We start from the raw sequence: 57,671 nt of genomic DNA on the forward strand, positions 1-57,671 counted from the left end.
CGGCCCGAGGACCTCATCGACGTGGCGCGGCTGGTGACCGCGTACTACGCCCTGCACCCCGATCCGGCGGACCCGGCGCAGCGTGTCGCGTTCGGCACGTCGGGGCACCGCGGTTCCTCCCTCGCGACGGCCTTCAACGAGGACCACATCGCCGCCACGAGCCAGGCGATCTGCGAGTACCGGGCGCGTCAGGGCGTCGACGGGCCGCTGTTCCTGGGCGCGGACACCCATGCGCTGTCCGAGCCCGCGCGGGTGACCGCCGTCGAGGTCTTCGCGGCCAACGGCGTGACCGTCCTGGTCGACACGGCCGACGGCTACACGCCCACGCCGGCGGTGTCGCACGCCGTCCTCGCCCACAACCGCTCACGTCCCGCAGGGCGGGCGGACGGGGTGGTGGTCACGCCGTCGCACAATCCGCCGTCGGACGGCGGTTTCAAGTACAACCCGCCGAACGGCGGACCGGCCGGGTCGGAGGCGACCGGCTGGATCCAGGAACGGGCGAACGAGATCATCGGCGGCGGGCTGAAGGACGTACGGCGGATTCCGTACACGCGGGCCCTGGCCGCGGAGACGACGGGCCGGTACGACTTCCTCGGCTCGTACGTGCGGGACCTGCCCGCGGTACTCGACCTGGACGCGGTGCGCGCCGCGGGGGTGCGGATCGGGGCGGACCCGCTCGGCGGCGCCTCGGTGGCGTACTGGGGCCGTATCGCGGAGGAGCACCGGCTCGACCTGACGGTGGTGAACCCGCACACCGATCCCACGTGGCGGTTCATGACGCTCGACTGGGACGGCAGGATCCGGATGGACTGCTCGTCGCCGTACGCGATGGCCTCGCTGATCGAGACCCGGCACCGCTACGCCGTCGCCACCGGCAACGACGCGGACGCCGACCGGCACGGCATCGTCACGCCGGACGGCGGGCTGATGAACCCCAACCACTACTTGGCGGTCGCGATCGGCTATCTCTACCGCCACCGCGAGCGGTGGCCCGCCCGCGCTGCTGTCGGCAAGACGCTCGTGTCGTCCGGGATGATCGACCGGGTGGCCGCCGACCTCGGCCGCGAGCTGGTGGAAGTGCCCGTCGGCTTCAAGTGGTTCGTGGACGGGCTGGCGGACGGCACGCTCGGCTTCGGCGGCGAGGAGTCGGCCGGCGCCTCGTTCCTGCGCCGCGACGGATCGGTGTGGACCACCGACAAGGACGGCATCGTCATGGCCCTGCTCGCCTCCGAGATGCTGGCGGTGACGGGCCGGACGCCGAGCGAGCAGTACGCGGAGCTCACCGCCCGCTTCGGCGAGCCGGCATACGCCCGGGTCGACGCGCCGGCCACGCGGGAGGAGAAGGCGGTGCTGAGCCGTCTCTCCCCGGGCCAGGTGACCGCCGGCACCCTCGCCGGGGAGCCCGTCACCGGCGTGCTCACCGAGGCGCCGGGCAACGGGGCGGCGATCGGCGGCATCAAGGTCACCACGGCCAGTGCCTGGTTCGCGGCGCGCCCTTCCGGCACGGAGGACGTGTACAAGGTGTACGCGGAGTCCTTCCTCGGCCCCGACCACCTGGCCCGCGTCCAGGAGGAGGCCCGCGCGGTCGTCTCGGCGGCGCTGAGCGCCTGACCGAGCCGACCTGTTGTCCTGGACCGGCGGGGTGGGGGCCTCCCGTCGGCCGGGCCAGGCGGAACAGGTCCGCACGCGGGGGCCGTCGATAGGCCGATTGCACCAACACGCCACCGCCCGGCCCATGCTGTCGGTACCGCCTGTCACCTGGGCTTCCGCCCTTCTTCGGGAGACGGCAAGGGTGATGTGGGCGTGCCGCTGCCGGTGATCGTGCGCACAGTGTGTACGGGAGGCAGCCAACGACACCCCCTCGGGGAACGCTGCGGCCACGCCTTCCGCCTCCAGGGCTGCCTTCCGTTGAGGAGTGTCATGCGTGTTTCACGGAGATGTATCGGGCTGGCCGAAGCCGCTGTCGTCGGGGTACTGACGCTCTCGCCGACGGTGGCGTGGGCGAGCGGCGCTCCCTCGGCGGGAGCGGGGCCGTCGAATGTGCGGGTGAGCCCGGGGCAGGTGCATCAGGGCGCGACGCTGTCGGTCACCGCCTCGGGCTGTACCGGCGGCGGTACTGTCACCTCGGCCGTCTTTCCCACCGTCACGATGCCCCGGGGCACGACGACGACGGCCACCGCGCGGGTGGACAACACCGCGACCCCGGGCAGGGCCACCCTGACCGTGCACTGCGGCGGCCGCACCGCCAGCGCCACCTTCACCGTCCTCGCCGGCACGGCGGCGCAAGGCGGCCTCGGTGGCTCTTACACACCTGGCACCACTGAGGTCGCCGCGGGCGCCGCCCTGACAGGCATGGCCGCGGCCGCTGGAGCCGTCCTCCTGCGTCGCCGCAGTCACGGCCGGATCTGACCCGGGCAACGACCCCACCAGGACAGGTCCGACCGCTGCCAGACCCGCACAGCCGGCGTGCGTCCCGTTCGCGGCGGGGTGGGCGGCGGACTGTGTCACGGAGGTGAGCCGAGCACGGGGAAGACCGCACCGGCGTCCGCCGGTGCGGTCTTCGCGTGAGGTGCTGCCCGGTCAGACCTGGACGCCGGGCACGCCGTCCTCGACCACGACGCTCGCGCGCGTGCTGACCGGAGCTCCGGGCCTGGTGACGTACGGCAGGACACGGAAGTCGCTCGTCCAGCGCCGGCGGTCGACGCGGACGCGCACGTAACCGCGCTGGCCGTTGAAGAACTTCATGTGCGGGTTGGCGGCGAGGAACGTCTGGCCCTCGGCGGTCATGTCGGCGCCGTCGCCGCCGCTGGTGACGGATGTGCCGACGAACTCGGCTCCGACCGTGGCCGACTCCGGATCCGCGTAGTCCCGCTTGAGGTCCCAGGCGTAGTTCTGGTGCCGGTCGCCGGTGATGACGACGAGGTTGCGCACCCCGCGGGAGTCCGCCTCGGCGAGCAGCCGGTTGCGCTCGGCGGCGTAACCGTCCCAGGGGTCCATCCACACCTTGGTGCCGGGGCCCGGGTCGTGGTCGGTCTGGCCCATGGGGGCCTGGTTGCCGAGGACCTGCCAGCGGGCCGGGGAGCGGCTGAAACCCCTGAGGACCCAGTCGCGCTGCGGTGCGCCGAGCAGGGTCCGGTCGGGGGCGAACCGGTCGGTGCAGTCCGCCGAGATGCCGTCGCCGCACGGCTGGTCGTCGCGGTACTGCCGGGTGTCGAGCATGGTGAAGTCGGCGAGGCGCCCGTAGGAGAGCCTGCGGTACATCTGCACGTCCGGGCCCTCCGGGAGCTGGGGGCGGCGCAGCGGCGCGTGCTCGTACAGGGCCTGGAAGGCCGCGGCCCTGCGCAGCATGAAGGCCGCGGGGTCCTGGTCCTTCTCCGGGATGCCGTCGGCCCAGTTGTTCTCCACCTCGTGGTCGTCGAACGTCATGATCCACGGGAAGCGGGCGTGGGCCTGCTGGAGCGGGGCCTCGGACTTGTAGAGGCCGTACTGGAGCCGGTAGCGGGCGAGATCGACCGTCTCGGTGTGGAACTTCGGGTCGGTGGTGACGCCGCGCCTGTTCGTCTTGACGCCGTACTCGTAGAGGTAGTCGCCGAGGTGGACCACCAGGTCGAGGTCCTCCTCGGCCATGTGCTGGTAGGCGGTGAAGTACCCGTCCTGCCAGGCCTGGCAGGAGGCGAACGCGAACTTCAGGTCGGCAGGGTTCGCCCACGGCAGCGGGGTGGTCCGGGTGCGGCCGACCGGCGAGATCTCGGAGCCCGCGCGGAAGCGGTAGTAGTAGACCCGGTCGGGCCGAAGGCCCTCGATCTCGGGATGCACGGAGTGGGCGAGTTCGCGCGTGGCGACGACGCTGCCGCTGCGCACGACGCGGCGGAACCGCTCGTCCTCGGCGACCTCGTAGTGGACGCGGACGGGTGCGTCGGGCATGCCGCCCATGCCGTCCTGGGCGAACGGGTCGGGGGCCAGCCGGGTCCACAGCACGACGCCGTCGGACCGCGGGTCGCCGGAAGCGACGCCGAGTGTGAAGGGGTTGCCGGTCAGGGTGGGGGCCGCGAACGCGGCGCCGGAGCTCCACTCGCCGGTGCCCAGCATCAGCGCCGCGGCCCCTGCGCCGCCGAGGCCGAGCAACTTCCGCCGGGATAGGGGACGTACGCCCACGAGGTCCTCCTTGGCTGTTCGGTGTGAACCGCCAGAACCCTCGTGCGGGTTGATGTCCCACGGCCGCCCCTGATGTGACCGGTTCCCGAGAAGTATGTGAACACAGCAGCCAGTTGGCGCGGGCCGCGCGCTGTCTCCGTTTCGTTGCCCTGGTGTTCGCCCGTGCTCGGGCCGTCGTTCAGGCGGCCGCGGAGGGTGGACCGACAGGCAGCGCAGGGCGCGGCGAGCACGGGCGGAGCCCGTGTTCGCCGCAGCTTGCCGGGGTGGTCCACCGCTCATGCGGCCCGTCCGGTCCCGCCGAGCGACCTCCGCGCGGCGGCACAGCGGTCAAGGCGCGGCAGACGGGTAACGGGAAGCGGTCGTCAGGTGGCGTCTCATCAGCTTCCCAACGGATCAACCGGTGGTGCCGGTATTGATGGTTGGCACAGTCGACGGAGGTGCCGACGAGGTCGGGACGGGAGCCGGCGGGGTGGGTGCGTCGGGCGACGAAGGCAGGGCACCACCGGGGGCGGCGCCGCCCCCCTCGCCGCCCGGCGTACTCGTGCCCGGGGATGGCACCGGAGCGGACTGGTTGCCGGCGGGTCGCCCCGGTTCCAGAGTGCTGTCCGCCCTGCGTGGCGGCGATGTGCGTTCCGGTTGCCGTGCGTGGTGGCGAGGCACACCCGGTGCGGTGTCAGAATCCGAGCCCGGTGTGTCGGGCACCGCGACGGGGCCACCGGAATATACGCGCATCCAGGCCAGTACCAGGTTGAGATAGGACTCTGAGTGGTTGTACGCGAGCACGGCCCGCCGCAGCCCCTGAGGTGTGGCCACATCATCGCCGGCCGCGCACAGGTACCGGCCTGCGGCCAGCGAAGCATCGAAGACGTTGTTCGGATCGGCCCTGCTGTCGGCATTGCCGTCGGCGGCCCAGCTGCGCCAGGTGGACGGGATGAACTGCATGGATCCGACAGCGCGGTCCCAGACGGTGTCGTCGTCGTAGACCCCGTGATCCGTGTCGGAGATCGCCGCCACACCGGGACTGCCGTCCAACCGCGGTCCCAGAATCGGCGTCCGAGTGGTGCCCTGGGCGTCGACATCACCGCCCCGCGCATGCCCGGACTCCACCTTCCCGATCGCCGCCAGCAACGGCAGTTGCAGGTGGCAGCCCGGCTGCGATGCCCTGGTGTTGTCCACCGCCCGCTGGTAGGCCTGCAGCACCGTCGCCGGAATCCCCTGGACAACAGGCCGCGCCTGCTCCCGGCCTCCCCCGTTCCGCACGGCAGGGCTGTCGGTCGCACTCGGCAGATCCGACAGTGACGGGAAATCGGGATAAGCGGGATAGAGAGGGGTGCTTCCGCCGCCGGCACCCGGGTGAGTGACGACTCTCTCCTCAGCAGCGGCCGTAGCGACAGCTGCCGAGGAAGGTACGACATGCTGCACCACCAGTATCGTCGACAGCGCTCTGGCCAACTTCTTCCAACGCACCATGCGGACATGGCGCTCCGGCCGTGTCGCGTGGGGATCGGACAGCGACATCACCGGGCGTCCGAGGCGATCGTCATGACCGGATTGCGGCTTTCCGGGTTCCTGCATGGTCAACCTCACAATGTCTCAAGGCACTCGGTCGGCTACCGGCGCATCAGGCGGTCGCCCCTGCGGGGCAACCCTCTTTCCTTTGTTCGTTCTCATCACGAACCAGCGCCCGCGCCGTCGGCATGACCTGTTGTCAGCGGCGGGCGCGGCATGGTTGTTTGGTGCTTTCGCGAGGAGCAGGCTGGTGTGCAGGGTGAGGTGAGCAGGCCGCCGTCGGCCGCGACCAGCCCGATCTGCACGTGCGGGTCGGCGAGGCAGGTCGTCTCGTGGTGACCCGCGCCCCTTGCATGCGGGGCTTCCCTCTTGATGGTGTACCGGTTTCCGGTACACCTCCCGGGCCGACCCCGAGGCTGCTGTTCTCCGGCCCGGTCGAGCCGGCCGGGTCACCGCTCGCGCAGCGGCCGTAAGGCGGCTCGGCGTCGACGCGGCCGGGGAGAGCGGGCACCCTCTTCTTGCCGGGGCCACCCGGCGGCTCCGCCGCCGGGTGGCTTCATACCGGCTACTGATCAGTGGTCAGCGGCAGATCCGGTACCTCCGGTTCGGATGGCTGATCCGACGGAGCGGGCGCGTCCGGCTCCTGTCGCTCAGGTGGTCCGTCTGGGCTCGGGGACGGGCTCTCCTCCTTGCCTTGCCGTGGAGGCTGTCGTGGTGGTTCCTTGTCCCGCCGTGAGGGCTCGTCGCTGGGGCGCGGTTCCGGCGGCGCAGTGCGCGTCGGTTGCGTGGCCGGCAACGTCCCGACCGCCGCCGCCTCGCCCGCGTAGACGCGCATCCACGCGAGCACCAGGTCCAGGTACTGCTCGGAGTGGTTGTACGCGAGCACGGCTCGGCGCAGGCCGCCGTCCCGGCTCACGTCTCCTCCCGCGGCGCACAGGTAGTGGGCCGCCGCGAGCGTGGAATCGTCCACGTTGTGCGGGTCGGCGGTGCCGTCACCGTTGCCATCGGCTCCCCAACGGTGCCACGTCGAGGGAATGAACTGCATGGGACCGACTGCGTGGTCCCATGCGGTGTCATGGTCATGGACCCCGTTGTCCGTATCGCGGATCGCCGCCACACCGGGGCCGCCGTCCAACCGGGGGCCGAGGATGGGGGTGATGGTGCTGCCGTCCGCATTGACCCGGCCACCGCGGGCGTGACCCGATTCCACGCGGCCGATCGCCGCCAGCAGCGGCCATCCGAGCCCACAACCAGGTCGCCGCTCGTTCAGCACGGCCACCGCATTCCGGTAGGCGGCCAGCACTCGCGCGGGGATCGCGACGGCCTCTACCGGCCGCATCCGATCCGTACGATCACGCTCGTCGGCGTGCGTCGCCGACGGAGCCGGTGAGGGCTCCAGCAACAGGGCGCCCACCGGTGGCGGCTCGGGATACAGCGGTCTTCCGCCGTCTACCGCGCCCGCCATGACCTGGCTGGCTTCGGCCGGCTGGGCGACCTGGTACAGCGCCACACCGGTCGCCGCGGTGGTCGCGGCAACCGCCCCGGCCACCGCGGGGGTGACCTTGATCCGCAGCCACGGCCACTTGGTCAGAAGCACGTCAGCGTCTCTCCTCACGAGGCTCTCGTGTTGCGCAGTTGTGGCAGGGCCCGCCTCAACCCTGCCGGGCGGGTATCGCAACGCGCGGCGGCGCGCAGACCCGGCAGGGCGCGAGGTTGCGATCGATCGCCGCATCGATGCCGATCAGCTCGGACTCGTCCCGCGCCTCCGACAGCCGGCAATCGACACGGTGGTAGGACGCTGCACCGGCCACCACGAAGCCGCTGAAGCCGGGACCCTGCACGCCGGGACCGCCGAGCCCCTGTTTCTCCGCGGCGACGGCGAGACGGTCGATCGCCGCCTCCAAACGCACCCGGTCCACCCGGTGGTTCTGCACGATGAGCATCGCGGCGCCCACCACCACGACCGCCAGGCCGATGACGCCGCCGGAGATCAGGTAGGGGAACTGCGCCGGAAGTGAGTTGTAGCTCGCCGCGCCGTTCCAGCCGAGGGACATCAGGACGAAACCGATCAGGCACAGCAGCACACCGAGCTGCCCGCCCAGCCGACCGAAGTTGATCTGCATTATGTATGACTCCTATGCACCTGATCCGAGGTACGCCTCGCGCAGGTTGACGGTCCGCAACTCGTCTCCCACGCCGGTGTACACCAACGTTCCCTTTTCCATGATCAGCGCGCGGTCCGCGAACGGCAGCGCGCCGGCGTTCTGTTCCACCATCAGCACCGTGGTGCCGTCGGCCTTGATCCGCGAGGTGACCTCCCAAACGGTGCGCGCCACGGTGGGCGACAGGCCGAGCGAGGCTTCGTCGATCAGTAGCAGCTTGGGGCGGGACATCATCGCGCGCCCCACCGCCAGCATCTGCTGCTCGCCGCCGGACAGCGTGCCGGCGATCTGGTTCTCCCGCTCGGCCAGGCGCGGGAAGTAGTCCCGCACGAGGTCCATCTGCCGCTTGAGCGTCTTGGAGTCGCGGCGGCGGGACCACGCGCCGAGCTTGAGGTTCTGACTCACCGTCAGCCGCGGGAACAGCCGCCGGCCCTCCGGACTGAGCGAGATGCCGCCGGCCACCCGCTGTGACGGCGAGCCCTTGCGCAGCTCCTTGCCGTCGAAGGTGATGGAGCCGGACTGCGGCTGCAGCATCCCCGCGACTGTGGTGACCGTGGTGGTCTTGCCCGCGCCGTTCAGGCCGAGCAGCACGCAGCACTCGCCCTGCTCGACGTCGAAGCTGACGCCGTGCAGCACCGGGTACTGGTCGTAGCCGACCACGAGGTCGCGCACTTCGAGCAGCGCCATCAGACGTACTCCTCTCTCGCCCGCTCGGTGGCCGGCGCGTCGGCCGTGGTGACCGTGGATGCCTCGGGTTCCTCCGGGTCCTCGCCCAGGTAGGCGCGCACGACCTCGGGATGCCGCCGCACCTCGTCCGGTTTGCCTTCCGCCAGCACCTGGCCGAAGTTGAGGCAGTAGACGTAGTCGGACACCCTGGTGACGAGCGGCACATGGTGGTCGATCATCACGATCGTCACGCCGAACTCCTTGCGCAGTTCGAGCAGCGTGTCACCGAGCTGGTGGGCTTCCTCCGGTCCCATGCCCGAGCCCGGCTCGTCCAGAAGCAGCAGGTCGGGGTCGGTGGCCAGCACCGCGGCGATCTCCACCTTCTTGAGCACGCCGTAGGGCAGGTCGGCCACTCGGGCCTGCGCGACTCCCTCGAGGTTCATCAGCTCGAGGATCTGGTGTGCCCGGTCGGCGAGCCTGCGCTCCTCGGCGAAAGTGGCCGGTCCGCCGAGGATGCCGGCGAACGGGTCGTAGTCGGTCTCCAGGTGCTGGGCGGTCACCAGGTTCTCCAGCACGGTGGTGTTCTTCACCAGGCCGACGTTCTGGAACGTGCGGCCGATCCCGAGCTTGGTGCGCTCGTGCACCGGCTTGCCGGTGATGTTCGTTCCCCGGTAGCGGACGCCACCGCTGGTGGGGCTGTAGAACCCGGTGATGCAGTTGAACAGCGTCGTCTTGCCGGCCCCATTCGGGCCGATGATGCCGACGATCTCCCACTCACCAACCTTCAGGTCAATGTGCTGCAGCGCCTTCACGCCGCCGAAGTGGATACTGACGTTGTCGACCTCAAGCACGGACATCGGTTACCTCCACGTCCCGCACCTTCCCGGTGTGGATGTCGAACTTCCGGCCGAGCATCCATTCCTTGATCGGTGCGATCTGCTGCCCGAGACCGCCGGGGTGGGTGGTCAGCGTCAGGATCAGCAGGATGGGGCCGAGGACATGGGGCACGAAACTCAGCGGCAACCCGATGCCGTCCTCGATCAGCCAGTCCACGCCGACGGTGTCGAACAGCCAGGTCTTGAACAGCCAGCCGCCCTCCATGAGTGCGAAAAACACCGAGCCGATCACCACTCCCGCACGGTTGCGCAAGCCGCCCACGACGGTCATCAAGATGAACGACAGCGCCAGCTCGAAGCCGAAGTTCTGCGGGACGATCAGGTCCTTGCCGTGCGCGAACAGCGCTCCGGCCACGGCCGCGAACACTCCCGAGGTGACGAACGCGAGCAACGTGTAGGCCTTGACGTTGATCCCATAGGAGGACGCCACCCTCGGGTTCTCCCGCAGGGCCTGCAGTGCCCGTCCGCCCTTGGTTCTGGTCAGACGCCAATCCAGCCACAGCACCACGACCACGAACGCGAGGCACAGGTAGTAGTAGGCCATGGGGCTCTGGAACCCCATCGGCCGCGTGACCGCCTTGCCGGCATCACCGCCCGTGAAGCCGATGATCCCGAAGATGCTCTCCTCGGTGAACACGCCATAGGCGAAGGTGACCAGCGCGAAGTACAACCCGGTGAGCCGCAGCGAGATCGCACCGAGCACCGCTGCCTGCAAGCCACCCACGATCGCCGCGATCGGCACCGCGAACCAGAAGTCGATGCCCAGGTCGACCTCCATGTAGGCCGCCATGAACGCCCCGATTCCCACGAACGCCTGGTGGCCGAGCGAGATGGTGCCGGTGTATCCGATCAGGATGTTGAGCGAGAGCCCGATGATCACGAACACGGCAGCGGTGATCAGATGCCCGATGTCCTCGCCATGGAGGTCGAAGGGCGACAGGAAGTTGCCGGGAACCGCGAACACGAACCACGCCAGGGCCGCCCACGCCGAGCCGCGGGCGAACCACCCGGCGGTGGTCGGCCGGAACCGTGACTCGGGCTCCCCCACCACGCCGGGCAGAACGAGCGTGCTCTCGGCGGACGCCTCCTTGCCGGGCGATGCCTGTACCGCACTCATGCGCCGACCACCTTTCGCGCGAACAGGCCCTCCGGGCGGAGCAGCAGGACTACGAGCAGGAACACGAAAAGAATCGTCGCCTTCGGCCCGGGAAGGCCGGCCAGCGCGCTGAGCGCACCCAACTGCTCGACGAAGCCCACCAGCAGGCCGCCGGCCAGCGCCCCGGGCATGCTGCGCATCCCGGCGAGCACCGCGGCCATGAGGCCGGGCAGCAGCGCCGCACCGCCGCCGAAGGTGAGGAACGCCGCGGTGAAGGTGTCGTTGGGACCCGACAGGATCCCCGCCAGCCCACCGAGGGCCGCGGCGATTCCCCACGTCATCATCGACACGCGGCGCACGCTGATGCCCACCAGTTCGGCGGCGGTGGCCTCCTGCTGCGCGGCCTGGATCGCCAGCCCGGACGGCGACCGGAAGAACGCCGCCAGCGCCAGCGCCACCACGATCAGTACCAGCACCGTGATCACCTTCTGGTAGGTGATGGCGACTCCCAGAACCGTGGCGATCGAGCCCTCGACGATCGGCGGCATCTCCCGGATCGGCTGCTCGTTGGTGAGCCAGAACTGGATGCCGATCGCGGTCGTCGCGACACCGGCGGTACCTACCAGCAGCGTCACCTTCGAGCTGTGTCGCAACGGACGGATCACCACTCGCTCCGTCACCAGCCCCATGACGACGGCCACGGATATGCCGAACAGCAGGCCCAGCGCGTAGTTCCAGTGCCACATTTCCACGGCCACGAAGGCTGCGAACAAGCCGGTGGTGCCGAACTCCGTCTGCGCGAAGTTGAACACACCGGTCGCGCGGTACACCAGCACGATGCCCAGGGCTACCAACGCGTACACACTGCCCCGGAACAACCCGTTGGCCAGGGCGACGACCAGCTCCTGGCTCACGGCTTGTACCTCCCGGGCCGGGTCTTGTACTGCCGCGAACCGCAGTCGGCTTCCAGCAGGTACATCGCGCTGCCACCGAACCTCTTGTTCGGCGTGAACCTGACCGCCGGGAACACCCCGGAGTCGAAGGTCTTGCCGCTGTTGAGCGTCGCCATGAACGTGCGGTGGCTCAGGTTCTTGCCGGCCGCCTGGAGCATCTGACCGACCAGCTTCTCGAGGCCCCAGGCATTGATTGCGATATCGTCCGGATCAGCTCCGCCGTTCTTCGCCCTGTACGCTTTCCGGAATCCGGGGTCGATCGAGTCGATCTTGTCCAATTGCGGGTACGACGAGAAGAACCGGGCGCCGTCGATCTGCGGGCAGCCACCCGTGGCAACCACGTTGAGCCCGCTCGTGTTCCCGGGACCGTAGAATTTCACGCTGCACGTCAGCGCCTTGGACACATTCACCAGGCCGCCAGGGCTCGCGTTCCACACGACCGCCTTCGCACCGCTGTTGCAAATCTTCGCCGCAATCGACGTCGCTTCGGCCTGGATCTTCTTCGGAGCGCGGTCGTTCAGCACCAGTTTGGTTCCGAACGCCTGCTTCAGTGAATTGCCCTGTATCTTCGCGTAGTTGTCCAGATTATCGTTCTCCGCGACGATCAGCCCGACTTTCTGCCCGGAGAAGGCCGCCCTCATCTCACGTGTGATCACCGGCGCCTGCTGCTCATAGGTGAGATAGGCCGCGAAGTAGGTCCGCAGCGCGTTCAGCGATCCGAGACGCGGATTGGACTCATGCACACCTCCCGAGATGTAGGGCCACTGCCGGGAGTTCGCGTAGCGCGCGCAGGCGTCGATCTGGTCGGCACCGGCGGAACCGATGACCAGGAAGTACTTCTGTTCGATGAAGCTCTTGCACTTCGATACCGCAGTCGACGGGTCGAAGTTGTCGTTCTCGAGCTTGACCTGGAGCTTCCGCCCGTTGATCCCCCCCTTCTTGTTGATGTAGTCGGCGTACACGCCCACCGCGCGCTCGATCGAGTTCTGGGGGATCGCCGCCGCGCCCGTCACCGGTGCGTGCACGCCGATCTTGATCGGCTCGCCCGGCTTCAGCGATGTGGGATCGCCGATACCCGGCGGCACCGGCCCGCTGGTGCCGCCACCGCTGCCGACCCTGCCACCGGTACCGCCAGTGCCCGTCCCGGTCCCGTTCCCGGCCCCGGTGCCGGCGGCGTCTGTACCGGCGCCCGCACTCACATCCTGCGCGCCGGTGTCCAGGGCGCCTGGATCAACCGGCTGACCGTCCGTACCAACCCCTCCGAGCCCACCTGCAGCGGTGCCCTGTCCACTCGGTCCACCCGGCCCGGCGTAAAGCCCGCTCACGCCCGGCTTCTGCCCGCAGCCCGAGACCACCGCAAACGCCAGCGCCACCGCTGCGACACCGATCTGCCTCGACCGTCGCCGGATCACTTCGCCTCCTTGAAAAGCGTCTTGACCACCCGGAGTTGGTCGAGCGTGCGGCCCACACCATGGCGCGCACCGGACAGCACCGGCTCACCGTTCGGGCCGAGCGCGAACATCACCGCATAGGCGAGCCCGAGCCCGACCGGGATCAGGAAGAGAACTCCGCCGGGGATGTCCTCCAGCATTGAGCCCACATGCGTCACCGGGGTGGCCGCAGCCGGCAACTGCTGCCCGCTATTACGGGCCACGTCCCGGGCTTCCGTGGCGGCCGGCGCCGTGGCGTCATCCGGCATGGTTCCTGCATCCGCCGGCACTTCCCCGGAGACGTCCGTACCGGCACCTGTGTCGACCGCACCCGAATCACCCGTCGTCCCGCTGTCCGCCGGTATGTCAGCCGGCGGTTGGGGTGTCGCTCCCCCGGTCGCCACCAGCTTCATGCCGATGCCCTCGTCCGACGGCCCGTCCCAGGTCACCTGGAAACTCATCGGCGCCTCGACCTGCTCCACGAGGACGATCGAGGTGGGTAGCTGACTGTCCTGCGCCAGCCAGAGCCGCGCGATCGGCGTGAGGTCGAAGTGCCAGATCCCGTCCTTGCCGCGTTTGCCGGCAGCAGCGGCGCTTTCACAGTCGTAAGCCGGCCGCGACGACCACTTTCCACCCTCGGCCTTGGTCCAGAACGCATCCGTGACAGGGCACGCCACGACCTTGACGCCCTCGCCGTCGGAGTTCACGTTCGAGTCGGGGGCGGACGATTCCCTCAGCATCACATCGAACGAGGTCACATCCGCGCCAGGGCCGTACTCCAGGGCGAACTCGACGGCCGCGACCATCTCCTCCGCACCATTGACCGCCGCCACGGTCATCGCACCGGCAGGCACATTCGGCGGCGTCGGCTCAGGCCGAGCGACGAGGCCCGATTTATCGACCTCGTTCTCGTCGTTGCTCTTCCACCACCAACCCGCCTGATAAACTTTTCCTCCGATGGATGGGCCCGGCTCAACGGCGGGTGCCGCGCTGACCGGTGCGGCCGCACTCAGGATCACGGCGCACGACGCGGCGAACCCGGCGCCGAGACTGCTGGGAGTAGACATCTGTCTCCTTGGCTAGTCCAACTATCCTGTTGGACTGAATTACTTGGGGCCGGCAAGAGCCCGATTTCCCACGACTCGCGAGAGCACGCCGCGCCCGCGGGCATCGAGGAACACCGGGTCGCGGAGGCGACCCAGAAGTCTGGCCTCACTGACGACATCCAGCGCGCACCCGCATCGAGGTCGCACCGAGCCAGTCGGCGTGTTGCGGGCGACGTGCACCCGGAATTGACATACGCATCTGGTCGACACGGCCGTCGAGCATGAGTGGGCGCGCTGCGCACGGCGCCCACCATGGCGTCAGTTACACGCCTGCGACATCTTTTGCGCGCAGGGCGGCGGGTACGGGCAGTGGCCGTCGATCGTTCCGTGGTGGTAGAAGGCGTCGCCGCACTGCAGTGGCCAGCGGTGCCGGCGTCCACGGCGACGCGGGCGCGTCGGTACGACGGCGGCCAGTGGTTCGCCGGGTCGGGTGCCGAGGCGATCGCCGTACGGACCAGAGCCGACCGCTCGACGGCAGAGGTGAGGGCGGCGGCTGTGGCCACCATGCGTCGCCGTCTCCTTGCGTCGTCGGCCGCGGACGTGGTGGGGAGGGGGGTGAGCGGGTGCTACGGCAGGCGCCGTGTCCATGGGTGCACACTCCGGTGGGTGGGGGGAGGGCAGGGGGGATATGGGGGAGCCGGGGGGGCGGCATCGCGACTGCGGGGAACGTACTGACCGGACGGTATGTACGTCAACGGGTTGCGCAGCAGTTCTTTCGCGTATGCGGTACAGGTGGTTCCGGTCAGGACAGCACTGTGGGCCCGGCGTCATGGGACGCCGGGCCGGACCCGGAGACGACCGCAGGAGGGCACCGCAGGACATAGTCGGTTGCGCCCGCCCGGCGGACGAACTCCTCCTTCACCGGCGATCCGGGCGGCCTGCAGCGTGGCCGGCCCCACGCCGAACACCGCGAGGGACTCGGCTTCGCGGACGCGCGCGGAGTGCTGGACGGCACCGTCTGCGGTGAGCACCGCGCAGCCGAACAGCGCCGCGTCGGTGAACCTGGCCCCGGAGGCGCCGGCAGCACACAGGCCGGCTCTCGTGCTCCTGGGGGGATGTCTCCGATCGCGCTGTGGAGGCGCTGTTGTTGAACCAGTCGACCCACCGCGGTGCCGAGTTCGACGTCGCGAGGCCGTGCCAGGGCCTGCGGAGCTTGATCAGCTCTGCTTTGCAGAGGCCGATCTGGGACTCCAAGAGCGCGTTGTCCAAGGCGTCACCGACAGTGCCGATCGAGGCGTCGATGCCGGCCTCGAGGAGGTGTGCGGTGAATGCGAGACGTGTATTGACTCCCCGAGTCCGAATGATGAGCCAGCCCGGGGGCCCTCCCCACACCACCCCAACCGATGGGCCACACCATGAACGGCGTCCGTTGGGTTGTGATGCATCGTGATGCCCTGTATGGCAAAGGAGTTGGGCAGCGCCGGACACCGGACGGAGGGACCTCCGCCCGGTGCCTGCGCTGTGCCCTAGGCGCAGTGGAATTTGGCTGCGGCCCAGTCGCCGTGGTCCCCGGTCTTGGACCCGTTGGTGTCCGTGACCTTGAGCCGTACGTGCCGGGCGCCGGCGAGCGGCACGTCGACGGGCACTGTGGCCGACGCCCCGGTCACCTTCGGGGACGTCCACAGCACCTTGCCGTCCGCCTCGACGGAGAAGGCCACTTCGCCGTAGCCGTTGATCTCGTCGTCGATGCCGACGTCCGCCGTGAAGGCCGTGCACCGGCCTCCCGTGTAGACCTCGATGTCGGAGTCGGCGTGCACGCCGATGCCCTTCGCGTAGGTCCTGCTCGCCAGGGTCAGGGTGTTCCCGTCGGTCGCGCCGGACTCGCCGTTCGACCGGTCGCGCTCGGCGGGACCGTACCCGTTGACGGACCGCAGCCACACGAGGTCGCTCGCCCAGGCGTCCGCCGTGGGCGGCGGGGGCATCACGGCGGTGGCGAACCGTCCGGTGGACGTGCGGGACTCGCCGTCCGACCGGTACCGCACCAGCGCTTCGAGCGTCGCCTCACCGGCCTTGGCCCCCTGGGCGGGAGTGACGGTGACCTCCACCTTCTTCGTCGTGCCCGCGGGAATGCGGCCCACCGTGCCCGCGGGCGCGGCCTGCCAGCCCTCCGGCGTCCGCAGAGCGAGGTCCGCGTCCGTCACGTCCGCGGTGCCCGCGGTGATGTCGACGGCCACGGAAGTGGCGGTACCGGCTCCGAGTTCCTGCCCCGCGGGGGCGGAGACGGTCGCCGCCGCGGCCGGGTTCCTGCCGCCGACGGCGCTGGTGTCCTCCAGCGTCATCGTGAACGGCCGGTCGGTGGTCAGCGGACGGGTCTTGACCTTCACGACGCCGCCGCGGTCGTCCCGGTCGTACCACCAGCCCTCGGAAGCCGCCTCGAACGCGGCCTCGGAGCCGAGGCTCGGCAGCTTCCCCCGGAGCGTGACCGCGCTCGGGCGGGAGCCGGTGTGCACGGTGAACTCGTACGGCCGCTCGGTCTGCTTGCCGGTGAACTCGCCCCGGCTCGCGCCGATCCGCACGGTGACGTCTCCCGCGCCGCGGGCCGGCGCCTCGACGTCGGCGCGCTGCGTGGCGTACGCGCCCTCGCGGTGCTGCCGGGTGACGCCGTCGTCCTCGTACAGCGTGAAGGAGGAGCGGCCCTGCGGGTAGACGTCCCAGGCCAGCGAGGATCCGGCCGTGCGGTCCCGGTACGAGCGGATGCCGGGCCACATGGGCACGGCGGCGCCCGCCTTCACGAACAGCGGCAGGGTGTCCAGCGGGGCGCTGTAGTCGTCGACCGTCGCCGGGCCCCGGTAGGTGCGCCCGGTCCAGTAGTCGATCCAGGTGCCCTTCGGCAGGTAGATGCCGTCGCGCTCGGTGGCGTCCTTGTACACGGGGGCGACGAGGAAGTGCTCGCCCGAGAGGAACTCGTACTTCGCCGCGTCGGTCGCCGCCCTCGGGTCGTCCGGGTACTCCAGGACCAGCGGACGGACCATGCCCACCCCGGTCTTGGTCGCCTCGTGGGCGTAGGAGTACTGGTAGGGCAGCAGCGACTCCTTCAGCTTCAGGTAGTCGCGGTTGACGGAGGTGTACGGCTCGCCGTACCGGAACGGCTGCTTGTCGCTCGCGGCCCATCCGTCCATCGTCATCGTGGTGCCGAGGAACATCTTCCACTGGAGGTCGCGGGTGTACGTCTTGGCGCTGCCGCCGAAGATCCCGTCGACGTCCCCCGTGGTGTAGGCGAGGCCGGACATGGTGGCGCCCGCGTAGGTGGGGATCTGCCAGCGGATGTACTCCCAACTGCCGGACTGGTCGCCGGACCACTGCACCCCGCAGCGCTGCGCGCCCGACCAGCTCTCCGGCGCCCAGGTGAAGCCGCGGGCGTCGCTGTTGTCCTCGATGCCCTGGTACGCGTCCTTGCAGCCGTCGAGCGCGAACTTGTAGCCGCCGCCGACCCAGGCCACATCCAGCTTGGCGACCCGCTGCCCCGCCTTCACCTGGTCGGCGATCTTCTCGATGCCGTCCTCGGTCCACAGCCCGAGCTGCATGCCGCGGTCCTGGAGCCCCTTGGCCGTCTCGGCGAGGTTCTCGTAACCGCAGCCGTAGCCGTCGTTGACGAGCATCCAGCCGTTCGGCATGTCGTGCTCGAGGTACCCGTCGGCGACCTTCAGGGCGTCGAGCGTGTGCCGTTCGCCGCGGTTGGCGTTGTGCAGGTAGCAGTCCGCGTCGCCGATCTCCATACCGTAGACCGGCGGCAGGAACGGCTTGCCGGTGAGTTCGGTGTACTGGCCGATGACGTCCTTGGCGTCACCGGTGAAGTAGTAGGCGTCGAAGCGCTTCTCGCGGGCGGCGGCCGTCACCGGCTCGCCGAAGGTGTAGGTGTTGGGCGCGTACGTGTTGCGGAAGACGCCGTAGCCGCCCGAGGAGAGATAGAACGGGACGGAGTTGGGGTGTCCCCCGTCGTTCCAGTTGTAGTCGACGCTGACCTCCACCTTCTTGTCCCGGTGCGAGGTGTTGCCGCGGCCGTTCTGCATGCCGGCGCCGTAGAACTGCTCGTCGGCGCCGCGCGCGAGGCTCTGGGTGGTGCTGTCGGCGTTCCAGGTCAGTCCGGTGGTCTCGGACCAGACCCGGCTGCCGTCCGCGCGATGGAGGGCGAAGCGCAGCGGCGACTTGTAGGCGCGCAGCGTGATCCTCGGCGTGCTCAGCTCGTAGCGGTCGGGCCGCTCCTTCCAGTGCGTCGCGGGCGCCGGGCCCTGCGGCAGGACGATGTCGTCGCCCGTCGGATCGGTGAACCTGCCGTCCGGCGCGAGTTCGATGCGGAACGTCTCGTCGGAGACGAAGGTGACCCTCGCCGCGGCGCTTCCGGCGCCGATCCGGTAGACGGCTCCCGAGGCTTCGAAGTCCGTGATGTCGCCGACCGTCGTGCCGGGCGGTTCCGCGGGGGCGGCCGCCGCACCGCCCGGCCCCGCGAAGACCGAGAAAAGACCGAGCACAGCGACGACCGCTGCCACTCGTATGCGCGCTAGTGATTGCATGAGGCGTGTTTAGCGCAACTACGAGCACATGGCTAGAGTGCGGCCGCCGCGGCCCCGATCAGCCGGGCAGCTTCCATTGCTGCTCGGCTCCGGCGGTGCAGGCCCGGATCAGGAGCTTCGCGCCGTCGGCACTGCCGCCCTCGGCGTGCAGACACCGGCCCGACTTCACGTTCCGCAGCGTGCGGTCCGGGAGAGGGGTCCACGCCTGCGCCGGTGTGCCGTTGCACTGGTACAGCTGGACGACCGTGCCGTCCGCGACCGCGCCGCCCCGCACGTCCATGCACTTGCCGTACGCGCGCAGGGTGCCGTCGCCCGGCACTGTCCACGCCTGGGCGGGCGTGCCGTTGCACGGGTGCAGCTGGAGTGCCGTGCCGTCGGCGGAGCTGCCGCCGGTGACGTCGACGCACCGGCCGCCGGAGCCGGTCACCGGCCCCGTGGCCGCGGGCGCGGGCAGCGCGCCCTGGACCTCGGCCGCCTTGGCCACGGGATCTCCCGAGGGCTCCACCGGACAGCCTGGTGTTCGTGCAGTGGGGGCACAGGATCGGCACCGGGATCTTCATCAACGGCAGCCCTTACCGGGGCAGTTCGGCCGCCGCCGGTGAACTGGGCTTCATCGACCTCGTCCGGGACCCGGACGCTCCGGCCGGTCCGCGTCCGGCCGACGGCACGGGGCCGTGGTGGACCGTGTGGCGACGCGCTTCGCCAGGGGCCTGGCGGCCCTGCTGCTGGTGCTCGACCCCGGCCAAGTGGTGATCGGCGGAGCCGTGTCCCGCGCGGGCGAGGTCCTCCTCGAACCGGTCCGCAGGCAGTTGCGCCTCCACACCCTGGTGCCGGTGACCGTGCAGGCGTCGGTGCTCGGTGAGCAGGCGGTGGCGTACGGCGCGGTGCGCCACGCCCTCGATGCCGCACAGGAACGGATGACGGCCGGCTGACCGGCGCCGGCCGCCCGCAGGGCGGGCCTCCCGGTGCGCCGCGCGGTGTCAGACGGCGATGACCTTGACGCCCGCCTCGACCAGGCGCGCCGAGGTCTCCGCGGAGACGTTGGCGTCGGTCACGAGGACGTCGATGCGGTCGAGTCCGCAGATCCGGGCGAAGGCGCGCCTGCCCAGCTTGGACGAGTCGGTCACGACGATCACCCGGTGCGCCCGCTCGGCGAAGAGCCTGCTGACGCTGGCCTCGTCCTCGTGGTGCGCCATGATCCCCAGCTGCGGGTCCACGCCGTCGACACCGAGGACGACCGCGTCCAGCACGACCTCGTTGAGAACGCCCATGGTCAGCGGTCCGACGAGCTCGTACGTCTGCGGGCGGGCCACACCGCCGGTGGTCACGATCTTGATCTGGGGGCGTACCGCGAGCTCCCCCGCGATGTTGAGCGCGTTGGTCACCACGGTGAAGGCGGGCGAGGGCGCGCCGGTGGTCTCCCGCTGCCCGCCGCTCGCCCGCAGCGCGAGCGCCCGGGCGACCTCGGTCGTGGTCGTCCCGCCGTTGAGTCCCACCACCTCGCCGTCCCCGATGAGGTCGGCGGCCGCCGCGGCGATCCGCTGTTTCTCCGGAGCGTGCCGCGAGGACTTGTAGCGCAGCGGCAGTTCGTAGGAGACGCCGTGCGCGATCGCACCGCCGCGGGTGCGGACGAGCATCTGCTGCTCCGCCAGCTCGTCGAGGTCCCGGCGGATGGTCGCGCTGGAGACGTCCAGCGCGCTCGCGGCCTCCTCGACATCCAGGCGCCCCTCGGCGGCCAACAGCTCCAGCAGCGCGTTCCAGCGCTCGTGCTTGGACATCGTCGGACTCCTTGTCGCCTGTGCAGCCGCCCCTGAGCTGCCACTGATCGTACTGGGGATCGCCCACCGACCGGTGCTGGCCGGCGCCCGGCGGTCGACAACCCTCAAAGTTTTCGCTCACTACTGCTTGAAACTCACGAGAAATGAGCAACTATTGACAAGAGCGCCGCCAATGCGACAGCGTGCTGAGCGCAAGGGACCCCGTGCAGGGTCGAGAGTCTTGTGGCAAAGGCGGTCTTGGCAGTGAACAAGCGCATACTCGCTCTCTCCGCGGCCTGCGCGATCGGCGCGCTCACGCTCACGGCATGCGGAGGCGGCGGCGGTTCGGCCGACGGAGAGGTGACGCTGAAGCTCGTCGCAGCCGACTACGGGGACAAGGCGTCCAACAGCTCGACGGCGTACTGGGAGGACGTGGCCAAGAGGTTCACCGCCACCCACCCCGACATCAAGGTCGATGTCCGGGTCATCAACTGGAACGACATCGACGCCCACGTCAAAACCATGATCCAGAGCGGGAACGTCCCCGACGTCCTCCAGACCGGCGGCTATGCCGACAAGGTCGCCGACGACCTGCTCCACAAGGCGGACGAGGTCCTCTCCGAGAAGACCCGCGCCAACCTCATCGACAGCTTCGCCAAGGCGGGAGAGGTCGACGGGACGCAGTACGGCATCCCGTTCGTCTCCTCGGCCCGCGCCCTGTTCTACAACAAGGACGTCTTCGCGAAGGCGGGCATCACCGAGGCTCCCAGGACGTGGGACGAGGTGAAGGCCGCCGCCGAGAAGATCAAGGCCAAGGCTCCCGGCGTCACCCCGTACGCGCTGCCGCTCGGGCCCGAGGAGGCACAGGGCGAGTCGCTGATCTGGGAGCTGGGCAACGGCGGCGGCTACACCGACGCCGGCGGCACGTACACCCTGGACAGCAAGGCCAACGTCGAGGCGTTCTCCTGGCTGAAGTCCCATCTCGTCGAACCGGGCCTCACCTACGCCAACCCGGCGACCACGGACCGCAAGACCGCCTTCGCGGACTTCGCCGCAGGCAAGGCCGCCATGCTCAACGGCCACCCCTCGCTGATCCAGATGGCGAAGGAAGGCAAGGTCGACTACGGCGTCGCGCCGATCCCGGGCAAGTCGGGGGCGCTGAAGTCCACTCTGGGCGTCGCCGACTGGATGATGGCCTTCAAGGAAGGCGGCCACCAGGAAGAGATCAGGAAGTTCCTCGACTTCGCGTACTCCAAGGAGAACACGTTGAAGTTCGACGAGACCTACAACCTCATGCCGGTCACCGAGGACACCCTGAAGGAGATGACCGGCAACGGGAAGCACAAGGACCTGGAGCCGTTCTTCGAGCTGCTGCCGAACGCGGTGTTCTACCCGCTCGGCGACACCACCTGGGACATCGTCTCGGCCGAGATCAAGAAGAGCGGCGGCACCGCAGTGAGCGGCGATCCGGCGAAGGTCCTGGGCGAGCTGCAGAAGAAGGCCGAGGACGCGGTCGCCGACCAGTAGCCGACGGCCCGTCCCGCACCGACACGGAAGGCACCCTCGTGTCCACCACCTCCCCCACGACTCACCGCTCCGGCCGCTCCGGCCGGGGCGGCGGGCTCGCCCGCCTCGGGCCGCTGCCCTGGATCGGCCCCGCCGTCCTGCTCATCGTGCTCGTCGTGGTCTGGCCCGTCTACGAGATGGTCCGCACCTCGTTCCTCAAGATCAGCAGCAGCGGTTTCGTCCGCGGCTCGGCGGGATTCGACAAGTACCAGCAGCTGTTCGACGAGCCCGCGCTGCCCTCGGTCCTCCTCGCCACCGTCGTGTGGACCGTGGTCGTGGTGACCGCCACGATGGTGATCTCCCTGGCGCTCGCGCAGCTGTTCAACCAGAGGTTCCCGGGCCGGCGTGTGACCCGCTGGGCGCTCATCGCGCCCTGGGCCGCGTCGGTGGTGATGACCGCCATCGGCTTCAAGTGGATGCTGAACCAGACCGCCGGCGTCCTCAACACCCTGATGACGGACCTGCGTCTGATCGACGGCCCGAAGGACTGGCTCGGCACGCCGTCCACCGCCTGGCCGTGGATGATGTTCGTCGCGGTCTTCGTCTCCCTGCCGTTCACCACCTACACGCTGCTCGCCGGTCTGCAGACCGTGCCGGGCGAGGTGTACGAGGCGGCGAGGGTCGACGGCAGCGGTCCCTGGCAGACGTACTGGCGGATCACGCTGCCCCTGCTGCGGCCGGCCTTCCTGGTCGGCGTCGTCATCAACCTGATCAACGTCTTCAACTCGTTCCCGATCATCTGGAGCATGACGCACGGCGGCCCGGACAGCGACACGGCCACCACCACCGTCTTCATGTACCAGCTCAAGAACTCCGACATCGGCGAGTCCGCCGCCATGTCCGTCGTCAACTTCGCCCTGGTCGTGGTCATGGTCGCCGTCTTCCTCAAGGCCAGCCGGTGGAACCAGGAGGAGTCCTGATGGCCCAGCAGACGCTCTCCCCCGCTGGCACCCGCCCTCCTGCAGGGCCGCGCACGGACACCGTCCGGCCGGGCGGCAGCCTGCGGCCGCGCACGGTCGTCGCCGCCGCGGCCGCCTGGATGATCGCGGTGGTCTTCCTCCTGCCGTACGCGGAGATGGTGATCACCGCACTGCGGCCGGCCGGTGAACTGCGCGACGCGACCTACCTGCCCGGCGAGTTCGCCTGGTCGAACTTCGTCGGCGTGTGGCGCGACTCGAACCTGGGCGCCAACCTGCGGGTCACCCTCCTGGTGGCCGGCGGGTCCACGCTGCTCGTCCTGCTGGTCGCCCTCCCCGCCGCCTACTGCACGGCGCGCACGAAGTACCGGGGCCGCAAGCTGTTCCTGCTGCTCGTGCTGGTCACCCAGATGTTCCAACCGACGTCGCTCCTGGTGGGCCTCTACCGCGAGTTCTACCAGCTGGACATGCTCAACTCGGTGTGGACGCTGATCCTGTGCAACGCCGCGTTCAACCTGGCCTTCGCCATCTGGATCCTCACGGCGTACATCGGTTCCATCCCCCTCGCCCTGGAGGAGTCGGCGATGATCGACGGCCTCGGGCGCATGGGGGCACTCGTACGGGTCACCCTGCCGCTGGCACTGCCCGGGGTCGTCACCGCGATGATCTTCACGTTCATCGCCGCGTGGAACGAGTTCGTCATGGGCCTGACCCTGTCGACGATCCCCGAGAGCCAGCCGCTGACCGTCGGCATCAACAGCTTCATCGGCAATTACACCGTGCAGTGGAACTATCTCTTCGCCGGCTCGGTCATCGCCATCGTGCCCGTCGTCGTGCTGTTCGCTTTCATCGAGCGCAAGGTGGTGTCCGGTCTGACCGCCGGATCCGTCAAATAACGGGCCCGCGCCCCTCACTCGTCAACCGACCCTTCTGAGCAAGGAGTTCAGCCCATGACCGCCCCGGACGCCTCCCGCACCTCGGTCGAGATCGCCTCCCAACCGGACACCTGGAGGCGAGCGGCCGAGTCCGTCGGTTCGCTCGAAGGCGTCCTGCCGCGCCGCGGCGAGCGTGTCGCCGTCGTCGGCTGCGGCACCTCGTGGTTCATGGCCCTCGCCTACGCCCGGCTCCGCGAGGCGGGCGGCCACGGGGAGACCGACGCGTTCGCCGCCTCCGAGTTCCCCGTCGGCCGCGGCTACGACCGCGTCCTCGCCATCACCCGGTCCGGCACCACCACCGAGGTCCTCGGCCTGCTGGCCGAGGTGAAGGGCACCGTCGCGACCGCGGCCATCACCGCCGACCCCGCCACCCCCGTCATGGACGCCGCCGACGCCGTCGCCGTCCTCGACTACGCCGACGAGCAGTCGGTCGTCCAGACCCGCTTCGCCACCACCGCGCTCGCCCTGCTGCGCGCGCATCTTGAGGCCGAGGACGCGCTGCCCGCAGGGGTGCGTCCGCTGGCACGGGCCGCCGAGGACGCCGAGCGTGCCCTCGCCGAGCCGCTCAGCGCCCAGGTGCGCGCCGCCGAGCAGTTCACGTTCCTCGGCACGGGCTGGACCTACGGCCTCGCCCTGGAGGCGGGACTCAAGATGCGGGAGGCGGCGGGCGCGTGGAGCGAGTCGTACCCGGCCATGGAGTACCGGCACGGGCCGATCAGCATCACCGGACCCGGCCGCGTGGCGTGGCTCTTCGGTCCGACGCCTGCGGGACTGGCCGACGACGTCGCGCGGGTCGGCGGCACCTTCGTCGCCGGGTCGGGGGACGCGGCCGGTGAGCGCGACCCGCTGGCGGACCTGATCCGGGTGCAGCGGCTGGCCGTCCTGCTCGCCGAGGCGCGCGGGTACGACCCTGACCGTCCCCGCAACCTCACCCGGTCCGTGATCCTCGAGAACAGCCATGCCTGATCCGCACGGCACGCGTGACTGCGTCGTGGCGCTGGACGTCGGCGGCACCGGCATGAAAGGGGCGCTGCTCGACCGGGCGCTGACGCCCCTGGCCGTGCTGCGCAGGCCGACGCCCCGCCGGGACGGCCCCGGCGTGGTGGTGGCCGCGATCACCGGCGCACTGCGCGACCTCGCGGCCCAGGCCGCCGACCGGCACCTGACGGCCCGCCATGCGGGCACGGTGGTCCCCGGGACAGTCGACGAGGAAGCCGGACGGGCGGTGTACTCCGCCAACATCGGCTGGTCGGACCTGCCGCTCGCGGCACTGCTGCGGGACGCGTCGGACCTGCCCGTCACGCTCGGGCACGACGTGCGCGCGGGCGGGCTCGCCGAGTGCCGTACCGGTGCCGCGCGCGGTGCGCGGGACGCGCTCTTCGTGCCCGTCGGCACCGGCATCTCGGCGGCCGTCCTGTGCGAGGGCCGGGTGGTGCGCGGCCTCGGGTACGCCGGGGAGCTCGGCCACGCCGTGGTGGAGCCGGACGGCGATCCGTGCGCCTGCGGCGGCCGCGGCTGCCTGGAGACCGTGGCGTCCGCCGCGGCGATCGAGGCCGCGTACGCGGCGCGTTCCGGGCGCGCCGTCGACGGCGCCGCCGGGGTGGCTCGCCTGGTGGCGCGGGGCGATCCCGTGGCCGTGGCCGTGTGGGACCGCGCGGTCGACGCGCTGGCCGCGGCGCTGGCGACGTTCACGACGCTCCTGGCCCCCGGTCTGATCGTGGTCGGCGGCGGTCTCGCGCAAGCGGGCGGCCTTCTGCTCGATCCGCTGCGGGCGCACCTCGGCGAACGGCTCACCTTCCAGCGCCGGCCCGAGGTGGTCCGCGCCGAACTGGGTGACGAGGCAGGCTGCCTGGGCGCCGGGATCCTGGCCTGGCAGGCGGCGGGCGTCGAGCCGGCCTTTCGCGAGCCGGCCTTCCGCGAGCCCGTGACGGCGGGATCCGCGGCACCGTGATCCTCACCGTGACCCTGAACGCGGCGCTCGACGTCACCTACGAGGTCGACGCCCTGGTGCCGCGCGGCTCCCACCGTGTGCGCGCCTCCTACGAACGGGCCGGCGGCAAGGGCGTCAACGTCGCGCGCATCCTGTCGGCCCTGGGCACGCCGGCGACGGTGACCGGGCTCGCGGGCGGCCCGACGGGGCAGCTCATCCGGGACGAGCTGCGCGCGGCCGGACTGCGGGACGAGCTGGTGCCCATGGCGGGCGACTCGCGCCGCACGGTCACCGTCGTCTCCCGCGAGGACGGCGAAGCCACCGTCTTCAACCAGCCCGGCCCTCAAGTGGATCCGGTCTCCTGGGCGGACTTCGCCGCCCGCTTCGCCCGCCTGGTCCGCGAGGCCGCGGTCGTGGTCCTGTCCGGCAGCCTGCCGCCCGGACTGCCGTCCGGCGCCTACACGCAGCTCGTCCGGTCGGCCGCCGGCGCGGGGGCGGCGACCGTCCTCGACGCCAGCGGTCCCGCCCTGCTCGCGGCGCTTGCCGCCGGGCCGGACGTGGTCAAGCCCAACGCGGCCGAGATCGCCGAAGTCACCGGTCACCAGGACGTCGTGGCCGCCGCTGAGGCCCTGCGCGCGCTCGGAGCACAGGCCGTGGTGGCCTCACAAGGGCCGGAGGGGCTGTACGCCGTCACGCCGCAGGGTGCGTGCCGGGCCACTCCCCCGCACCGGCTGTCCGGGAACCCGACGGGTGCGGGGGACGCCTGTGTCGCCGCGCTCGCGAGCGGCGATCCGTGGCCCGTGCGACTGCGCGAGGCCGTGGCGCTCTCGGCCGCCGCGGTCCCCTGCGCCGTGGCGGGCGATGTCGACGCGGACCTCTACGACCAGTTCCGTACCACCGTTTCCGTGGAGAACACCCATGCCTCTCACGTCCACTGACGACATCGTCGGTCCGGCCCGCGCGAACACCTCGGGTGTCGGCGCGTTCAACGTCGTGCAGCTCGAACACGCAGAGGCGATCGTCGCCGGCGCGGAGCTCGCCCAGCTGCCGGTGATCCTCCAGGTCAGCGAGAACACCGTCCGCTACCACGGCGGGCTGGCCCCGATCGGCCTCGCCTCCCTCGCCGTGGCGCGGGCGGCCGATGTCCCGGTGGCGGTCCACCTCGACCACGCCGAGTCCCCCGGCCTCGTCCGTGAGGCCGTCGACCTCGGCTTCACGTCCGTCATGTTCGACGCCTCCAAGCTTCCCTACGACGAGAACGTGGCCGCAACGCGGGAGGTCACCGACCACTGCCACCGCGCCGGCGTGTGGGTCGAGGCCGAGCTGGGCGAGGTCGGCGGCAAGGACGGCGCGCACGCGCCCGGCGTCCGCACCGATCCGGACGAGGCCCGTGCCTTCGCCGCGGCGACGGCCGTCGACGCGCTGGCCGTCGCCGTGGGAAGTTCGCACGCCATGCTCACCCGGGACGCGGTCCTCGACTTCGAGCTCATCACGCGGCTGCGCGAGGCGGTACCCGTGCCGCTGGTGCTGCACGGTTCGTCGGGTGTCGGTGACACCGACCTGGGGAAGGCCGTCACGGCGGGGATGACGAAGGTCAACATCTCCACCCACCTCAACAAGCTCTTCACCTGCACCGTTCGGGAGCGTCTGGAGGCGTCCCCCGACGTCGCGGACCCCCGCAAGTACCTCGGCCCGGCCCGTGACGCGGTGGCGTCGGAGGTCGCGAGGCTGCTGGGCGTCCTCGCGGGGGTCTGAGACCCGCGAGGCGCGAGGAGGGCGACGGGAGCGGCCGCTGGTGCGGTCCGCTCTCGTCGTGCGTCCTCCCCGTCGACTCGGGGCCGGTGCGCGCTCCCGGGACTCTCGGGCGCCGTCCGGTGAAAGAGCCCGCCGGCAGGCGCGGTCCGGCCCGTTGCACAGCCCCAAGCCCCCATCGAGACAGGCACGTTGCGCCCGTGCGTGCACCGGGACTCCGCGCACGCGGTGTGTTGCGGCGGGGCCGGACTCCCGCTCAGCACCCGCGGGCACTACCGGACGCGGCCTGCGCGTCCCCGTGGGAGCCGTCCCGGCACAACAGACCCGCCCGCACGCACCCCCCGGCCTGGGGACCGGACCGTTACCGGCGGCACACCGCCGGTGTGCCGCCCCACCGCAGCCGGCTCCCGGCGGGCGCGCGCGGCGGACGCCGGACCGCCGGCCGGCTCGGCGACCCCGCAGGTCGCACCCCGCAAGCTACTTGTACGTTTCTGTTTGTAAGTCCGTTCTTGCGAGCATCTATTGACACGCATGCGGCCGTCCCGTCAGAGTCGTCCCGCCAGTGATGCCGACCCCATGTCTGGAGCTCGTCATGCCTGAAGTCCCCGAAGTCTCACGGCGTTCGGTGCTCGGAGGCGCCGCCGCCGGTGCGCTCGCCGTCGGTCTGGGGGCCGGCGCCGCCTCTCCGGCGTTCGCCGCGCCGGGCGCCGACGCCGACGTCGCGGCCGGAGCCGCCGCACCGAGTCGCCGGGCCGGTCAGACGTCCATGATCAACGTGCCGTACGAGGCGCACCGGACAGTCCGCGTCGCCACCATCGGTCTCGGCAACCGCGGCAACGGGATGACCAAGGGCTGGTCCGTCGTTCCCGGCTGCCAGGTGACCGCCGTCTGCGACATCCGCGCCGACCGCGCGAAGCGTGTCGCCGACGACCTGGTCAAGGCGGGCAAGCCGCGCCCCGCCGAGTTGGGGGGCTCCGCCGAGTCGTACGCCGAGATGCTGGGGCGCGACGACATCGACCTCGTGTACATCGCGACGCCGTGGGAGTTCCACTACGAGCAGGGCAGGGCCGCCCTGCTGGCCGGCAAGCACGTCATCGTCGAACTCCCCATAGCCACCGGGCTCGACGAGCTGTGGGACCTGGTCGACACCTCCGAGCGGACCCGCCGCCACCTGATGCTCGCGGAGAACTGTTCGTACGGGCGCAACGAGCTGGCGATGCTCAAGATGGCGCACGAAGGCGTGTTCGGCGACGTCACCAACGGGCACGGCGGGTACCTGCACGACTTGCGCGCGCTGCTGTTCTCGAACACGTACTACACGGACTCCTGGCGCCGTCTGTGGCACACCCGCAGCACGGCCTCCTTCTACGCGATGCACGGGCTCGCCCCCGTCGCAGCGGCGATGGACATCAACCGCGGCGACCGGATGACGACGCTGCGCGCCACCGCCACAGCCCCCAAGGGACTGGCCGACTACCGCGAGCGCTTCGTTCCCAAGGGGCACCCCTCCTGGAACGAGACGTACATCAACGGCGACCTCGTCACCTGCATGATCGAGACGGCGAACGGCCGGGTCATCCGGGCCGAGCACGACGTCAGTTCGCCGCGTCCGTACAGCCGCATCAACTCCCTCGCCGGGAGCCGGGGCATCTTCGAGGACTACGCGGGAACGTCCCGGACCGGCGGGCGCGTCTACTTCGAGCCGGACCACGGCGGCCACGCCTGGCGTGACTTCGAGCCGTACCGCAAGGAGTTCGACCACTGGCTCTGGAAGAAGATCGGCGACGACGCGGCGAACAACGGCGGCCACGGCGGCATGGACTACGTCCTCCAGTGGCGCACGGTGCAGCAGATGCGGGCCGGTCTGGTGCCGGACATCGACGTGTACGACTCGGCCACCTGGTGCTCCCCGGTTCCGCTGAGCGTCATGTCCCTCGACCGCAAGGGGAAGCCCGTGGCGGTGCCCGACTTCACGCGGGGCGCGTGGGTGAACCTGCGCGGCGGGCTCGACTCGCGTATGACCGAGATGCCGCCGGTGTGACGCCGGCTCTCTCCCTTCCCCGTCCCCCTGAGACAAGGAGCGAGCAGCGATGTCCGTCCTTCTGACCGCGCCACGAAGAGCCGTGGCGGCCCTGTCGGTGGCGGCCCTGGCGTTCACCGGCGCCCCCGTGGCCGCCGCACAGGCCGCCGAGGAGCCCGCGCCCGCGGCACGCACCGAGGTGGCGATCTCCCCCGTCGATCTGAACGGCCCGGCCGTCTCGGCGGTCGAGGTCACCGTCACCAACGCGGGGCCGGAGCGCATGCGCCGCCTCGAGGTCGCCTTCGAGGGCCCCGCGGGGTGGGCGGTGCAGCCCGCCGTGCGCAGCGTCGACGGTTCCTACGCGCCGGGCGCGGACGCCACGGCGGAGTTCAGGATTCAGGTACCGGAGCCGCGCCCCGGGTTCACGATGCGCACGTTCACGGCCATCGCCACCTATGAGGGCGGCGACGGCCGGGGCACCGCCACCGGCACCCGCGTGCAGCGCTCGGGTCCGGTCCTTGCCCGCCTCTCGGACGCGTACAACAACGTCGGCATCACCGACGAGAACAACACCGGGCCCGGGGACTACGACGGCGAGGGCAACAGCTTCTCCGCGCAGAAGCTGGCGGCCGTCGGGCTCACGCCGGCAGCGCCCGTGACCGCCCTGGGGGCGCGGCTGACCTGGCCGTCCGCCGCGCCGGGCACGAAGAACAACGTGGCGAGCACGGGGCAGGCCGTGCGGTTCGACGCCAAGGGAAGCCGCCTGGTCTTCCTCGGCTCGGGCGTCACCACCGGGGCCACCGGCACCGCGACGGTGATCTACACCGACGGCACCAGCACCAGTGGCCCGGTGGGCTTCCCCAACTGGTCGTTCCAGGACGCCACGGAGCACGGCGCGACGCTGGTCAGGTCGACGGACGGCCGCAACCGGCCCGACGGTTACGGCAACGCGGGCATCGCCTACCGGGTCTTCGCCAACTCGATCCCGCTCGATCCGGCGAAGACGGTCGAGGTGGTCGTCCTGCCGGCGAATGCCAACGTCCATCTGTTCGACATGGCGGTCGCCCCGTAGGACGCGGGGCGCGCTGTACGGCCGGCCGGCGGAGTGAGACGCCCTCCGCCGGCCGGCTTTCATCCGTGCGGTGCGGGGACCCGCCCCGCGGCAGCTTCCGCGGCACGGTACGCGCCGGCCGGACGGCCCCGGCCCGCCTGGCGCGGAGTCAGCCCGCGACGGTCTCGTACTCCGCTAGGGCCTCACGCATCGCGCGGCGCGCGACGGTGGCGAGCACCGGATTCCTGACGCGGTAGTAGTGCTCCGTCGTCAGCCCCCAGGCCAGTGCCCAGCCGCGGCCGCGCGCCCACGTGGCGTCGTCCACCTCGGCCGCCTCGCGGAACACATCCCGGGTCCCGGACGTGAGCAGTGTCCAGGCAGCCATCATGTCGCAGGCGGGATCCCCGACGCCCACACAGCCGAAGTCGATGACGGCGCTCAGCCTGCCGCCCCTGACCAGCACGTTGCCCGGCAGGAGGTCGCTGTGGACCCACACCGGGTCGCCCTGCCACTGGGGCAGCCGCAGGACCTCCTCCCACGCCGCCGTCGCGGCGGCCGCGTCCACGGTGCCGTCCGCGCCCAGGTCCCGGATCGCCGCCCGGACGTCGTCCTCGCGTGTACGGACGGGGCCGCCGCGGAAGGACGGCGGCCCGCCGGCGGCGTCGACCGTGCGCAGGGCGGCGCCGAACCGGCCCAACTCCACGGCGGCGTGCGCCGGATCGGCGACGGGCTCGTCGAACGCGTTCGCACCGTCGAGCCATCCGTACACCGACCAGGGCAGCTCGTACCCCTCCCCGGGAACGCCCCTGCCGACGGGCACGGGCACGGGCAGCGGAAGGTGCGGGGCGAGCAGCGGCAGCCAGCGCTGCTCCTTGTCGACCTGGCGCGCCGCTCCGTGAACGCGCGGCAGACGGACCACCAGGTCGTCCCCCAGCCGGTACATGGCGTTGTCGGTGCCCGCGGAAGGGACCTTCCTGACGGGCAGATGCGCCCAGTGCGGGAACTGCGCCGTGATCAGCCGGCCGACGAGCGACGCGTCGATGTCGACCTCGTCGGCATGCATCTTCACGCCGGACATGGACCTCCTCGGCCGGGACGGACGGGTGGGTGACGTGCGTGTCCGCGTCACGGCGCCGGGAGTCTAGCCAGCGGTTCCGCTTCCGGGCGACGGGTTTTCCGCGCGCCAGACCGTGTGGTCAGGCGGCGGACGGCGGCTCGCTCAACGGGGGCCCGCCTCCTCCGGCGGGCGCAGCAGGTCCGCGACCGGGGTCGACGGCTCCGCCGTGACCTGCGCGAGCAGTGCGGTGAAGTCCTCGCTCCAGGCCCGGACCGTCGCCGCGTCGAAGAGGTCGGTGGCGTACTCGAAGGTGACGTCGATGGTGTCGCCTCGGGGGACGAGCACCGCGTAGAGCTCGTTGCGGGCCACCGCTCGGGTGGGCAGGCCGCGGACCGTGGTGGAGACCGCTCGCAGGTCCAGCGCCGGCGGCGTCGTCGTGACCACCGTGAACAGCACGGTGGGGAACAGTTGGTCGGCCGTCTGGGGCGAGACGAGCCGGACGACCTCGGTCAGCGGCAGGTCCTGGTGGTCGATGGCGGTGAACAGCGTCGAGCCGAGCCGCGTCACCAGGTCCGCGAACGCCGGTGCCTCGGACAGGCGGGCGCGCAGCAGCACGGCGTCGCCCAGCAGCCCGACCACGCCCTCCCGCTCCGGCCGGGCGCGGTTGGCGCTGGAGGCCGCGAGGACGACGTCGCCGGTGCTCCCGCACAGCCGGGCCGTCCAGGTGGCGAAGGCCGCGGCGAGGACCGCGTAGGGAGTGACCCCGAGACGCTCCGCCGTCTCGGCCGCGCGGGCGGGCACGGTGCCGCCGATGACCCATGTGTGCAGGGCGCCCCGGCCGGACGGCACATCGGGACGCGGGCGGTCGCAGGGCAGGGCGGGCCTCAGCTGCACGCCGGCGAGCTCGGTGCGCCAGAAGTGTTCGAGTGCGGCCCGGCGGCTGTCGGTGAGCCGGTGTTCCGCCCGGGCGACGTCCGTGAACTGTGCCGGCGGCGGCGCGAGCGCCGGGGTCGAGCCCTCGCTGTGGGCGTTGTAGAGCTCTTGCAGGTCGTGCCAGATGATGCCCATCGACCAGCCGTCGCAGACGGCGTGGTGCAGGACGGTCACCAGGACCCAGCGGTCCGCGCCGAGCCGGCCGAGCCGGAAACGGAACAGCGGTGCGCAATCCAGCGCGAACGGCTCGCACGCGAGGTCCTGGCACCAGCGCTCGATACGGGTCCCGTCGTCCGCGTACGCCGTCAGGTCGGTGACCCCGACGTCCACCGGCACCTCGGCGAGCACCTCGACGAGATGGTCGCCGTCGCGACGGACGGCCCTGCTGCGCAGCGCCTCGTGCCGTGCCACCAGGTCCCGCAGCGCGCGCTTCAGCGCGTCCGCGTCGAGGGCGCCGTGCAGGTCGATGCGGTGGGCGACGTTGTAGACGCCGGGATCGGCGCGTTCGTGGTGACGCCGCCACAGCCGGCGCAGCGAGGAGGTCATGGGCACCCTGGCGGCGATCCGGGCAGCGGGCACGGGATCGTCCGCTTCGGAGCCGGGCACCGGCGAGCGGTGCTCCTCGCACCGTGCCGCGACCGCCCGGATGGTGGGGGCACGGAAGAACTCCGCCATGCCGAGCTCGGCGCCGAGCAGCGCCGACATCCGGTTCAGCAGCCGGACAGCGCTCAGGGAGTGTCCGCCCAGTTCGAAGAAGGAACGCGTCACGGACGCCTGCGGCAGGCCGAGTTCGGCGCACCACAGTTCGTGCAGGTCCTTCTCCAGCGGGGTGAGGGGTTCGGCGCCCTGCTGCGGCGCTCCCGCGTCCGGCGCGGGCAGCCGTTCCCGGTCCAGCTTGCCGGACGCGTTGACGGGCAGCCGGTCCACGCGGACCCAGTGGCGCGGCACCAGGTGATCGGGGAGTACCGCGGCGAGGGCGCTGCGCAGCCGCCCGAGGTCGGTGTCGGGTTCCACGGGGGCCACATAGGCGACGAGTTCGGCCTCCCCGGCCCGGTCGCGCCGGGTGACGACGGCGGCCTCGGCGACCTCCGGCCGGGCGTTCAGCACGACCTGGATCTCTCCCGGCTCGACCCGGTGGCCGCGGATCTTGACCTGGTCGTCGGTGCGGCCCAGGTAGGCGAGGGTGCCGTCCGAGCGCCAGCGTGCGAGATCGCCGGTCCGGTACTGGGGCGCGCCCATGTCGTCGGTGACGAACGCCGCGGCCGTCTCCTCGGGACGTGCGTGGTATCCGTACGCGACCGGCGTCCCGCACACGTGGATCTCGCCGACCGCGCCCAGCGGCACCGGCCGGCCCTCCGTGTCCAGGAGCCGGATGCCCGCTCCGGGGACCGGGGTGCCGATGGGCGGCCGTTCCTCCGCGCCGTCGACCCGGTGCGAGGTGACGACGACCGAGGTCTCGGTGGGCCCGTACTGGTTGTACAGCGTGCAGCGGGGATGCGCGGCGAGGAACCGGCGGAATCCGGCATTCAGGTCCAGTGCCTCACCGGCCGAGAACAGCTCGCGCAGAGAGGGCAGTTCGGGACCGGTCTCCATCAAGTACCGGAGCGGGGTGCAGGGCATGAAGACCCGCTCGACCGCGTGGCGGCGCACGGCCTCGGCGACGGCGGCCGGGTCGAGCCGCACGTCGTCGTCGACGAGGACGAGCTCCGCCCCGGCCGCCAGGGTGGTGAAGATCTCCTGCACGCTGACGTCGAAGGCGGGCGAGGTCCACTGGAGGGTGCGCAGCGCGGGGTGCCGTTCCAGATGGCCGCGCACGAGGCCGACCGGGCCGCGGTGCGGCACCACGACGCCCTTCGGACGTCCCGTGGAGCCGGAGGTGTAGATGCAGTACGCGGGGTCCTGCGGCCGCGTGCCGTCGAGCGGGCCGGAGATATCCGCCCCTCCCGCGACACCGTCCCCCGCCGCCGTCTCCGGTCCGCCCACCAGGTGCACCGGCCGCGCCGCGAGGGACGGGTTGCGGTCGAGCAGGGCGGGCGTGGTGAGCAGCAGAGCCGGAGTGCCGTCGTCGAGGAGCAGCTCGAGCCGGGCCGTGGGCAGGGAGACGTCGAGCGGCAGGTACGCGGCGCCGCTCTTGAGCACACCGAGCAGCGCCGTGATCAGCTCGGGCCCGCGGGGCAGCAGCACCGCGACCCGCTCGCCGCGTCCCGCTCCCCGGGTCCGCAGCTGCCGGGCGAGCCGCTCGGCCCGCCGGTCGAGCTCCGCGTAGCCGATCCGTTCATCGCCGTGGACGAGCGCGGTCGCGTCCGGGGTCCGCCGCGCCTGTGCCTCGAACAGCCCGTGCAGCGTGTCGTCGTGCGCCGGCGGGGGCTCGTCCAGGCGGCCGAGGCGGGACAGGGCGGCGCGGTCCGCGTCGGTGGGCGCCGTCAGTTCGGGCAGGGTGGCGGTCGCCGTCTCGAGCGCCCGGCGCAGCACGCTCTCCATGTAGGCCAGGAGTCGTCTCACCGTGGACGAGTCGAAGAGGACGGTGTCGTACTCGACCGCGCACCGCACTCCCCCGCGGTGGTGTGTCAGGTACAGGGTGAGGTCGAACGGCGCACGCTCACTGGGCATGTCGAGCAGGGTGGCGGTCAGGCGAGGCGGGTCGAACTCCGCCTGCCCCTCGTTCTCGTACTCCACGAGCACCTGGAAGAGGGGATTGCGGCCGGCGTCGCGATGCGGGTTGAGCGCGCCGACGAGCTCGTCGAAGGGCACGTCGCGGTACTCGAACGCCGCGGTGCTGCTCTCCCGTACCCGGCGCAGCAGTTCGCCGAAGTCCGGGTCGCCGGACAGGTCCAGGCGCAGCGGCACGGTGTCGAGGAAGAGGCCGATGTGGTGTTCGGCGCCGGCGGGCCTCGCGGCGACGGCGGTGCCGATCACGACGTCCCGCTGTCCGCTGAACCGGCCGAGCACGGCGCCGATCGCGCTCGTCAGCACCATGAACAGGGTGGCGCGGTGCTCGGCCGCCAACCGGCGCAGGCTCTCGGTGAGTTCGGCGTCGAGTGCGTACGTGAGGCTCGCGCCCTCGCCCGACCTGGCCGCGGGCCGGGGACGGTCGGTGGGCAGGGCCAGTTCCGGGGCGTCGCCCAGCTCGCGCCGCCAGTGGGCGAGGGCCTCCGCCGTCCGGGCGGGGTCCGGCGGAACGATCGGCAAGGCGGGCAGGGGCGGCAGCACGGGCGGCGCGGCGGTGTCGTCGTGGTGCGGCCAGGCCCGGTAGAAGGCTCCGAGATCGCGGGTGAGCACGGTGGTGGAGGACGAGTCGAAGACGATGTGGTGGGCGAGCAGGAACAGCAGGTGCCGGTCGTGCGCCAGGCGCAGCAGCCCGGCCGAGACCAGGGGTCCTTCGCTCAGGTCGAAGATCCGCCGGCCCTCGCTCTCCATGGCGGCCCGCAGCGCGGCCTCCTCGGTGTCCCCGGTGTGGTCGGCCACCGGGCAGTCGAGCCGGACGTGCGGGAGGACCTCCTGGTAGGGGACGCCGTCGGCTTCGCGGACGACGGTGCGCAGCGCGGGGTGGCGGTCGCAGACCTGCTGGAGCGCCCACCGCAGCGCCTCGGTGTTCAGCAGTCCCTCCAGCCGTACGGCCTTGGGCTCGTGGTACATGCTGGTGCCCGGGTGCAGCTGTTCGAGGAACCAGATGCGTCGCTGTGCCGGTGACAGCGGTGTCCGCCGTCCCTCGTGCCCCGTGGGGCCCGTACTCCCTTCTCCCGGTGCCGTTCCGGTGCCTGCGCGCCCGATCCGCCGCTGCCGGAGCCGGTCGAGCACCGGCAGCGCGGCCAGCACCCGCTCGGCCGGGACACCGAAGTCGACGAAGCAGGCGATCTCGTCGGCGCCCGCGTCCACGAGGCGGCGAACCGTCGCGGCCGCCGTGTCCTCGTCGCCGATCAGGGCCCGTGAGTCGCAGTACCGCTCGTAGGCACGGCCGAGCAGGAACTCCACATCGTCCTCGGGCGTGTTCTCCAGGTCCACCTCGAACCCGAGGCTGTTGGTCACCTGGTCGAAGAGGGACAGCGAGGACCGCAGGTACGACACGAAGGGCCCGTAGGCCTCGGCGCGCGCCCGTTCCGCGTCCTCGCCGAGGTATGTGTGCACGAGCACGACCACACGGCCCGCGTCCGGGTCGAGGCCGTGCTCGGCACGGGTACGGCGGTACAGGGCGATGTTCTCGGCGAGCTGCTCGACCGTCTGCGCCATCAGGTTGGTGACCACACCGAGGTCGCGCACGGCCGCCTGCCGGTAGCTGTCCGGGTTGCTCACGACCGCTACGTACAGGGGCGGTTCGGCCTGGACGGGGCGCGGGTGCAGGCGGACCTCGGTCCGTGTGCCGTCCCCGGCGGTCACCGGGAGCGGCTGTCCCGACCACAGACGCCGGACGTCCTCCAAACGCTCGTACATCACGTCGCGGTGCCGGCCGAAGTTCTCCGGAGCCAGGGCGAAGTCCGTGGCGTGCCAGCCGCTCGCGAAGCACAGACCCGCGCGGCCGCCCGAGAGGTTGTCGACGACCGACCACTCCTCGGCGACCCGGACCGGGTGGTGCAGCGGCAGGACCACCGAGCCCGCGTGCAGCCGGATCCGGTCGGTGCGGGCGGCCAGGGCGGCGGCGAGCACGGAGGGGTTGGGGAACAGCGCGCCGAAGGAGTTGAAGTGCCGTTCGGGGAACCACAGGGCGTGGAAGCCGTGCCGGTCGGCGAATTCGGCCGCTTCCGTGATCAGCGCGTACTTGTCGCCGTCGGCGTCCTGCGGGTAGTCGCCGAAGAAGTACAGGCTGACGTCGCAGTGCGCCGCGTGGGGAAGCGGGCCGGACGACGGCCGCGCCGGCTCCGGCCGCGGCGACGCCTCCGGGCGCAGGGCCTGCGGTGCCGCGGCTGCGGGCGGCGCGAGGGGCGCCGGGCGGGGCGGCGCGACCGGCTGGGCCGGTGGGGTCGGTGAGGCCGGTGGGGTCGGCTGGGCGCCGGGGAGGGCGTCCAGTTGGCGGGTGAGCAGACCGGTCACCTGCTCCACGAGGTTCTCGGCGAGCCGGATCTGCTGCGCGAACAGCTGGTGCAGGCTCTCCTCGACGGCCGGATGCGCGGCGTCCCGCCCGTCGGGCCCGGCCACGGCCGCGGGCTGCGCGGCGGGTTCGGACGCGGGCGCGGCAGGTTCGGACGCGGGTGGTGCGGCGGGTTCGGACCCGGGCGGTGAAGCCGCCGCTGCGAGGGACTCTGCCGGGGACGCGGCTGCAGGCTGTACGGCGGGCGCGGCGGCCCCGTCACCCCGCAGGTCCGCCACGTGGGCCGCCAGCTTCCGCGGGGTGTCCGCGTCCGAGAACAGATCCCGGACCCGGACACGCACCCCGTGGCGGCTCTCCAGTTCGGCCACCATGCCCATCAGGGCGAGCGAGTCGGCGCCCAGGGCGAAGAACGAGGCGTCGGGTGAGGTGTCGGCGATGTCGGTCCCGAGCTTCTGCGCGGTCAACCGCCTGATGTCGTCGAGCAGTTCGCCGGACGGTACGGGCCCGTGGCCCGTCTGTGCGAGTTCGGACACGGGTACGGGCGCCGGTTCGGGCACGGCGACCGGCCCCGGTCCGGCGGCAGGACCGGCCGCCGCCCGCGCGGGCACGGTGGTGGTGACCCTGCGGCGCCGCAACGGATGCCCGGGCAGGGGGACCCTGCCCCCGCTCCTGACGACGGCCCGCCAGTCGAATGCGGCCCCCGCGCGGTACAGCTCACCGAGCGTCCGCATGATCCCGGCCGGCTGCTCGGCGCCCTCTCCCTGGCCGCTGTACCAGCGGCTCTCCGGTGCGCAGTGCCTGCCCAGGCCCGCGAGCGTGCTGCCCGCCCCGATCTCCAGGAAGTCCGCGCACCCCTGCCCGGATGCGGTGGCCACCGCCCGGTCGAACCGGACCGGCTGCCTCGCCTGCCGGCAGAGGTACTCGGCGTCGACGGTCCAGCCCGCGGCGCGCAGCACGCCGTCGAGTCCCGAGGCGAGCGGGGTGTGCAGCGGCGCGTACGTCGTCTTCTCTGCGTACGCGCGGAATGCGCGGAGCGCCTCGTCCAGCGCGGCCGAGTGGAACGCCCGGTCCACCGGCAGCGCACGCCACGGTATGTCCGCCTCCGCGAGCAGGCGTGCCGCCTCCCCCAGGGCCCACTCCGACCCGGATATCACCTGGGACCGCGGCCCGTTGCAGGCCGCGGGCTCGGCTCCCGCCGCCCAGGCGATCCGTTCGGCGGTCGCGGCGTCGGTACGCACCGCGAGCATCCCGCCCGGAGCGGCGGCCTCCCGCATCAGTCCGCCGCGCCGTGCGGTGAGCCGCAGGCCGTCCTCCAGGGACAGGGCGCCGCCCGCGCACAGGGCCGCGTACTCGCCGAGGCTGTGCCCGAGGAGCAGGGCGGGGCGCACACCGAACGCGCGCCAGACCTCGATGAGCGCCATATGGTGGGCGAACAGGGCCGGTTGGGCGGTGTCGGTGGGCCAGACGCCGTCGTCGTGCCCGTCGTCCCCCTCGGCGCCGAGGAGCAGCGGGAGCAGGGTGCCGCCGAACTCGTCGGCGTGGACGCGTTCACAGCGTTCGAGGATCCGGCGGGCCTCGGGGTAGGCGTCCCAGATGCCGCGTGCCATGCCGCGCCGGGCGCTGCCCTGCCCGCTGCAGGCGAAGGCGACGGAACCGAGGGGCGTCACCGGGCCGGGCGGGCTTTCCAGCGCGCGGGCCAGATCACGGACCGTCCTGCCGACGACAGCCGTGCGTGCCGCGCGGTGCGGGCGGCCGAGCGCGAGCGTCGCGGCCACGTCGGCGGCCGCGAGCCCGGGGTGTGCGAGCAGGTGCTCGCGCAGCCGGGTGGCGTACTCGTCCAGTGCCCGGGGGTCGCGCGCCGACAGTGGTAGGAGGACCGGCTCGTCCACGGGACCGGGGCCGGCGGGCTCCGTGCGCTCGGGGGCCTCTTCCAGGATCACATGGGCGTTGGTGCCGCCGACCCCGAGCGCGCTGACGCCCGCCCTGCGCGGCACGCCGTCCCGCGTCCGCCAGGGTGCGGTCGCCGTGCCGAGCACCAAGGGGCCGCCGGCCAGGCGCAGTTCGGGGTTGGGCCGGTCGAGGTTGAGCGTCGGCACCAGGGTGCGGTGTTCGAGCATGAGCACGGTCTTGACGAGACCGGCCATGCCCGCGCAGCTGTCGAGGTGTCCGATGGCCGGTTTCACCGAGCCCACGGTGCAGAAGCCCGTCCGGTCGGTGTCCTCGCCGAGAGCCCGGGCGAGTGCCTCGAACTCCACCGGGTCGCCGAGCCGTGTGCCCGTGCCGTGCGCCTCGACGTACGAGACGGTGTCCGCGGGGACCGCCGCCCGGCGCAGTGCCTGCCGTACGACCTCGACCTGGCCCGCGACGCCGGGCGCGCTGAACCCGACCTTGCCGGCTCCGTCGTTGTTGACCGCCGAGCCGAGGATCACGGCGTGCACGGTGTCCCCGTCGGCGAGGGCCCGGTCGAGCCGCTTGAGGAGGACGGCGGCCACGCCGTTGCCGCCCACGGTGCCGTCGGCGTCCGCGTCGAAGGCGCGGCAGCGTCCGGTGGGCGACAGGATGGACCCGGGGTGGCTGCGGTAGCCCGTCTCCTGGGGGGTGTGCACGGCCGCTGCGCCCGCCAGCGCCAGGTCCGTGTCACCGCTCAGCAGGGCCTGGACGGCGAGGTGGACGGCGACCAGCGAGGTCGAGCACGCGGTCTGGACGCCGATGGCGGGGCCGGTGAGGCCGAGCCGGTAGGCGACCCGGGAGGCGAGGAAGTCCGGCTGCTGTCCGATGGCCGTCTGCATGCCGGTGGCGGGATCGCCGTCGTCGGGGGAGGACGCGGGCGGCTGCTGGTGGCCGTAGAGGTTCATTCCGGAGCCGGCGAACACCCCGACGCGGGTCCCGGGACCGGTCGCCGCGTAGCCGCCGTCCTCCAGTGCCTCGTGGCAGCATTCGAGGAACAACCGGTGGGCCGGGTGGGTGAGTCCGGCCTCCCTGGGGCTCACACCGAAGAAGTCCGCGTCGAACTCCTCGACGCCGTCGAGGACACCGGCGACCGGTACCCGGTCCGTGGCCCGCGCCTCTTCGGCGGACAGCCCTGCGGACATCAGGTCGCCGTGCGTGAAGCGGCGGACGCTGTCCACGCCGTCCCGCAGATTCGCCCAGAACTGCGCCGTCGAGTCCGCCCCGGGGAAGCGGACCGACATGCCGATGACGGCGATGCGGTGGTCCGCCCCCGCAGCCGGATCGCCACCCGAGTCCGCGCCGGGGGTGCGACGCGTACCCGCACCCCCGCCGGGCTGCCGACACGCAGCCGCGCCCGTACCCGCATCCGCTGCTGCCCGCGGCGCGGCGTCGGCGGCCGTCCCTGCGAACGGCCCGGGGAGCGCGGCCAGGTGGGCCGCCAGCTCGGCGGCCGTGGGGTGCTCGAAGAGCACGGTCTGCGCGATCTCCCTGCCGAGGCGCTCCTCCAGACGGACGCGCAGCCGTACCAGCTTCACGGAGTTCAGGCCCAGTTCGTAGAACGGGACGTGCGCGGGCACCGGGCGCCCGAGCACCGCCGTGAGCTCCTCCTGCACGACGCAGGACGCCTCGTCCGGGTGCGGGAGGGCGGCAGCGGGAACCGGGGCGAGGGGCCCGCCTGCGGCCAGCCGGTCGCGCAGGTCGCCTCGGCGCACCTTGCCGGCCGGAGTCCTCGGGAACGCGTCCGGCACAACCGGCACGACATGGGACGCGGTGAGCCGGAGCCGGGCGTACAGCACCGACTTGAGCTCCTTCTCGATGCGCACGTCCTCGCGGGCGCCACGGCTCACGAAGAACACCGCCAGGGTCTCGGTCCCGCTGTCGGGGTCGGGGACTCCGCACGCGGCCACGTCGCCCGTGCGGACGCCGGTGACGGCGGTGGCGGCGTCCTCCACCTCGTGACAGGAGATGTTGTGACCGTTGAGGATGATCAGGTCCTTGCGCCTGCCGGTGATCACCAGCTGATCCTCCGCGAAGAAGGCGAGGTCACCGGTGTCGAGCCAGCCGGGTTCCCCGGGGAAGGCGGCCGCGTCGGCCTCCGGGTCGCGGACGTAGCCCGGTGTGACGCGAGCCCGAGACCGCACCTGCAGCCTGCCGATCCTGTCCTCGGCGACCGGCTCCCCCGCGTCGTCGACGAGCCGCAGCGTGGTGCCGTGCGCGGGCGAACCGACCGCGACGAAGGTGACACAGTCCTCGTCGGGGGTGTCCTCCGCGGCTGCGACCAGCGGACCGCCGAGGCTGCTCCTGAGGATGCGCTGCACGGTTCCGGGCCGGTCGAGCCTGCCGTACGTGATGCCGGTGACCGTCTCGGCCATCCCCCACGCCGGCACGATGTGCTCCTCCCGGACGCCGCAGGCAGCCGTGGCCGCGAGGAAGCGGCGGAGCACCGGCAGCGCGATCTGCTCGCCGCCGCAGACCAGGGTTTTGAGGTGGTCGAGACGCCTGCCGCCGCCGGGCCGCTCGGCGAGCGCGTCGGAGACCAACTGGTAGGCGAAGGTGGGCGCCCAGCTGTGCTGGGCACGGTGTTCCTCGATGAGGTCGAGCCAGCGCAGGGGCTCCGCCACGACGTGTCCCGTGGGGGCGTGCACGTTGGTGCAGCCGGTGAACACCGCGAGCACGTGGTACAGCAGGAAGGCCCCGCTGTGGTCCACGGGCAGCCAGTTGAGCATCGTGTGTCCGGGGCGCACGTCGAGGATGCGCCGGCTGCTCGCGGCGAAGTCCGCGAGTCCGCGGTGGGTCAGCTGCGCCGCCTTGGGCACGCCCGTGCTGCCGGACGAGAGCATCAGCAGGGCGACGTCGGTCCCCGCCGGTTCCGCATGGTCGTACGCGGGAGCCGCGCGCAGGCAGTCCTCCGCGACCGCGACCCGCAGTCCGGGGGCGGTTCGGGCGAGTGTCGCGGCTCCGGCGGCGTCGCTGAGCACCAGCGGCCCGTCCAGCAGGTCGCAGGTGTGCCGCAGGCGTTCGAGGGCCGCGGTGCCGTCGCCGGGGCGTTCCGCGACGGCCACGGGCCGGGCGCCGCCGAGGACGGCGGCCCAGAAGGCGGGGAAGAACTGGTCGAGGGGGAGTCCGCAGAGCACGAGCGCGTCGCCGGGGCGCAGGCCGTTGCCGCGCAGGCCGGTGAGCAGGCGGCGGGCGCGTGACAGGAGTTCGGGGTAGGTCTGCCGGGTCGTGGCGCCGTCCGGTCCGACGGTGACGACGGCCGCGCCGGGAGCGCCGTCCGCGGCGCGCAGCAGCGCCTGGACCGCGTCTGCCGGATCGTCGTCGGTGAACTCCGGCTCAGGCCCCCGGCGTATCGCCTGTCCCCGTCCGCGCTCCATGCGTGGTCCCTTCTCCTCGTGTCACACCTTGTGTGGGTCGTTTCCGCCGCGTGGCCGTACCGCCCCGCGGCGTCAGGACCAGCAGGGCCAGCGCCCCGCATACGGCTGTTCCGTGGAACGCCCCCACGACGGCGAGGGCGGGCAGGGCCTCGAGCGCCGCGGCGGCGGCGACGGTCCCGAGCGTGAATCCGGAGGTCTCCGCCGTGGCCGACAGGCCGAACAGCCGGCTGCGCTGCCGGTCGGGGACGGCCTGCAGCCGGGAGGTGTAGACGATCTCGGTGCAGCCGTCCGCCAGGCCCGCGCCCAGGGCCACGGCCACCAGCGCGGGGGCGGGCAGTCCGGTGAACGCGAGGACGAAGAACAGGGACATGGCGCAGGTGCCGGTCGCGAAGGCACGGTCCCCCGCGGCCCGGCCTCCGCTCATACGCCGCTTGAGCACCTGGTGGGCGAGCAGGGTGCCGACGGCCCAGGCGGCCCAGAACCGGGTCATGAACAGGGCGGGGTGGTCCGGCGACACGGCCCCGGCGGCGACCGGCAGGGCCACGTTGTGCGAGGACGACGCCAGGGCGTCGGCGCCCCTGAGGAGGATCATCCCGATCAGCAGCGCGGACAGGCCGCGCAGCCCGCGCGGCCCGCCCGCCGCACCGGCGTCCCCTGGTGCGGCGGACCCGTCCGCCTCGTCGCCGTCGGTGCGGGGCCGCAGCACGAGCAGCGCCGCAGCGGACAGAAGGAAACTGGCGCCGTTGATCGCGAACGCGGCCGCGTAGCCGCCGTATGCGATGACGGGGGCCGCCGACGCGAAGCCGAGCACGGTGGCGAACGACCGCACCGTGACGAGCATGCCGTTCGCCCGTACGCGCTCCTCGTGACCGACCATCACCGGCACCGCGCTGCGCAGGGCGACGGTGAACAGGGTGTTCCCCGCGCCGAGCACCACGACCGCACAGGCGAGCAGCGGCACGCGGGTGCCCGGCGCGGTCAGCGCGAGTACCGCCATGGCCGACGCCTGGGCGATGTCGGCCAGGAGCATCAGGGCCCGGCGGCCCGCCTTCTCGGCCAGCGCTCCGGCGGCGAGGCCCGCGAGCATGCCGGAGAACAGACGCAGTGCCATGAGCGCGCCGATGCCGAACGCGCTGCCCGTCACCTCGTAGGTGAACAGGCTCAGGGCGATGAGGCTGAGGTAGTTGCCGTAGGAGGACACGGCGTACGCGGACAGGAGGCAGCGGAACCGCCCACTCACAGCCGTCACTTCACTCCCCCGAGTACCGCGGATCCTCCGCCGCCCCGGAACCGTAGCCATGCCGTCCCCGGCGTGTCGAGAGCGGCGCGGACCGGGCCGGCGCGGAAGGCGGACGCCGCGGTCCCGGGCAGTCGCCCCGGGGCCCGGCCGGCACCCAGGTTCCCCTTCATGGACAGCCGTGTCGCACGGCTGTACGGTGCAGCAACGCATGGCCGGGTTCGTCACCGGCCACGGACGTCGACTGCCGGCGGAGGGGGCCGTAGTGCGTGTCGCGACATCCGGTGAGCACATCCGCGACGGCATGAGTTCCGTCGACGCGTTCAGCCGCACCGCCCTGGCCGTCTTCCACCTGAACGGCAGATTCGGGGCGCTGCTCGACCAGTTGACCGTGCCGTCCGGCCTCAGCGCGGCGCAGTGGCAGGTCCTCGGCGCGGTCGAGGACGAGCCGCGGTCCGTGTCGGGCATAGCGCGCATGCTGGGCGTCACCCGGCAGAGCGTGCAGCGCATCGCCGACCTGCTGGTGGAGCAGGGGCTCGCCGACTACCGTGCCAATCCCGCGCACCGGCGCGCCCGGCTGCTGGCGGCCACCGAGCGGGGTGAGGCGGTGCTCCACGAGGTCGACGCCGGTCACGCCGAACTGGCCCGGCGGCTGTGCCGGGAGCTCGGCGGGGAGGAGGAGTTCGGCCGGACCACCGACGTGTTGCGCGAGTTGTCGCTCGCCCTCGGCTCCGTCGTCCCCCAGGCCCGGTCCTGAGCGCCCGCGCACCACTACGCGGCGTCCGGACCACCCCGACGGCCCGCCCACGGCACGGCGTCCGCCCCGTTCACACGCCAACTCCCCGCTGATCGGGGCCACTTCCTTGTTGTACCGTTACCGACCTGCCTAGAGGTCACAGGCCGGGGGGACCAGTGAATCAGTTCGTCTTCAGAATGCTGGGGCCGCTGCTCGTACAGGCCGACGGGCAGCCCCTGCGCATCAAGGGCAGGCGGCAGTCCACCGTTCTCGCGATGCTGTTGCTCTCGGCGGACCGGATCGTGTCCGTCGACACGCTCGTCGACGCAGTGTGGCCCCAGTCCCCTCCCGCGACCGCCCGCAACCAGATCGCGATATGCGTGGCGACGCTGCGCAAGACGTTCAAGGAGGCCGGCGGGAGCGACATCCTGCTCACCTCTCCCCCGGGTTACGTCCTCGCCCGGGGCACGCACCGCATCGACGTCGTCGAGTTCCTGCACGGGGCCGAGCGCGGGCGGGACGCGGCACGGCACGGCCGGGCCGAGGAGGCGTGCGCTCTGCTGGAGGAGGCGCTCAGCAAGTGGCGCGGTGCGGCCCTCGACGAACTGTCCGGGGAGCGGATCGAGGCGGAGGCGGCCCGGCTGGAACACCTGCGGCTCGACCTGATCGAGGAGCGCGCCGGGCTGATGCTGGAGCTGGGGCGGCACCGGCTCCTGACCGGCGAACTGGGCGAGCTGGTGGCCCGGCACCCGCTGCGCGAGCAGTCGCGCGAACACCTGATGCTGGCGCTCTACCGCTCGGGGCAGCGTGCCGAGGCCCTGGAGGTGTTCCGGCAGGGCCGCTCGCTGATGAACGAGGAGCTGGGCATCGAGCCCGGTCCCGCGCTCCAGCACCTGCACGAACTGATCCTGCACGACTCGCCGGAGCTGACCAGGCCGGTCGCCGCCGCGCCCGCCGCCCCGGTCGCCGTCCCTACCACCCCGGCCCAACTGCCCGCGGACGTCATGCGGTTCACCGGCCGCCAGGAGGAACTGGCCCGGCTGGACCGGCTGTTGAAGGAGCCGTACCAGCCGCACGCACCGGCCCTGGCGACGATCGTCGGCGTCGGCGGGGTGGGCAAGACGGCCCTCGCCGTCCACTGGGCGAGCCAGGCCGCCGACCGCTTCCCCGACGGCCAGCTCTTCGCCGACCTGCGCGGCTACGACGAGGAGAACCCGCCTGTCTCCCCCGCGGTGGTGCTGGACCGCTTTCTGCGCGCCCTCGGGACGCCCGGCCCGCAGATCCCCGCGGAACCGGACGAGCGCGCGGCGCTGTTCCGCAGTCTGCTCAGCACCAGGAAGGCACTTGTCGTCCTCGACAATGTGCGGTCCTTCGCCCAGCTCAGACCCCTCCTGCCGGGCGGTGGCCGCAGTGTCGTGCTGGCCACGGGACGCGAGGCCCTGGACGACGTGACCGGCGACTACACGGCCCTGAGGATCAGACTGCGCGTCCTCCCGCCGGCCGAGGCCACCACACTGCTCACGAGGATCGCCGGCGCCGACCGGTTCGGCAGCGACCCGGTGGCGCTGGAGCAGTTGAGCGCGCTGTGCGACTGTCTTCCGCTGGCGCTGCGGATAGCGGGGGCGCGGCTCGCCACCAAGCCCGGCCTGACCGTGCGCGGGCTGGTGGAACGGCTGAGCGACCAGCGCCGGCGGCTGGACGAGCTGAGCCCCTCACAGGGCGGCGTGCGGGCCGGTTTCCGGCTGACGTACCGCGATCTGTCCCCCGAGGCGGCCCGGATGTACCGCAGGCTGGGACTGCTGCGCACCGCGGACTTCGCGGCCTGGGTCGGGGCGGCGGCGCTGGGGACCGACCTGTGGCACGCCGAGCAGCTTCTCGACCAGCTCGTCGACGCCCAGCTGCTGGAGACGGTCGAACCGGTGCCGGGCCGCGCGGCCCGCTACCGATTCCAGGACCTGCTACAGCTGTTCGCCCGCGAGCGCGCCGAGGCGGACGAGACGCAGGCGGAGTGCGACGCGGCGCTGGACCGGATCTTCGCCGCCTGGCTCTGGCTCGCTCAGGAGGCCCACCGGCGGCTGGACGGGCGGCAGTTCCCCGTCGGCCATCCGCCGGAGCCGGCGCCACGCTTCCTGCGGGGCACGGCGGACGAGCTGCTGGCCGCACCGCTGGAGTGGTTCGACTCCGAGCGCGCCACCGTCACGGACATGGTGGTGCACGCGGCCGAGACGGGCCGGGAGCGGTACGCCTGGGCGCTGACCGAGAGCGCCGTGCCCCACTTCGAGACCAGGAACTACCTGGAGGACTGGCAGCGCTGTGCCGAGGCCGCGCTGTCGTCGGCCCGGCGTACCGGCGACCGGACGGGCGAGGCCACCATGCTGCGGGTGCTGGGCTCGCTCGCCATCTACCAGCGGCGCTACGAGCAGGCCGAGGGCTGGAACCTCGCCGCGCTGCGGCTGCTCGCGGAGAGCGGCGACGTCCCCGGAGCGGCGCTCGCCCAGCGGAACCTGGCCATGTGCGCCCGTTTCCAGGGCGACTGGGACCGGGCGCTCGAGTACTGCAGGGCGGCGCTCCAGGGCTTCCACGAGGCCGGCGACACCGGCAACGAGGCCCATCTGCTCGGCTACCTCGCCCAGATCGAACTGGACCGCGGTGAAGTGGAGCGGGCGCTGCCGCTGGCCGTCGAGGCGCTGGCTCTGAGCCGGCGGACCGGGTCGGTGCGTGCCGAGACGCAGAGCATCTACCGGCTGGCCGAGGTGCGGTTGCGGGCGGGCGATCTGGACCTGGCCGCCGAGTCCTTCCACGAGGTGCTGCAGCTGTCCCGCAGGGAGGGCGACCGGATCGGCGAGGCCCATGCGCTGCGCGGGCTCGGCGAGACGCAGTGGACCCTGGGTCTGCTCCCGGCGGCCGAGCGCACACTGAACGAGGCGCTGGAGATCACCGAGGAGCTGGCCGACCGCTTTCTCTACGCGCGCGTGGAGACCGATCTCGGCTGTGTCGAGGCGATCGGCGGCCACCACGCGGCCGCGGCGGAACGGTTCGAGAGGGCCCACGCGGCGCTGGGCGAGGTGGGGGCCCAGCCCTGGCGGGCGCGGGTGACGCGGCTGCTCGCACGGGTACGCGGCGAGGGCGGCGGTCCTGCCGGCAGCGAAGGGGAACGATCCCTCACGCCGCAGGCGCTGCAACTCCTGCTGGCGGACCGGCCGGACTGACCGGCGCCGGGGCCCAGCGGGCCCGACGGCGCGTCGTCGCGGGGCTCGGCCCCGGGCCCCGGTACTCATCGGCGTGCAGAGCCGGGGGCGTTGCGCCGTCGCGGCGCGGAGGTCAGCCCCAGGGCATGTCGTCGTCGGAGGCGGTCCGCGGCGCGACCGGTTCGACGACGCCCCACGGCATGTCGTCGTCGCCCGCCACCGTGTCGGTGTGCGTCGTGGTGCCCGCTCCGGCCGCGCCGGAGCCCCCGATCAGTCCCGTCAGTACGATCAGACCGGCCATCGTCGCCCGCTTTCCCGTCATCGTGATGCGCATATCGATTCCGCCTCGTCCGTCGACCTTCATTGCCGCTTGCTGCGGTCCGACGGACAGTAGGGACGCGCCCTTTTCCCGGCCTGTCCCTACGGTTTTCCGTGCCGGGACCTCGTGAAATCAAAACGATAACGGGGTGACAGCGGGAGCCAATATCTTCGTCCGTAGATTCGTCACATGGATCACGAACGGGGGTGCCCATGGAATTCCGAGTTCTCGGGCCGGTCGAGGCGCGCGACCAGGGACGCAGGGCGCCGCTGTCCGGCACCAAGCTGCATACGGTGCTGGCTGCGCTCCTGCTGGCCCGCGAAGAGGTCGTGTCCGACGAGCGGCTGAGCCGTCTGCTGTGGGGGTGGGCGCCGCCGGCCACCGCGAACGCACAGCTGTACACCTACATTTCGCGGCTGCGGAAAATACTCGGCGACGACGTCCTCATCGACCGCAGGCCCCCCGGCTATGTCATGTCGATCGGGAATTCCAGCCTCGACCTGACAGAATTCGAAGAATTTGATTGCAAAGGCCGGGACGCTCTGTTCGCGGGGGACTTCGACAAGGCGGGCGATTTTCTGGGCGAGGCGCTGGCGCGCTGGAACGGCCGCCCTCTCGCGAACACCACGGACCACCTCTTCGACGCCGAGGCGCCCTGCCTGGCCGAGGCCCGCGCGTCGACGCTGGAGCACCGGATCACGGCGGACCTGGCGCTCGGCCGGCACGAGCAGATCACCGTCGAACTCACCGGCCTGGTGGCGGAGTTCCCTCTGCGCGAGCGCTTCCGCAGCCAGCTGATGACCGCCCTGTGCCGCAGCGGCAGGCAGGCCGACGCGATCCACCTCTACCACCACGGCCGCGAGGTACTGGCCGAGGAGCTCGGCGTGGACCCCGGCGAGGAGCTGCAGGCCACCTACCAGGCCCTGCTCGACGGCTCGCTCGTGCGCCTGCCGCAGCCGCGGACCCGGGCGCGCGCCGTGCCGCGCCCGCCGGAGCGGACCGAGGACGAGCCCCACGGCGCCCCCGCCACCCTCCCCCCGGACACCGTGGACTTCACCGGCCGGGAGCGCGAGCTGGACGTGCTCCACCGGGCGCTCGCGCCGGACGCCGCCGCGCCCGGCCGCCCGCGCCGCGTCCTGGTGACCGGCATGGCCGGGGTCGGCAAGACCACGCTGGCCGTGCACGCGGCACACCGCTGCAAGCAGCACTTCCCCGACGGGCAGTTGTACGCCGACCTGCGCGCCCCGGACGGCACCCCGCGGCCCGCCGGACAGGTGCTGCTGCACCTGCTGCGTTCCCTCGGCCGCCCCGTGGACGCCGCCGCCGCCGGCGATCCGGAGGAGCTGGTCCGTCTCTACCGCGACAGGACCGGCGGCAGACGCCTGCTCGTCCTGCTGGACAACGCCGAGAGCGCCGCCCAGCTCGGCCCGCTGCTGCCCAACACCCCTGAGCCCGCGGTCCTCGTGACCGGACGCACCGCCCTGCCCACCGTGGCCGGGGCGCACACCGTCGCCCTGGATCCGCTGGAGGAGGGCCCGGCACTGGAGATGCTCGCCGCCGCCGCGGGCCCCGACCGGATCGCCGCGGCCCCCGGTGCGGCGGCCGTCATCGTCGAGCACTGCGCCGGCCTGCCGCTGGCGCTGCGGATCGTGGGCACCCGGATCGCCGCCCGGCCGCACTTCACGCCGGACCGGCTCGCCCGGCGGCTCGCCGATCCCGCCACCCGGCTGCGCGAACTGCGTTCGGGTGACCTGGACGTGCACGGCGCGCTGCTGCCGTCCTGGCGAGCGCTGGAGCCGCAGGCGCGCGGGACGCTGCCCGCGCTGGCCGGCCTCGGCCCCGAACCGTTCTCCGCGCTGGAGGCCGCAGTCCTGCTCGGCCTGCCCGAGCAGGACGCCGAGCTGCTGCTGGAGGCGATGGCCGACGCCGCCCTGCTGGAGGTCAGCGGAGCCGACGAGTGGGGCCGGCCCTGCTACCTGTTCCACCCCTTGGTACGCCTCTTCGCCCTGTCCCTGCCGGAGCGGCGCGACAGCGCGGACCGGGAGGAGGTTCCCGTGGCGCGTAACCGGTGGCTAACCAGCCGCCCCTAGCCTCGCCGTGCCCAGCAGCGCGCGGCACCCCCTTGTGGCCCCCGGCCTTATGCATTCCGTCATCTGCGAGTGGAGTTGGACCATGACCGAGCTCTTGCACGGCCGCGCCGACAGCGCCGCCCCCTTCCCCATGACCGAGACGCAGCAGGCGCTGATGATCGGGCGGGGCGAGGGGGTCGAGCTGGGCAGCATCGGCTGCTACGGCTACTTCGAGTGGGAGCGTGCCGATCTGGACCCGGAGCGGCTGGCGACGGCCTGGCGCCGCGTGGTCGCCCGCCACGACATGCTCCGCGCGGTCGGCCGTGCCGACGGTACCCAGCAGGTGCTCATGGACCCGCCGCCGTACGACATACCGGTGGTGGACCTGCGCGGTCTCGACGCGGCGGAGGCGGATCGACGCCTTGCAGCGCTGCGGGCGGAGATGAGCCACCAGGTGTTCCCGGTGGGCAGCTGGCCGCTGTTCGACCTGCGGATCATCCTGTTGCCCGGCGAGGGGAACCTCAGCCGTATCCATCTCGGCATCGACCTCCAGGTGCTGGACGCGTCCAGCGCCTTCCAGGTGCTCTTCCCCGACCTGATCGACCTGTACGAGAACCCGGGTGCCGAACTGCCGGAGCCCGGCATCACCTTCGCCGAGTACGCGCGCTGGCGTGCCGACGACATGCCCCACACCGAGACGTTCCGCGCGGCCAGGGACTACTGGCTGGAGCGGGTGCCGCAACTGCCGCCCGCCCCGTCGCTGCCGGCCGGAGGCGCACGTGACGGCGCGGTCCGCTTCGAGCGGCACGAGCACCGGCTCTCCCCCGGCGACTGGCAGCGACTGCGGCGCGTGGCCGCGGATGCGGAGCTGACCCCGTCCGTGCTGCTCACCGCCGCGTTCGCCGAGGTGGTGCGGTGCTGGGCCCAGGAGGCGGACTTCACCCTCAACTACCCGGTCTTCCAGCGGCCCCGGGTGCACGAGGACATCGGCCAGGTCCTCGGCGACTTCACCAACGCCGTCCTGCTCGCCGCGGACAGCTCCGGCCGGACGTTCCTGGACCGCGCGCACGCCCTGCGCGACCAGCTGGACCGCGACACGGAGCACGGCGCCTTCAACGGCGTGCGGGTGCTGCGCGAGCTGACCAGGCTGCACGGCGTGGGCGACCAGGCCGGCATGCCGATCGTCGTCACCAGCCTGCTCGACTACCCGGTCCGCCGTCCGGTCACCGACCTGGGACGGGAGGTCTACTCGATCTCGCAGACCCCGCAGGTGTCGCTGGACGTCCAGCTGCGCGAACTCGACGGCGAGCTGCGGATCATCTGGGACTACGTCGACGGGGCCTTCGCCCCCGGCTTCACCGAGGCCGCGTTCGGCGTGTACGTCGCGCTGCTCAGGCGCCTCGTCGAGGATCCGGGCTCCCTGCGCACCGAACGGTTCGACCTGATCCCTCCGGCCGAGCGCGAGCTGCGCCGCCGGATCAACGACACGGCGGGCCAGATCCCGTACACCACCTTGCACGAGCTGTTCGCCGAGCAGGCCGCGCGCACCCCCGACGCCGAGGCCGTCGTCGACGCCACGCGCCGGCTGTCGTACGCCGAACTCGCCGCGTACGCCTGGCGCATCGGCCACCGGCTGCGGCAGCACGGTGCGAAGCCCGGCGAGCTGGTCGCCGTCGTGATGGAGAAGGGCTGGGAGCAGTACGCGGCGGTCTACGGCGTTCTCGCGTCCGGCGCCGCCTACCTCCCGCTCGACGCCTCCGTGCCCCCCGAGCGGCTGCGCCGGCTGCTGTCGGACGCCGGTGTCGACAAGATCCTCACCCAGTCCTCGCTGGAGACCCGGATCGCCTGGCCGCCGAACGCCCAGCGCTACCGTGTGGACCAGGACTTCGAGATCGGCGACGCGACCCGTCCCGACACGGCGCAGACACCCGCGCACCTCGCGTACACCATCTTCACCTCGGGTTCGACCGGCGAGCCCAAGGGCGTCATGGTCGACCACATCGGTGTGGTCAACCTGATCCGCGATGTCGCCGAACGGTTCGGCGTCGACGCGTCCGACCGGCTGCTGGCCGTCTCGGGGCTGCACTTCGACGCCTCGATCTACGACGTGTTCGGCGTACTGACGCAGGGCGGGACGGTCGTGATCCCCCCGCCGTTCGAGCACGCGCAGCCGGACGTGTGGGCCGATCTGGTGAGCGCGGAGCGGGTCACCCTCTGGAACTCGGTGCCCGTGCTGATGGAACTCCTCGTCGGCGAGGCGGAGGTGCGCGAACGGCGGGGCGGCGGACGTCCGCTGGAGTCCCTGCGCCTGTCCGTGCTGTCCGGCGACTGGATCCCGCTGACGCTGCCGGACCGGCTGCGCGCGCAGAGCCCGCGGATCCAGGTCGTCGGCTCGGGCGGTCCGACGGAGACCATCTGCTGGTCGCTGTTCCAGCCGATCGGCGAGATCGACCCGGCGTGGACGAGCATCCCGTACGGCACGCCCATCACCAACCAGCGCTACTACATCGTCGACGGCACGGCCCACGAGCGCCCCCTGGGCGTGGTCGGCGAGATGGCCGTGGCCAGCGACGTGGGTCTGGCACTCGGGTACTGGGGCGACGAGGAGCGCACCCGCAGCCGCTTCGTCCGCCTGCCCGAGACCGGTGAACGCGCCTACTTGACGGGCGACTTGGGCCGCTACCTGCCCGACGGAAGCATCGAGATCCTGGGCCGCGACGACTTCCAGGTGAAGGTCCAGGGCCACCGGATCGAGCTGGGCGAGATCGAGGCCGCGCTGCGCCAGGACGAGCGGGTCGACGCGGCCGTGGTGGTCGCCCCGGCCAGCTCCCACGGCGTGCGCCGGCTGCACGCCTATGTCGTCGCCGGGAACGGCGCCTCCGGCGAGCAGATCCTCGCCCGGCTCACCGAGCAGCTGCCGTCCTACATGGTCCCGTCCGCGGTCACCGTCCTCGACGAGCTGCCGCTCACCCGCAACGGCAAGGTGGACCGGCTGCTGCTGGCGCAGACCGCAGGGGCGCAGCAGCCCGCCGGGGACGCGGCCGCCGCGGACGGCGGCGCGGAGCCGGACGACGCGCTGTCGCTCGTGCTCTGCGCGGCGGTCGGCGACATCCTCGGCCTCGACCACGTGGGCCCGGCCGACAACTTCTTCAAACTGGGCGGGGACTCCCTCAGCGGCACCCGGCTCGCCGGACTGCTCCAGGAGCTGCTGGGCGTGCCCGTGCCGGTCAAGACCGTGTTCCAGACCCCCGTCGTCGCGGAGCTCGCCGGGAAGATCGCCGCCGACGAGGAGTACGGCGCCGGGGCGGTGGCGGCCGCGGAGGCGCTGGCCGCCATGTCACCGGACGACACCGACAGCCCGGACGACCCATCCGAAGCCGCGGGGACGGGCGGGCCGGCCGGTCCGCCGCGGACCTGACGGACGGCTCCAGGAAATCCAGGAAGGGACAGTCATGACCTTCACCCTGCCCGTACCGCTCGACGCGCCGGCCGGGGAGCGCGCCCGGCCGGCCGCCGGGCCCGCGCCCCACGGAACCGACCTCGCCGACTTCGCCGGCCGTGCGGCCGCCCGGCTCCGGCGGACCGACCCCGCCCTGTACGAGCTGCTGAACCGGGAGTCGGCCCGCCAGAACGACACCCTGATGATGGTGGCCGCCTCCAGCGTCGCCGACCCGTCGGTGCTCGCCTGCGGCGGCAGCGCCCTCGGGAACCTCACCGCCGAGGGCTATCCCGGCGGCCGGTACCACGCGGGCTGCGGCGTCGCCGACGAGATCGAGCAACTCGCGATCGAACGGGCCTGCGCGGCGTTCGGAGCAAGGGACGCGATCGTCCAGCCGCACTCCGGGTCGTCCGCGAACCTCGCGGTGCTCACCGCGCTGCTGAGCCCCGGCGACACCCTGCTCGGACTGGACCTCGACTGCGGCGGTCACCTCACCCACGGCTCCCCCGCCTCGGTCAGCGGCCGCTACTACCGGGCCGTGGGCTACCGGGTCACGCCGGAGGGCCTGCTGGACTACGACCAGATCCGCGAACAGGCCCTCACCCACCGGCCGAAGCTCATCGTGTGCGGTGCCAGCGCGTACCCGCGCAGCATCGACTTCGCCCGCTTCCGGGAGATCGCGGACGAGGCCAACGCCTACCTGCTCGCCGACATCTCCCACATCGCGGGCCTGGTGGCGGCCGGGCTGCACCCCAGCCCCATCGACCACGCCCACATCACCACCACCAGCACCTACAAGCAGTTGTACGGGCCGCGCGGCGGGCTGATCCTGCTCGGCCGCGACGCCCGCAAGGCCGGGCCGGAGCGCGGCACGCTCGCGGCGACCATGCGCCGGGCCGTGTTCCCCTTCACCCAGGGAACACCGGACCTGGCATCGGTGGCGGCGAAGGCGCGGGCGCTGGACTTCGTGGCGGGACCCGACTTCGCCGAGCTGGCCAAACGGCTCGCGGAGGGTGCCCAGGCCATCGCCGAACGGCTCCTGGAGCGGGGAATGCGGCTGGTCACCGGCGGCACCGACACCCACATGGTGCTCATCGACCTGCGTGGCACGGGACTGACCGGCGACGTCGCCGAAGAGGCCCTGGAGTCCTGCGGGATCGTCGTCAACCGCAACCGCGTCCCCGGCGACACGACGCCGGTGCGCACCACCGGCGGCCTGCGACTGGGCAGCAACACGCTGGCCGCCCGCGGCATGGACCGCGGCGCGGCCACCGCCTGCGCGGACCTGGTGGCCGACGTGCTCGACGCCCTGCGGGCCGGCTCCGGTGTGCTCCCCCCGGCGGTGCGCGCCGCGGCACGGGCCCGCGTCACCGAGCTGTGCGCCCGCTACCCCTTGCCGGGGTATCTGTCGTGACGTTCAGCGGTTTCCCCCCGTCGGCGCCGCGCCTGTACGAGGACCTGGCGGACGACAACTCCAAGGAGGCGTGGCGGCTGCGTCACCGCGCGGTGTACGAGCGTGACGTGCGCGCGCCGATGGACGAACTGGCCGCGGAGTTGTCCGCCGATTTCGCGGAGTACGGCAGTGCGGACGGGGTGCGCGTGCTCGGCCCCGTCCGCGACACCCGGATGTCCCACGACAAGTCCCCGTACAAGACGTATCAGGGCGGTTACCTCGATGTGCTGCCCTGTCTGGGCTTCTGGGTCCATCTGGACCGCGACGGGCTGTACGCCTCCGGGCGCTACTACCCGTACGGCGGCGACGAGGTCGCCCGGTACCGTGCCGCCGTCGACGAGGAGGACGGCGGCACGGAACTGGCGGCCATCGCCGCCGGTCTGGAGCGGGAGGGCTTCACGATCGGCGGCGACCGGCTGAGGTCCCGGCCGCGCGGCGTGCCGGCCGACCATCCCCGCCTGGACCTGCTGCGGCACCGCAGGATCGACGCCGGCCGGCGTCTGGGGCCGGGGCCCGACCTGTCCTCGGACCGGGCCGCGGACTTCGTCCGGGAGACCTGGCAGCTGGTGCGGCCGCTGCTGGACTGGGCGGCGGTCCGCGGGCTGACACCACGGCCCCGGACCCCCGAGACCAAGGGAGCTGACGCATCGTCATGACTGCTGAGACCGTTGATCTGCGCAGCGACACCGTCACCCGGCCCACACCCGGCATGCGCAGGGCGATGGCGACCGCGGAGGTCGGCGACGACCTGTTCGGCGAGGACCCGACCGTCCGTGCGCTGGAGGAACGGGTCGCCGGACTGTTCGGCTTCCCCGGCGCGCTGTTCGTCCCGTCGGGCGTGATGGCCAACCAGATCGCGCTGCGGCTGCTCGCCGCGCCCGGACAGGAGGTCGTCTGCGACGCCGAGGCGCACATCCTGGCCCACGAGGAGGGCTCACCCGCGCGTTACGGCGGAATCCAGACGCGGACGGTGTCCGGCGAACGGGGACTGGTGGGCGTCGAGGCGCTGGCGGGGATCCTGCGGCCGGGCAACGCGTACACCGTCGGCACGCGGGCGGTGGCTCTCGAACAGACCCACACCCGGGCGGGCGGGACCGTGTACCCGCTGGAGACCCTGCGCGCGGTGCGCGGGCTCACCTCCCGGGCCGGGATCGCGCTGCACATCGACGGCGCGCGGATCTGGAACGCGCACGCAGCGACGGGCACACCCCTCGCCGAGTACGGGGCGCCGGTCGCGGACACCCTCGCGGTGTGCCTGTCGAAGGGCCTGGGCGCGCCGGTGGGATCCGTACTGCTGACATCCGCCGAACACCTGCCGCGGGCACGGTCGTTGCGGCATGGTCTGGGGGGCGGCATGCGGCAGTCGGGCATCCTCGCCGCCGCCGGACTGCACGCCCTCGACCATCACCTGGAGCGCATCGCCGAAGACCACGAGAACGCGGCGCTGCTCGCGGACGGGCTGCGGGAGGCGGGGTTCCCGGTACGGCCCCGGGAGACCAACATCGTCCTCGTCGACACGCCCGGCGCCGAGGACGTCGTGGCGAGAGCGGCGCGGGAAGGAGTGCTGGTGACCGCGCCGGGCCCGGGAGTGGTCCGGCTGGTCACGCATCTGGATGTCGGCCGACAGGCGTGCCTCCGTGCCGTGGAGGTCCTGACGGCCGTTATGGGTGAAGGCCGTCGCGGAACGAGCGGGACCGCGGCCGCGGAGCACACACAGCAATGGGAAGAGAGCGAAGTAGCGGTATGAGTCTGGAAGTTCTGCCGGCGACCGCCGAGCGCTGGAACGACCTGCAGGCGGTTCTGCAGCCCAAGAAGAGCGCGCACACGTGCTGGTGCATGGCCTGGCGGCTGTCCACCGGCGACTACGGGCGGATGACCGCCGACGAGCGGGGCGAGCACATGCGCTCCCTCGTCGAGGCGGCCGATCCCCCGCCCGGGGTGCTGGGCTACCTCGACGGCGAGGTGGCCGGCTGGTGCAACGTGGCACCGCGCAAGCATCTGGACCGCCTCACGTCGTCGAAGACGATCACGCCGGTCGACGACGCGCCGGTGTGGTCGGTGACCTGCTTCGTCGTGCGCAAGGACTTCCGCGGCAAGGGTGTGGCCTCGGGCCTCCTGGAGGGCGCGGTGGCCCACGCCCGGGCCAACGGAGCTCCGGCGGTGGAGGGTTACCCCGTCGACGCGGAGGGCGGCAAGGTGAACCCGACGCTGGCGTACGTCGGCACGATGGAGATGTTCGAGCGGGCGGGCTTCCGCCGGGTGCGCAGGACGGAGGCGAAGAGCGACAAGCGCTATCGCTGGGTGATGCGGCGCGACCTGGACTGACGGGTTCGCGTCGTCGGACGCGCACGCGGTGAAGGGGCCCCCGGCTGGTCGGGAGGCCCCTTCACTACGTGCGGGGACCTCCCGCGGCGCCGGGTGGGGCCGACTCGGGCGGTCGCCGGGCGGTCACTTGCTCCACGTCCGCCGGGTGCCGGTACC

37 protein-coding genes and 2 pseudogenes (1 of these 39 only partly in view) are annotated in these 57,671 nt (G+C 72.2%); 20 read left to right on the top strand and 19 right to left on the bottom strand.

The window, feature by feature from the left end; all coding sequences use genetic code 11:
* Nucleotides 1–1,611 carry the 3' portion of a phosphoglucomutase (alpha-D-glucose-1,6-bisphosphate-dependent) gene (pgm, locus tag HW130_RS21275; RefSeq protein WP_177151245.1) on the top strand. The gene continues 30 nt to the left of window position 1, outside the view, so only the last 1,611 of its 1,641 coding nucleotides appear in the window; the start codon falls outside the window, past its left edge; it ends in the stop codon at nt 1,609–1,611.
* Between the two features lie 309 nt (nt 1,612–1,920).
* Entirely contained in the window at nt 1,921–2,409 is a 489-nt protein-coding gene (locus HW130_RS21280; RefSeq protein WP_256356221.1) for a hypothetical protein, read from the top strand.
* A gap of 171 nt (nt 2,410–2,580) precedes the next feature.
* Here HW130_RS21280 and HW130_RS21285 read toward each other — a convergent pair whose 3' ends face one another.
* From HW130_RS21285 to HW130_RS21345, 14 genes and pseudogenes are all read right to left on the bottom strand, one after another.
* Nucleotides 2,581–4,089 (bottom strand): alkaline phosphatase D family protein, encoded by a 1,509-nt coding sequence (locus tag HW130_RS21285; RefSeq protein ID WP_218183816.1) that lies wholly within the window; start codon nt 4,087–4,089, stop codon nt 2,581–2,583.
* 459 nt (nt 4,090–4,548) lie between these two features.
* Nucleotides 4,549–5,730 (bottom strand): lytic transglycosylase domain-containing protein, encoded by a 1,182-nt coding sequence (locus tag HW130_RS21290; protein ID WP_256356229.1) that lies wholly within the window; start codon nt 5,728–5,730, stop codon nt 4,549–4,551.
* 499 nt (nt 5,731–6,229) lie between these two features.
* Nucleotides 6,230–7,261 (bottom strand): lytic murein transglycosylase, encoded by a 1,032-nt coding sequence (locus HW130_RS21295; RefSeq protein ID WP_309140509.1) that lies wholly within the window; start codon nt 7,259–7,261, stop codon nt 6,230–6,232.
* A gap of 55 nt (nt 7,262–7,316) precedes the next feature.
* Nucleotides 7,317–7,787, bottom strand: a complete 471-nt coding sequence (locus HW130_RS21300; protein ID WP_177151247.1) for a hypothetical protein — start codon at nt 7,785–7,787, stop codon at nt 7,317–7,319.
* Between the two features lie 12 nt (nt 7,788–7,799).
* Nucleotides 7,800–8,516: an ABC transporter ATP-binding protein gene (locus tag HW130_RS21305; RefSeq protein ID WP_218183818.1), complete on the bottom strand. Its 717-nt coding sequence runs from the start codon at nt 8,514–8,516 to the stop codon at nt 7,800–7,802.
* Nucleotides 8,513–9,349 (bottom strand): ABC transporter ATP-binding protein, encoded by an 837-nt coding sequence (locus HW130_RS21310; RefSeq protein ID WP_177151249.1) that lies wholly within the window; start codon nt 9,347–9,349, stop codon nt 8,513–8,515. The genes HW130_RS21305 and HW130_RS21310 overlap by 4 nt, the downstream gene beginning before the upstream one ends.
* A complete protein-coding gene (locus tag HW130_RS21315; RefSeq protein ID WP_177151250.1) occupies nt 9,336–10,505 on the bottom strand; it encodes a branched-chain amino acid ABC transporter permease in 1,170 nt (389 codons plus the stop codon). Before HW130_RS21315 ends, HW130_RS21310 begins: the two co-directional genes overlap by 14 nt.
* Nucleotides 10,502–11,398, bottom strand: coding sequence for a branched-chain amino acid ABC transporter permease (locus tag HW130_RS21320; RefSeq protein ID WP_177151251.1), 897 nt, complete (start codon nt 11,396–11,398; stop codon nt 10,502–10,504). Before HW130_RS21320 ends, HW130_RS21315 begins: the two co-directional genes overlap by 4 nt.
* The gene (locus tag HW130_RS21325; RefSeq protein ID WP_177151252.1) at nt 11,395–12,849 is read right to left on the bottom strand and encodes an ABC transporter substrate-binding protein; all 1,455 of its coding nucleotides are present in this window, start codon (nt 12,847–12,849) and stop codon (nt 11,395–11,397) included. Before HW130_RS21325 ends, HW130_RS21320 begins: the two co-directional genes overlap by 4 nt.
* Nucleotides 12,846–13,934, bottom strand: a complete 1,089-nt coding sequence (locus tag HW130_RS21330) for a hypothetical protein (RefSeq protein WP_177151253.1) — start codon at nt 13,932–13,934, stop codon at nt 12,846–12,848. Before HW130_RS21330 ends, HW130_RS21325 begins: the two co-directional genes overlap by 4 nt.
* Before the next feature lie 853 nt (nt 13,935–14,787).
* Nucleotides 14,788–15,003 (bottom strand): annotated as a pseudogene (locus HW130_RS21335) (alcohol dehydrogenase); the annotation flags it as partial.
* Between the two features lie 18 nt (nt 15,004–15,021).
* A pseudogene (locus HW130_RS36060) lies at nt 15,022–15,294 on the bottom strand (integrase core domain-containing protein); the annotation flags it as partial.
* A 145-nt stretch (nt 15,295–15,439) separates the two neighbouring features.
* Nucleotides 15,440–18,484 carry an NPCBM/NEW2 domain-containing protein gene (locus HW130_RS21340; protein ID WP_177151254.1) on the bottom strand — a complete coding sequence of 1,015 codons (3,045 nt, stop codon included), beginning with the start codon at nt 18,482–18,484 and terminating at the stop codon, nt 15,440–15,442.
* Nucleotides 18,485–18,542: 58 nt separating this feature from the next.
* Nucleotides 18,543–18,968, bottom strand: coding sequence for a ricin-type beta-trefoil lectin domain protein (locus tag HW130_RS21345; protein WP_309140510.1), 426 nt, complete (start codon nt 18,966–18,968; stop codon nt 18,543–18,545).
* Between the two features lie 193 nt (nt 18,969–19,161).
* Between HW130_RS21345 and HW130_RS21350 the strand changes: the two genes are divergently transcribed.
* Nucleotides 19,162–19,416 (top strand): ROK family protein, encoded by a 255-nt coding sequence (locus HW130_RS21350; RefSeq protein ID WP_309140515.1) that lies wholly within the window; start codon nt 19,162–19,164, stop codon nt 19,414–19,416.
* A 48-nt stretch (nt 19,417–19,464) separates the two neighbouring features.
* On the opposite strand, the gene HW130_RS21355 is transcribed toward HW130_RS21350, so the two are convergent.
* Complete coding sequence (locus tag HW130_RS21355) at nt 19,465–20,262, bottom strand: DeoR/GlpR family DNA-binding transcription regulator (RefSeq protein ID WP_177151257.1); 798 nt, start codon at nt 20,260–20,262, stop codon at nt 19,465–19,467.
* A gap of 243 nt (nt 20,263–20,505) precedes the next feature.
* On the opposite strand from HW130_RS21355, the gene HW130_RS21360 reads away from it, so the two are divergent.
* From HW130_RS21360 to HW130_RS21400, 9 genes are all read left to right on the top strand, one after another.
* On the top strand, nt 20,506–21,768 hold the full coding sequence (locus HW130_RS21360; RefSeq protein ID WP_309140511.1) for an extracellular solute-binding protein: 1,263 nt from the start codon (nt 20,506–20,508) through the stop codon (nt 21,766–21,768).
* 38 nt (nt 21,769–21,806) lie between these two features.
* Nucleotides 21,807–22,727, top strand: coding sequence for a carbohydrate ABC transporter permease (locus HW130_RS21365; protein WP_177151258.1), 921 nt, complete (start codon nt 21,807–21,809; stop codon nt 22,725–22,727).
* Nucleotides 22,727–23,620 (top strand): carbohydrate ABC transporter permease, encoded by an 894-nt coding sequence (locus tag HW130_RS21370; protein WP_177151259.1) that lies wholly within the window; start codon nt 22,727–22,729, stop codon nt 23,618–23,620. The genes HW130_RS21365 and HW130_RS21370 overlap by 1 nt, the downstream gene beginning before the upstream one ends.
* Nucleotides 23,621–23,674: 54 nt before the next feature.
* On the top strand, nt 23,675–24,625 hold the full coding sequence (locus HW130_RS21375) for an SIS domain-containing protein (RefSeq protein ID WP_177151260.1): 951 nt from the start codon (nt 23,675–23,677) through the stop codon (nt 24,623–24,625).
* The gene (locus HW130_RS21380; protein WP_177151261.1) at nt 24,618–25,610 is read left to right on the top strand and encodes an ROK family protein; all 993 of its coding nucleotides are present in this window, start codon (nt 24,618–24,620) and stop codon (nt 25,608–25,610) included. The genes HW130_RS21375 and HW130_RS21380 overlap by 8 nt, the downstream gene beginning before the upstream one ends.
* The gene (locus HW130_RS21385) at nt 25,607–26,527 is read left to right on the top strand and encodes a 1-phosphofructokinase family hexose kinase (protein WP_177151262.1); all 921 of its coding nucleotides are present in this window, start codon (nt 25,607–25,609) and stop codon (nt 26,525–26,527) included. Before HW130_RS21380 ends, HW130_RS21385 begins: the two co-directional genes overlap by 4 nt.
* On the top strand, nt 26,508–27,344 hold the full coding sequence (locus HW130_RS21390) for a class II fructose-bisphosphate aldolase (RefSeq protein ID WP_177151263.1): 837 nt from the start codon (nt 26,508–26,510) through the stop codon (nt 27,342–27,344). Before HW130_RS21385 ends, HW130_RS21390 begins: the two co-directional genes overlap by 20 nt.
* Nucleotides 27,345–27,933: 589 nt before the next feature.
* A complete protein-coding gene (locus HW130_RS21395) occupies nt 27,934–29,382 on the top strand; it encodes a Gfo/Idh/MocA family protein (RefSeq protein WP_177151264.1) in 1,449 nt (482 codons plus the stop codon).
* A 49-nt stretch (nt 29,383–29,431) separates the two neighbouring features.
* A complete protein-coding gene (locus HW130_RS21400; protein WP_177151265.1) occupies nt 29,432–30,433 on the top strand; it encodes an NEW3 domain-containing protein in 1,002 nt (333 codons plus the stop codon).
* Nucleotides 30,434–30,581: 148 nt separating this feature from the next.
* Here the strand turns inward: HW130_RS21400 and HW130_RS21405 are convergent, their stop codons facing one another.
* The 3 genes from HW130_RS21405 to HW130_RS21415 form a co-directional block, all read right to left on the bottom strand.
* Nucleotides 30,582–31,490 (bottom strand): aminoglycoside phosphotransferase family protein, encoded by a 909-nt coding sequence (locus HW130_RS21405; RefSeq protein WP_177151266.1) that lies wholly within the window; start codon nt 31,488–31,490, stop codon nt 30,582–30,584.
* 141 nt (nt 31,491–31,631) lie between these two features.
* On the bottom strand, nt 31,632–42,749 hold the full coding sequence (locus HW130_RS21410) for a non-ribosomal peptide synthetase/type I polyketide synthase (RefSeq protein ID WP_177151267.1): 11,118 nt from the start codon (nt 42,747–42,749) through the stop codon (nt 31,632–31,634).
* A complete protein-coding gene (locus tag HW130_RS21415; protein ID WP_375256562.1) occupies nt 42,709–43,998 on the bottom strand; it encodes an MFS transporter in 1,290 nt (429 codons plus the stop codon). Before HW130_RS21415 ends, HW130_RS21410 begins: the two co-directional genes overlap by 41 nt.
* A 253-nt stretch (nt 43,999–44,251) precedes the next feature.
* Here HW130_RS21415 and HW130_RS21420 point away from each other — a divergent pair, with 253 nt between their 5' ends.
* Nucleotides 44,252–44,743, top strand: a complete 492-nt coding sequence (locus tag HW130_RS21420) for a MarR family winged helix-turn-helix transcriptional regulator (protein ID WP_375256563.1) — start codon at nt 44,252–44,254, stop codon at nt 44,741–44,743.
* A gap of 155 nt (nt 44,744–44,898) precedes the next feature.
* Nucleotides 44,899–47,931, top strand: a complete 3,033-nt coding sequence (locus HW130_RS21425) for a BTAD domain-containing putative transcriptional regulator (protein WP_177151269.1) — start codon at nt 44,899–44,901, stop codon at nt 47,929–47,931.
* A 112-nt stretch (nt 47,932–48,043) separates the two neighbouring features.
* On the opposite strand, the gene HW130_RS21430 is transcribed toward HW130_RS21425, so the two are convergent.
* Nucleotides 48,044–48,232 carry a hypothetical protein gene (locus tag HW130_RS21430; protein WP_177151270.1) on the bottom strand — a complete coding sequence of 63 codons (189 nt, stop codon included), beginning with the start codon at nt 48,230–48,232 and terminating at the stop codon, nt 48,044–48,046.
* 209 nt (nt 48,233–48,441) lie between these two features.
* Here HW130_RS21430 and HW130_RS21435 point away from each other — a divergent pair, with 209 nt between their 5' ends.
* The 6 genes from HW130_RS21435 (at nt 48,442) to HW130_RS21460 (ending at nt 57,515) form a co-directional block, all read left to right on the top strand.
* Entirely contained in the window at nt 48,442–50,319 is a 1,878-nt protein-coding gene (locus tag HW130_RS21435) for an AfsR/SARP family transcriptional regulator (RefSeq protein ID WP_177151271.1), read from the top strand.
* 82 nt (nt 50,320–50,401) lie between these two features.
* On the top strand, nt 50,402–53,716 hold the full coding sequence (locus HW130_RS21440; protein WP_177151272.1) for a non-ribosomal peptide synthetase: 3,315 nt from the start codon (nt 50,402–50,404) through the stop codon (nt 53,714–53,716).
* 34 nt (nt 53,717–53,750) lie between these two features.
* Nucleotides 53,751–55,151, top strand: coding sequence for a serine hydroxymethyltransferase (glyA, locus tag HW130_RS21445; protein WP_177151273.1), 1,401 nt, complete (start codon nt 53,751–53,753; stop codon nt 55,149–55,151).
* Entirely contained in the window at nt 55,148–55,846 is a 699-nt protein-coding gene (locus HW130_RS21450) for a DUF2461 domain-containing protein (protein WP_177151274.1), read from the top strand. The genes glyA and HW130_RS21450 overlap by 4 nt, the downstream gene beginning before the upstream one ends.
* A complete protein-coding gene (locus HW130_RS21455; RefSeq protein ID WP_177151275.1) occupies nt 55,843–56,937 on the top strand; it encodes a low specificity L-threonine aldolase in 1,095 nt (364 codons plus the stop codon). The genes HW130_RS21450 and HW130_RS21455 overlap by 4 nt, the downstream gene beginning before the upstream one ends.
* Complete coding sequence (locus HW130_RS21460; protein ID WP_177151276.1) at nt 56,934–57,515, top strand: GNAT family N-acetyltransferase; 582 nt, start codon at nt 56,934–56,936, stop codon at nt 57,513–57,515. The genes HW130_RS21455 and HW130_RS21460 overlap by 4 nt, the downstream gene beginning before the upstream one ends.
* The last annotated feature ends 156 nt before the right edge of the window (nt 57,516–57,671 follow it).

It is taken from the genome of Streptomyces sp. PKU-EA00015 (assembly GCF_013387495.1).
In the GTDB taxonomy this organism is placed as follows: Bacteria; Actinomycetota; Actinomycetes; order Streptomycetales; family Streptomycetaceae; genus Streptomyces.

What these genes read in the sequence shown, in the direction of transcription:
- HW130_RS21440 (WP_177151272.1), top strand. Translation starts at nt 50,402, where the DNA reads ATGACCGAGCTCTTGCACGGCCGCGCCGACAGCGCCGCCCCCTTCCCC.
- HW130_RS21285 (WP_218183816.1), bottom strand. Translation starts at nt 4,089, where the DNA reads ATGCTGGGCACCGGCGAGTGGAGCTCCGGCGCCGCGTTCGCGGCCCCC.
- HW130_RS21400 (WP_177151265.1), top strand. Translation starts at nt 29,432, where the DNA reads ATGTCCGTCCTTCTGACCGCGCCACGAAGAGCCGTGGCGGCCCTGTCG.
- HW130_RS21355 (WP_177151257.1), bottom strand. Translation starts at nt 20,262, where the DNA reads ATGTCCAAGCACGAGCGCTGGAACGCGCTGCTGGAGCTGTTGGCCGCC.
- HW130_RS21430 (WP_177151270.1), bottom strand. Translation starts at nt 48,232, where the DNA reads ATGACGGGAAAGCGGGCGACGATGGCCGGTCTGATCGTACTGACGGGA.
- HW130_RS21375 (WP_177151260.1), top strand. Translation starts at nt 23,675, where the DNA reads ATGACCGCCCCGGACGCCTCCCGCACCTCGGTCGAGATCGCCTCCCAA.
- HW130_RS21380 (WP_177151261.1), top strand. Translation starts at nt 24,618, where the DNA reads ATGCCTGATCCGCACGGCACGCGTGACTGCGTCGTGGCGCTGGACGTC.
- HW130_RS21435 (WP_177151271.1), top strand. Translation starts at nt 48,442, where the DNA reads ATGGAATTCCGAGTTCTCGGGCCGGTCGAGGCGCGCGACCAGGGACGC.
- HW130_RS21455 (WP_177151275.1), top strand. Translation starts at nt 55,843, where the DNA reads ATGACTGCTGAGACCGTTGATCTGCGCAGCGACACCGTCACCCGGCCC.
- HW130_RS21410 (WP_177151267.1), bottom strand. Translation starts at nt 42,749, where the DNA reads ATGGAGCGCGGACGGGGACAGGCGATACGCCGGGGGCCTGAGCCGGAG.
- HW130_RS21395 (WP_177151264.1), top strand. Translation starts at nt 27,934, where the DNA reads ATGCCTGAAGTCCCCGAAGTCTCACGGCGTTCGGTGCTCGGAGGCGCC.
- glyA (WP_177151273.1), top strand. Translation starts at nt 53,751, where the DNA reads ATGACCTTCACCCTGCCCGTACCGCTCGACGCGCCGGCCGGGGAGCGC.
- HW130_RS21340 (WP_177151254.1), bottom strand. Translation starts at nt 18,484, where the DNA reads ATGCAATCACTAGCGCGCATACGAGTGGCAGCGGTCGTCGCTGTGCTC.
- HW130_RS21390 (WP_177151263.1), top strand. Translation starts at nt 26,508, where the DNA reads ATGCCTCTCACGTCCACTGACGACATCGTCGGTCCGGCCCGCGCGAAC.
- HW130_RS21315 (WP_177151250.1), bottom strand. Translation starts at nt 10,505, where the DNA reads ATGAGTGCGGTACAGGCATCGCCCGGCAAGGAGGCGTCCGCCGAGAGC.
- HW130_RS21460 (WP_177151276.1), top strand. Translation starts at nt 56,934, where the DNA reads ATGAGTCTGGAAGTTCTGCCGGCGACCGCCGAGCGCTGGAACGACCTG.
- HW130_RS21310 (WP_177151249.1), bottom strand. Translation starts at nt 9,349, where the DNA reads ATGTCCGTGCTTGAGGTCGACAACGTCAGTATCCACTTCGGCGGCGTG.
- HW130_RS21330 (WP_177151253.1), bottom strand. Translation starts at nt 13,934, where the DNA reads ATGTCTACTCCCAGCAGTCTCGGCGCCGGGTTCGCCGCGTCGTGCGCC.
- HW130_RS21370 (WP_177151259.1), top strand. Translation starts at nt 22,727, where the DNA reads ATGGCCCAGCAGACGCTCTCCCCCGCTGGCACCCGCCCTCCTGCAGGG.
- HW130_RS21405 (WP_177151266.1), bottom strand. Translation starts at nt 31,490, where the DNA reads ATGTCCGGCGTGAAGATGCATGCCGACGAGGTCGACATCGACGCGTCG.
- HW130_RS21280 (WP_256356221.1), top strand. Translation starts at nt 1,921, where the DNA reads ATGCGTGTTTCACGGAGATGTATCGGGCTGGCCGAAGCCGCTGTCGTC.
- HW130_RS21300 (WP_177151247.1), bottom strand. Translation starts at nt 7,787, where the DNA reads ATGCAGATCAACTTCGGTCGGCTGGGCGGGCAGCTCGGTGTGCTGCTG.
- HW130_RS21290 (WP_256356229.1), bottom strand. Translation starts at nt 5,730, where the DNA reads ATGCAGGAACCCGGAAAGCCGCAATCCGGTCATGACGATCGCCTCGGA.